The sequence below is a fragment of the Kineococcus sp. AC630 genome (assembly GCF_979255925.1).
This window is the reverse complement of the sequence record NZ_CEEDMJ010000015.1, coordinates 56,348-112,106: the sequence shown is the minus strand read 5'-3', so window position 1 is coordinate 112,106 and position 55,759 is coordinate 56,348. Positions and strand designations below refer to the sequence as shown.

Annotated in this window: 60 protein-coding genes (2 of these 60 cut by a window edge); 35 read left to right on the top strand and 25 right to left on the bottom strand. The window is 72.2% G+C overall.

The window, feature by feature from the left end; all coding sequences use genetic code 11:
• Positions 1-30, top strand: the final stretch of a protein-coding gene (locus AC0I8G_RS16825; protein WP_471730952.1) for a hypothetical protein. Its footprint begins 369 nt before the window's first position; only the last 30 of its 399 coding nucleotides appear in the window; its start codon lies off the left edge, out of view; its stop codon occupies positions 28-30.
• A 43-nt stretch (positions 31-73) separates the two neighbouring features.
• Entirely contained in the window at positions 74-661 is a 588-nt protein-coding gene (locus tag AC0I8G_RS16820; protein WP_471730951.1) for a hypothetical protein, read from the top strand.
• A 28-nt stretch (positions 662-689) separates the two neighbouring features.
• Here AC0I8G_RS16820 and AC0I8G_RS16815 read toward each other — a convergent pair whose 3' ends face one another.
• Positions 690-2,288, bottom strand: coding sequence for a GAF domain-containing protein (locus tag AC0I8G_RS16815; RefSeq protein ID WP_471730950.1), 1,599 nt, complete (start codon positions 2,286-2,288; stop codon positions 690-692).
• 241 nt (positions 2,289-2,529) lie between these two features.
• Between AC0I8G_RS16815 and AC0I8G_RS16810 the strand changes: the two genes are divergently transcribed.
• Positions 2,530-4,764, top strand: a complete 2,235-nt coding sequence (locus AC0I8G_RS16810) for a putative bifunctional diguanylate cyclase/phosphodiesterase (RefSeq protein WP_471730949.1) — start codon at positions 2,530-2,532, stop codon at positions 4,762-4,764.
• Between the two features lie 64 nt (positions 4,765-4,828).
• On the opposite strand, the gene AC0I8G_RS16805 is transcribed toward AC0I8G_RS16810, so the two are convergent.
• The 7 genes from AC0I8G_RS16805 to AC0I8G_RS16775 form a co-directional block, all read right to left on the bottom strand.
• The gene (locus AC0I8G_RS16805; protein ID WP_471730948.1) at positions 4,829-5,110 is read right to left on the bottom strand and encodes a hypothetical protein; all 282 of its coding nucleotides are present in this window, start codon (positions 5,108-5,110) and stop codon (positions 4,829-4,831) included.
• Positions 5,111-5,120: 10 nt separating this feature from the next.
• Positions 5,121-5,540 (bottom strand): Hsp20/alpha crystallin family protein, encoded by a 420-nt coding sequence (locus AC0I8G_RS16800; protein WP_328295090.1) that lies wholly within the window; start codon positions 5,538-5,540, stop codon positions 5,121-5,123.
• A gap of 156 nt (positions 5,541-5,696) precedes the next feature.
• A complete protein-coding gene (locus AC0I8G_RS16795; RefSeq protein WP_471730947.1) occupies positions 5,697-7,922 on the bottom strand; it encodes a diguanylate cyclase domain-containing protein in 2,226 nt (741 codons plus the stop codon).
• Between the two features lie 100 nt (positions 7,923-8,022).
• On the bottom strand, positions 8,023-8,280 hold the full coding sequence (locus AC0I8G_RS16790) for a hypothetical protein (RefSeq protein WP_471730946.1): 258 nt from the start codon (positions 8,278-8,280) through the stop codon (positions 8,023-8,025).
• A 41-nt stretch (positions 8,281-8,321) separates the two neighbouring features.
• Positions 8,322-9,323: an iron-containing redox enzyme family protein gene (locus AC0I8G_RS16785; RefSeq protein ID WP_471730945.1), complete on the bottom strand. Its 1,002-nt coding sequence runs from the start codon at positions 9,321-9,323 to the stop codon at positions 8,322-8,324.
• Positions 9,320-9,541: a CDGSH iron-sulfur domain-containing protein gene (locus AC0I8G_RS16780; protein ID WP_471730944.1), complete on the bottom strand. Its 222-nt coding sequence runs from the start codon at positions 9,539-9,541 to the stop codon at positions 9,320-9,322. Before AC0I8G_RS16780 ends, AC0I8G_RS16785 begins: the two co-directional genes overlap by 4 nt.
• Positions 9,531-10,223, bottom strand: coding sequence for a HemK2/MTQ2 family protein methyltransferase (locus AC0I8G_RS16775; RefSeq protein WP_471730989.1), 693 nt, complete (start codon positions 10,221-10,223; stop codon positions 9,531-9,533). The genes AC0I8G_RS16780 and AC0I8G_RS16775 overlap by 11 nt, the downstream gene beginning before the upstream one ends.
• Positions 10,224-10,280: 57 nt before the next feature.
• Here AC0I8G_RS16775 and AC0I8G_RS16770 point away from each other — a divergent pair, with 57 nt between their 5' ends.
• From AC0I8G_RS16770 to AC0I8G_RS16760, 3 genes are all read left to right on the top strand, one after another.
• The gene (locus AC0I8G_RS16770) at positions 10,281-11,219 is read left to right on the top strand and encodes an ATP-grasp fold amidoligase family protein (protein ID WP_471730943.1); all 939 of its coding nucleotides are present in this window, start codon (positions 10,281-10,283) and stop codon (positions 11,217-11,219) included.
• Between the two features lie 107 nt (positions 11,220-11,326).
• The gene (locus AC0I8G_RS16765) at positions 11,327-11,839 is read left to right on the top strand and encodes a hypothetical protein (RefSeq protein WP_471730942.1); all 513 of its coding nucleotides are present in this window, start codon (positions 11,327-11,329) and stop codon (positions 11,837-11,839) included.
• Positions 11,839-13,032 carry a zinc-dependent alcohol dehydrogenase gene (locus tag AC0I8G_RS16760; protein ID WP_471730941.1) on the top strand — a complete coding sequence of 398 codons (1,194 nt, stop codon included), beginning with the start codon at positions 11,839-11,841 and terminating at the stop codon, positions 13,030-13,032. Before AC0I8G_RS16765 ends, AC0I8G_RS16760 begins: the two co-directional genes overlap by 1 nt.
• Before the next feature lie 79 nt (positions 13,033-13,111).
• Here AC0I8G_RS16760 and AC0I8G_RS16755 read toward each other — a convergent pair whose 3' ends face one another.
• Entirely contained in the window at positions 13,112-14,053 is a 942-nt protein-coding gene (locus AC0I8G_RS16755; protein ID WP_471730940.1) for a manganese catalase, read from the bottom strand.
• 66 nt (positions 14,054-14,119) lie between these two features.
• On the bottom strand, positions 14,120-14,671 hold the full coding sequence (locus tag AC0I8G_RS16750) for a hypothetical protein (RefSeq protein WP_471730939.1): 552 nt from the start codon (positions 14,669-14,671) through the stop codon (positions 14,120-14,122).
• A gap of 235 nt (positions 14,672-14,906) precedes the next feature.
• On the opposite strand from AC0I8G_RS16750, the gene AC0I8G_RS16745 reads away from it, so the two are divergent.
• Together AC0I8G_RS16745 and AC0I8G_RS16740 are read left to right on the top strand one after the other, a co-directional pair.
• A complete protein-coding gene (locus tag AC0I8G_RS16745; RefSeq protein ID WP_471730938.1) occupies positions 14,907-15,407 on the top strand; it encodes a DUF4383 domain-containing protein in 501 nt (166 codons plus the stop codon).
• Between the two features lie 61 nt (positions 15,408-15,468).
• Complete coding sequence (locus AC0I8G_RS16740) at positions 15,469-15,918, top strand: hypothetical protein (RefSeq protein ID WP_471730937.1); 450 nt, start codon at positions 15,469-15,471, stop codon at positions 15,916-15,918.
• Between the two features lie 33 nt (positions 15,919-15,951).
• On the opposite strand, the gene AC0I8G_RS16735 is transcribed toward AC0I8G_RS16740, so the two are convergent.
• Both AC0I8G_RS16735 and AC0I8G_RS16730 read right to left on the bottom strand, forming a co-directional pair.
• Positions 15,952-16,137, bottom strand: a complete 186-nt coding sequence (locus AC0I8G_RS16735) for an ANTAR domain-containing protein (RefSeq protein ID WP_471730936.1) — start codon at positions 16,135-16,137, stop codon at positions 15,952-15,954.
• The gene (locus tag AC0I8G_RS16730) at positions 16,128-16,646 is read right to left on the bottom strand and encodes a GAF domain-containing protein (protein WP_471730935.1); all 519 of its coding nucleotides are present in this window, start codon (positions 16,644-16,646) and stop codon (positions 16,128-16,130) included. Before AC0I8G_RS16730 ends, AC0I8G_RS16735 begins: the two co-directional genes overlap by 10 nt.
• Positions 16,647-16,859: 213 nt before the next feature.
• Between AC0I8G_RS16730 and AC0I8G_RS16725 the strand changes: the two genes are divergently transcribed.
• Entirely contained in the window at positions 16,860-19,016 is a 2,157-nt protein-coding gene (locus tag AC0I8G_RS16725) for a PP2C family protein-serine/threonine phosphatase (RefSeq protein ID WP_471730934.1), read from the top strand.
• A 9-nt stretch (positions 19,017-19,025) separates the two neighbouring features.
• Here the strand turns inward: AC0I8G_RS16725 and AC0I8G_RS16720 are convergent, their stop codons facing one another.
• Entirely contained in the window at positions 19,026-19,874 is an 849-nt protein-coding gene (locus tag AC0I8G_RS16720; protein ID WP_471730933.1) for a DUF4097 family beta strand repeat-containing protein, read from the bottom strand.
• Between the two features lie 31 nt (positions 19,875-19,905).
• Complete coding sequence (locus tag AC0I8G_RS16715) at positions 19,906-20,400, bottom strand: histidine kinase (RefSeq protein WP_471730932.1); 495 nt, start codon at positions 20,398-20,400, stop codon at positions 19,906-19,908.
• A gap of 67 nt (positions 20,401-20,467) precedes the next feature.
• Between AC0I8G_RS16715 and AC0I8G_RS16710 the strand changes: the two genes are divergently transcribed.
• Positions 20,468-21,082: a TetR/AcrR family transcriptional regulator gene (locus tag AC0I8G_RS16710; RefSeq protein ID WP_471730931.1), complete on the top strand. Its 615-nt coding sequence runs from the start codon at positions 20,468-20,470 to the stop codon at positions 21,080-21,082.
• Positions 21,083-21,103: 21 nt separating this feature from the next.
• Here AC0I8G_RS16710 and AC0I8G_RS16705 read toward each other — a convergent pair whose 3' ends face one another.
• Positions 21,104-22,201, bottom strand: a complete 1,098-nt coding sequence (locus AC0I8G_RS16705) for a Gfo/Idh/MocA family protein (RefSeq protein WP_471730930.1) — start codon at positions 22,199-22,201, stop codon at positions 21,104-21,106.
• On the bottom strand, positions 22,198-22,938 hold the full coding sequence (locus AC0I8G_RS16700) for a sugar phosphate isomerase/epimerase family protein (protein WP_471730929.1): 741 nt from the start codon (positions 22,936-22,938) through the stop codon (positions 22,198-22,200). The genes AC0I8G_RS16705 and AC0I8G_RS16700 overlap by 4 nt, the downstream gene beginning before the upstream one ends.
• Before the next feature lie 108 nt (positions 22,939-23,046).
• Here AC0I8G_RS16700 and trmB point away from each other — a divergent pair, with 108 nt between their 5' ends.
• Complete coding sequence (trmB, locus tag AC0I8G_RS16695; RefSeq protein ID WP_471730928.1) at positions 23,047-23,757, top strand: tRNA (guanosine(46)-N7)-methyltransferase TrmB; 711 nt, start codon at positions 23,047-23,049, stop codon at positions 23,755-23,757.
• 6 nt (positions 23,758-23,763) lie between these two features.
• Here trmB and AC0I8G_RS16690 read toward each other — a convergent pair whose 3' ends face one another.
• Positions 23,764-24,906 carry a glutathione-independent formaldehyde dehydrogenase gene (locus AC0I8G_RS16690; RefSeq protein WP_380261147.1) on the bottom strand — a complete coding sequence of 381 codons (1,143 nt, stop codon included), beginning with the start codon at positions 24,904-24,906 and terminating at the stop codon, positions 23,764-23,766.
• A gap of 145 nt (positions 24,907-25,051) precedes the next feature.
• A complete protein-coding gene (locus tag AC0I8G_RS16685; protein WP_471730927.1) occupies positions 25,052-25,618 on the bottom strand; it encodes a manganese efflux pump MntP in 567 nt (188 codons plus the stop codon).
• A gap of 199 nt (positions 25,619-25,817) precedes the next feature.
• Between AC0I8G_RS16685 and AC0I8G_RS16680 the strand changes: the two genes are divergently transcribed.
• The 4 genes from AC0I8G_RS16680 to AC0I8G_RS16665 all read left to right on the top strand — a co-directional run bounded on the left by AC0I8G_RS16680 (position 25,818) and on the right by AC0I8G_RS16665 (position 30,218).
• On the top strand, positions 25,818-26,444 hold the full coding sequence (locus tag AC0I8G_RS16680) for a LysE family translocator (protein WP_471730926.1): 627 nt from the start codon (positions 25,818-25,820) through the stop codon (positions 26,442-26,444).
• The gene (locus tag AC0I8G_RS16675; protein WP_471730925.1) at positions 26,434-27,642 is read left to right on the top strand and encodes an MFS transporter; all 1,209 of its coding nucleotides are present in this window, start codon (positions 26,434-26,436) and stop codon (positions 27,640-27,642) included. The genes AC0I8G_RS16680 and AC0I8G_RS16675 overlap by 11 nt, the downstream gene beginning before the upstream one ends.
• A gap of 9 nt (positions 27,643-27,651) precedes the next feature.
• Positions 27,652-28,605: an LLM class flavin-dependent oxidoreductase gene (locus AC0I8G_RS16670; protein ID WP_471730924.1), complete on the top strand. Its 954-nt coding sequence runs from the start codon at positions 27,652-27,654 to the stop codon at positions 28,603-28,605.
• Between the two features lie 179 nt (positions 28,606-28,784).
• On the top strand, positions 28,785-30,218 hold the full coding sequence (locus tag AC0I8G_RS16665; RefSeq protein ID WP_471730923.1) for an HNH endonuclease signature motif containing protein: 1,434 nt from the start codon (positions 28,785-28,787) through the stop codon (positions 30,216-30,218).
• A gap of 21 nt (positions 30,219-30,239) precedes the next feature.
• Here AC0I8G_RS16665 and AC0I8G_RS16660 read toward each other — a convergent pair whose 3' ends face one another.
• Positions 30,240-30,824 (bottom strand): GNAT family N-acetyltransferase, encoded by a 585-nt coding sequence (locus AC0I8G_RS16660; RefSeq protein WP_471730922.1) that lies wholly within the window; start codon positions 30,822-30,824, stop codon positions 30,240-30,242.
• Positions 30,825-30,836: 12 nt separating this feature from the next.
• Positions 30,837-32,021 (bottom strand): ROK family transcriptional regulator, encoded by a 1,185-nt coding sequence (locus AC0I8G_RS16655; protein ID WP_471730921.1) that lies wholly within the window; start codon positions 32,019-32,021, stop codon positions 30,837-30,839.
• A gap of 223 nt (positions 32,022-32,244) precedes the next feature.
• Between AC0I8G_RS16655 and AC0I8G_RS16650 the strand changes: the two genes are divergently transcribed.
• The 16 genes from AC0I8G_RS16650 to AC0I8G_RS16575 are packed head-to-tail and all read left to right on the top strand — an operon-like array spanning position 32,245 to position 48,255.
• Positions 32,245-33,537: an extracellular solute-binding protein gene (locus AC0I8G_RS16650; RefSeq protein WP_471730920.1), complete on the top strand. Its 1,293-nt coding sequence runs from the start codon at positions 32,245-32,247 to the stop codon at positions 33,535-33,537.
• Between the two features lie 39 nt (positions 33,538-33,576).
• A complete protein-coding gene (locus AC0I8G_RS16645; protein ID WP_471730919.1) occupies positions 33,577-34,563 on the top strand; it encodes a carbohydrate ABC transporter permease in 987 nt (328 codons plus the stop codon).
• The gene (locus tag AC0I8G_RS16640) at positions 34,563-35,438 is read left to right on the top strand and encodes a carbohydrate ABC transporter permease (RefSeq protein ID WP_328295065.1); all 876 of its coding nucleotides are present in this window, start codon (positions 34,563-34,565) and stop codon (positions 35,436-35,438) included. The genes AC0I8G_RS16645 and AC0I8G_RS16640 overlap by 1 nt, the downstream gene beginning before the upstream one ends.
• Before the next feature lie 42 nt (positions 35,439-35,480).
• Positions 35,481-37,274: a family 20 glycosylhydrolase gene (locus AC0I8G_RS16635; RefSeq protein WP_471730918.1), complete on the top strand. Its 1,794-nt coding sequence runs from the start codon at positions 35,481-35,483 to the stop codon at positions 37,272-37,274.
• A gap of 3 nt (positions 37,275-37,277) precedes the next feature.
• The gene (locus AC0I8G_RS16630; RefSeq protein WP_471730917.1) at positions 37,278-38,234 is read left to right on the top strand and encodes an ROK family protein; all 957 of its coding nucleotides are present in this window, start codon (positions 37,278-37,280) and stop codon (positions 38,232-38,234) included.
• A 9-nt stretch (positions 38,235-38,243) separates the two neighbouring features.
• Positions 38,244-39,533 (top strand): glycoside hydrolase family 125 protein, encoded by a 1,290-nt coding sequence (locus AC0I8G_RS16625; protein WP_471730916.1) that lies wholly within the window; start codon positions 38,244-38,246, stop codon positions 39,531-39,533.
• A 15-nt stretch (positions 39,534-39,548) separates the two neighbouring features.
• Positions 39,549-40,391, top strand: coding sequence for a carbon-nitrogen hydrolase family protein (locus tag AC0I8G_RS16620; RefSeq protein ID WP_380157855.1), 843 nt, complete (start codon positions 39,549-39,551; stop codon positions 40,389-40,391).
• A gap of 52 nt (positions 40,392-40,443) precedes the next feature.
• Positions 40,444-41,280, top strand: a complete 837-nt coding sequence (locus AC0I8G_RS16615; RefSeq protein WP_471730915.1) for an amidohydrolase family protein — start codon at positions 40,444-40,446, stop codon at positions 41,278-41,280.
• A 10-nt stretch (positions 41,281-41,290) separates the two neighbouring features.
• On the top strand, positions 41,291-41,845 hold the full coding sequence (locus tag AC0I8G_RS16610; RefSeq protein WP_471730914.1) for an MSMEG_0572/Sll0783 family nitrogen starvation response protein: 555 nt from the start codon (positions 41,291-41,293) through the stop codon (positions 41,843-41,845).
• Positions 41,845-42,924: an MSMEG_0568 family radical SAM protein gene (locus tag AC0I8G_RS16605; protein WP_471730913.1), complete on the top strand. Its 1,080-nt coding sequence runs from the start codon at positions 41,845-41,847 to the stop codon at positions 42,922-42,924. The genes AC0I8G_RS16610 and AC0I8G_RS16605 overlap by 1 nt, the downstream gene beginning before the upstream one ends.
• Positions 42,925-42,933: 9 nt before the next feature.
• On the top strand, positions 42,934-44,352 hold the full coding sequence (locus tag AC0I8G_RS16600) for an MSMEG_0567/sll0787 family protein (RefSeq protein WP_471730912.1): 1,419 nt from the start codon (positions 42,934-42,936) through the stop codon (positions 44,350-44,352).
• On the top strand, positions 44,349-45,224 hold the full coding sequence (locus AC0I8G_RS16595) for a carbon-nitrogen hydrolase family protein (protein WP_471730911.1): 876 nt from the start codon (positions 44,349-44,351) through the stop codon (positions 45,222-45,224). Before AC0I8G_RS16600 ends, AC0I8G_RS16595 begins: the two co-directional genes overlap by 4 nt.
• Entirely contained in the window at positions 45,217-45,513 is a 297-nt protein-coding gene (locus AC0I8G_RS16590) for an MSMEG_0570 family nitrogen starvation response protein (protein ID WP_380261112.1), read from the top strand. The genes AC0I8G_RS16595 and AC0I8G_RS16590 overlap by 8 nt, the downstream gene beginning before the upstream one ends.
• Positions 45,510-46,775: an MSMEG_0569 family flavin-dependent oxidoreductase gene (locus AC0I8G_RS16585; protein WP_471730910.1), complete on the top strand. Its 1,266-nt coding sequence runs from the start codon at positions 45,510-45,512 to the stop codon at positions 46,773-46,775. Before AC0I8G_RS16590 ends, AC0I8G_RS16585 begins: the two co-directional genes overlap by 4 nt.
• Complete coding sequence (locus AC0I8G_RS16580) at positions 46,775-47,863, top strand: MSMEG_0565 family glycosyltransferase (RefSeq protein ID WP_471730909.1); 1,089 nt, start codon at positions 46,775-46,777, stop codon at positions 47,861-47,863. Before AC0I8G_RS16585 ends, AC0I8G_RS16580 begins: the two co-directional genes overlap by 1 nt.
• Positions 47,860-48,255 (top strand): cupin domain-containing protein, encoded by a 396-nt coding sequence (locus AC0I8G_RS16575; RefSeq protein ID WP_471730908.1) that lies wholly within the window; start codon positions 47,860-47,862, stop codon positions 48,253-48,255. The genes AC0I8G_RS16580 and AC0I8G_RS16575 overlap by 4 nt, the downstream gene beginning before the upstream one ends.
• Before the next feature lie 26 nt (positions 48,256-48,281).
• On the opposite strand, the gene AC0I8G_RS16570 is transcribed toward AC0I8G_RS16575, so the two are convergent.
• From AC0I8G_RS16570 to AC0I8G_RS16560, 3 genes are all read right to left on the bottom strand, one after another.
• A complete protein-coding gene (locus tag AC0I8G_RS16570; RefSeq protein ID WP_471730907.1) occupies positions 48,282-48,740 on the bottom strand; it encodes a MarR family winged helix-turn-helix transcriptional regulator in 459 nt (152 codons plus the stop codon).
• A gap of 46 nt (positions 48,741-48,786) precedes the next feature.
• Complete coding sequence (locus tag AC0I8G_RS16565; protein ID WP_471730906.1) at positions 48,787-49,182, bottom strand: ATP-binding protein; 396 nt, start codon at positions 49,180-49,182, stop codon at positions 48,787-48,789.
• A gap of 66 nt (positions 49,183-49,248) precedes the next feature.
• On the bottom strand, positions 49,249-50,274 hold the full coding sequence (locus AC0I8G_RS16560; protein ID WP_471730905.1) for an ornithine cyclodeaminase: 1,026 nt from the start codon (positions 50,272-50,274) through the stop codon (positions 49,249-49,251).
• Positions 50,275-50,389: 115 nt separating this feature from the next.
• On the opposite strand from AC0I8G_RS16560, the gene AC0I8G_RS16555 reads away from it, so the two are divergent.
• Positions 50,390-50,818 carry an Lrp/AsnC family transcriptional regulator gene (locus AC0I8G_RS16555; protein WP_328295048.1) on the top strand — a complete coding sequence of 143 codons (429 nt, stop codon included), beginning with the start codon at positions 50,390-50,392 and terminating at the stop codon, positions 50,816-50,818.
• Positions 50,819-50,821: 3 nt separating this feature from the next.
• On the opposite strand, the gene AC0I8G_RS16550 is transcribed toward AC0I8G_RS16555, so the two are convergent.
• On the bottom strand, positions 50,822-51,301 hold the full coding sequence (locus AC0I8G_RS16550; RefSeq protein WP_471730904.1) for an Lrp/AsnC family transcriptional regulator: 480 nt from the start codon (positions 51,299-51,301) through the stop codon (positions 50,822-50,824).
• Between the two features lie 111 nt (positions 51,302-51,412).
• Here AC0I8G_RS16550 and AC0I8G_RS16545 point away from each other — a divergent pair, with 111 nt between their 5' ends.
• The 3 genes from AC0I8G_RS16545 to AC0I8G_RS16535 are packed head-to-tail and all read left to right on the top strand — an operon-like array spanning position 51,413 to position 54,134.
• Positions 51,413-52,453, top strand: coding sequence for a histidinol-phosphate transaminase (locus AC0I8G_RS16545; protein WP_471730988.1), 1,041 nt, complete (start codon positions 51,413-51,415; stop codon positions 52,451-52,453).
• Positions 52,450-53,064, top strand: coding sequence for a YitT family protein (locus tag AC0I8G_RS16540; protein ID WP_471730903.1), 615 nt, complete (start codon positions 52,450-52,452; stop codon positions 53,062-53,064). The genes AC0I8G_RS16545 and AC0I8G_RS16540 overlap by 4 nt, the downstream gene beginning before the upstream one ends.
• 32 nt (positions 53,065-53,096) lie before the next feature.
• Positions 53,097-54,134, top strand: coding sequence for a LacI family DNA-binding transcriptional regulator (locus tag AC0I8G_RS16535; protein ID WP_471730902.1), 1,038 nt, complete (start codon positions 53,097-53,099; stop codon positions 54,132-54,134).
• A gap of 3 nt (positions 54,135-54,137) precedes the next feature.
• On the opposite strand, the gene treS is transcribed toward AC0I8G_RS16535, so the two are convergent.
• On the bottom strand, positions 54,138-55,759 hold the 3' portion of the coding sequence (gene treS / locus AC0I8G_RS16530) for a maltose alpha-D-glucosyltransferase (RefSeq protein ID WP_471730901.1). 685 nt of this gene lie beyond the right edge of the window; 1,622 of the gene's 2,307 nt are visible here — the last part of the coding sequence; its start codon lies off the right edge, out of view; it ends in the stop codon at positions 54,138-54,140.

Genomic DNA, 55,759 nt, shown 5'->3' with positions numbered 1-55,759 from the left:
CGGGCTCTGCGCGTCGGGGACATCGCCTGAGGCGAGCGCTCCCCAGGGACTCACGACGACGCAGGAGGTCCCGGTGACGAGGAGCACGACGCGCTGGGCCGTGGTCGTCAGCGAGGTCCTCGCGCCCTGGGTCCTGGCCGCGGTCATGCCCGTCCTCATCGCCGCCACCACGACCACCCCGCTCTGGCGCGGGGTCCTCACGGGACTCCTCGTCACCCTGGTCTGCGCGGTCGTGCCCTACACCGTCGTCGCGATCGGGGTCCGTCGCGGACGCTACGAGGACCACCACGTCCGCAACCGCGAGGACCGGCCGAAGCTCATGGCGATGGTGGCCGGCCTGACCGTCCTCACCGCCGGGCTGCTCGTCCTGATCGACGCCTCCCCGGCCTCGCTCGTCCTCCTGGGCCTGATGACGTCCTGCGCCCTCGTGGGTTTCGCCGTCTCCAGGTCCTGGAAGATCTCGCTGCACGCGATGGTCGCGACGGCCTCCGCGGTCGTGGTCGTCGGCTTCTTCCCCGCGTGGTTCCCCGTCCTCCTCGCCGTCCCGCTCGTCGCCCTGGCCCGGGTCCACGTCCGGGCCCACTCCCCCGCCCAGGTCGTCGCCGGTACCGGGGTCGGCGCGGTCCTCGCTGCCGCGGCCGTCGTCCTCGCGACGAGCTGACGTCCCCTCCCGGTGCGAGGCCGGAGGCTCAGGCCAGGACGGCGCGGGTGGTCGCTTCCTGCTCGGTGAGGACGCCACCGATGAGGAACTGGGTCTGGTTGATCTCCTCCACCGCGGCGTGGATGCCGGCCAACGAGGTGACCACGGCCGCGACCCGGTCCTGGATGGTGGCGACCTTCGTCGCCACGTCGTCGGTGGCGCGCTCGGTCTGGCCGGAGAGTTCCTTCACCTCGCCCGCCACGACGGCGAACCCCTTGCCGGCCTCCCCGGCGCGGGCCGCCTCGATCGAGGCGTTCAGGGCCAGCAGCTTCGTCTGGGCCGCGATCGACTGGATCGCCCGCACCACCTCGTCGATCTCCGCGCTGGCCCGCCCCAACGCCGCGACCTGGTCGTTGGCCTCCGTGGCCAGCGCCTCCCCCCGGGCGGCGACCTCCGCGGCGGAGGTGACGTTGCGCTCCACCTCCGCGATCGAGGACAGCAGCTCCCCACCCGCGTCGTGCAGCCGGGTGTCGGCGGCGAAGCGCTCCATCGCCTGACCGACCAGGAACGCGGTGTTGCGCAGGGCGCTCTCCCGGCTCGAGGACATGACGAGGGTGCGGGTGGCGAAGAAGTCCATGGTCCCGACCACGCGACCCCCGACGAGGACCGGCAGGCACACCCCCGACCTCACCCCGGCGCGTTGCGCGGCCGGGGCGCGGACGCAGTCGGTCATCTCGCCCAGGTCCTCGACGAAGACCAGGTCCTGCGCGGCCCAGGTCCGGCCCGACAACCCGACGCCCCGGGCGAACGACGCGGACAGGGTCACCGCGCGGAACTCCTCCCCCGCGTCACCGGACTCCAGCTCGAACCGCAGCACCGGTCTCCGCGGATCGGACTCGTCCAGGCGCCAGAAGGACCCGTACTGCCAGTCGAACTCGCGCCGGATCGTCGCCAGGGCGGTGCGCAGGGCCGTCTGCTCGTCGCGAGCCGTCGTCAGCTCGCGGACGACGGTGGAGACCGCGTCGACGTCCTGCGCCGCCTTCTCCTGCCGCACCGTCTCGTGGGCGCGTTCGAGGGCACCGGAGACCAGGACACCGACCGCCCGCAACGAGGCCAGCCGGCCCGGCGACGGGACCAGCTCCCCGGTGGTGAAGAAGTCCATGGTGGCCACCACGCGGCCCTGCTCGAGGATCGGGAAGCACACCCCGGACCTCACCCCCGCCCGTCGCGCGGCCGGGGCCCGGACGCAGTCGGGAACCTGCGCCAGGTCCGCCACGAAGACCAGGTCGCGGGCCCGCCACGCCCTCCCCGACAACCCCTCGCCCTCGGCGAAGGACGCCACCGAGGTGATGGCCCGGAACTCCGCGCCGACGTCGCCGGACTCCTGGGCGAAGCGCAGCACGTCCTGCCCACGGTCACCGTCCGGCTCCAGCGTCCAGTAGGAGCCGTAGGCCCAGCCGAACCGGGCGCGCACCGTGTCCAACGCGATGCGGACCGCCTCCTGCGGGGAGCTGACCGTCGAGAGGGCGCGCAGCACCTCGGTGATCGCCTCGACGTCGGTGGCGCTGTCGGCCGCGGTGCGGGTCAGCGCCACGATCGTGGCGGCCTTCCCCCTCCGGGGCGGCTGCGGTCTCGGGTTCGTGGACACGGTGTCGAGGCTCCTCTGCAGGTGACGCTCCACCACGTAGTGGATGGCTCAAGCATCGGAACCACAGCGCTGCTTCTTGAACGATTCACCCACGTTCACCCGGCCGGGGGAACTCCGCCCACCGGGGGACGGCGGGCCTCAGGTGGGCGGCCCGGTGAGCCGAAGTGACAACGTGCCGTCCTCACGCTCGGGTACCACCGCCTCCCTCCGGAGGACGGTCCTGCCCCGAGGAGCCCTGGGTGTGCTCGCCGTCTCCGCGATCGGGTTGTTCCTCACCGTCCTCGGGCCCGTCCCGGCCGGCCTGCGGTCCACGCTGGCGCTCCCGCTGTCCTTCACCGCGCTGGCCGCCACCTGGTGGATCGTGCGGTGGCGGGCCCGACGGGCCACCGCCGAACGGACGGTCTGGCGGATGTTCAGCCTCGGTTGCCTCCTCTACGGCATCGGCGCGGTCGTCACCGTCGTCGTCGCGATCGTCCCCCGGACGGCTCCGCTGGCCGAGGTGCCGGCCGGGATCTGCGGGGTCCTGACCTTCCCGCTGGCCTACCGGGCCCTGGTCCGGTGGAGCCGGCACGGATCCGGCGTCGACCCCGACGACCTCCTCAACGGGTGCGCGTCGCTCCTCGTCGCGACCGCCGTCCTGGGCAGCGTGCTGGTCTGGACCACACCCCAGGGACACGCCGCGGGAGGGGGGCTGCTCACGTCGCTCCCCGGGCTCCGGCAGGTGCTCCTCGTGCAGGACTCCGCGGTGATCGTCCTGGTGGTGGCCGCGCTGACCGCCGCCTTCACCGGACGGCTCTACCGCGACGTCCGGTTGTGGCTGGTGACCGCCGCGTACCTGCTGGCCGGCGCCGGGGGCCTCGCCGCCCTCGCCGGAGGTGGCGTCACCCGCCCGGCCTGGTCCCTCCCGGTGTGGGCCCTGGGTCTGCTGGCCCTGTCCACGGCGGCGATCCTCCCGGTGCGGTTCGTGCCGACCCAGTCCTCGGACCCGGTGAAGTCCACCGTCGGGTCCTTCGTCGTCGTCCTCGCGGGTCTCGGCACCGCCGTCACGGTCGTCGCCACCGGCGCTCCCGGCGTCCTGGCCGTCGTCGGCCTGGCGGGTGTCCTGGGTTCCAGCGTCCGCCTGCTGGTGAACACGGGAGAACTCGCCCAACTGGCCGCGAGCCGGGAGGAGGCCCTGACCGACGACCTGACCGGCATCGCCAACCGCCGCGCGATCGTGCGGCAGCTGGACCACACCCTGGCCCACCCCGGGACCCGTGAGCCGGGCCTCCAGGTGGTGGTCTTCGACCTCGACCACTTCAAGGAGGTCAACGACGGGCTGGGCCACAGCGCCGGCGACGACCTGCTGCGCATGGTCGCCCAACGCGTGAAGCCCGCCCTCCCGGCGGCGACGGTGCTCGGTCGGCTCGGCGGCGACGAGTTCGCCATCGTCAGCAACGCGGGGGCGCAGGGGGACGAGGTGCTGAGCGCGCTCGACGAAGCCTTCGCAGAACCCTTCCACCTCGCCGGGATGAGCGTGCACGTGGACCTCAGCGTCGGACGGGCGCACTGGCCGACGTCGGACTCCCCCGGTGCCGGTGGATCCGTCGACGCGGCGATGCTGCTGCGCCGCGCCGACACCGCGATGTACGACGCCAAGCGGAACGACCTGCGCTGCACCACCTACGACTCCGCCCGCCACGCCGAGACCCGCGGACTGCTGTCCATGGTGGCCGACCTGCGCCAGGGGATCGCCGGCGGACAGCTGCGCCTGCACTACCAGCCGCAACTCGTCGCGAGCACGGGCGCACTGGCCGGCGTCGAAGCGCTGGTGCGCTGGCAGCACCCGGTCCTGGGCCTGCTGATGCCGGGACGGTTCCTCCCCCTGGCGGAGTCGCACGCGCTGATGGACGCCCTGACCCGCGAGGTGCTCGAGCAGGCCGTGGCCCAGCAGGCCCGCTGGCACCGCGAGGGCCTGCACGTCCGGGTCTCCGTGAACCTCGCGGCGGGAACCCTGCTGGACACCTCCCTGCCCGCGACCGTGAACGCCCTGCTGACCTACCACCGCGTCCCCGCCACCTCACTGGTCCTGGAGGTCACCGAGACGGCGTTGCTGCGCGAGCCGGAACGGAGCCTCTCCGTCGTCGAAGGTCTGCGGGCGCTGGGAGCGCAGGTCAGCATCGACGACTTCGGAACCGGCTACTCCTCCCTGACCCAGCTGCGACAACTGCCCGTCAGCGAACTCAAGCTGGACCGGTCCTTCACCATGGACCTGCTCAGCGACCCGCGCGCCGCGGCCATCGTGGCCAACACCATCAACCTGGCGCACGCCCTGCAGCTCCGGGTCGTCGCCGAAGGGGTGGAGGACGAAGCCACCCTCGCGGCGCTCGCGGCGCTCGCCTGCGACGAGACGCAGGGCTACCTGCACGCCCGTCCGCTGCCCGCCGACGAGTTCGACACGTGGCTCGCGCAGCGGGTCGTCGGCGCCGAACGCTAGTCCGGCCGCGCGGTCCACGCTCGAACCCGTCCCGCCCCTCACGGAGCGGGACGGGCCCGGGCGTTCAGCAGGACGGAGGAGAGCGCACCCGGCGCCCGGGCAGACCACTCCCTCCCGCGTCGACGGCGTGGGGGTGGCGGTGTTCCCCGCCCGCGCCGCGGTCGGTCCCACCCGGTTCCGGGGCGGCGCCCGTCACGCAGCAGCAGCCGTGCCCGCCGCCGGTGTCGTCGCCGTCGTCCTCGTCCCAGGTGGCGACCACCGCCGCGAACTCCGCGTCGACCCACTCCTGCAGGAGGGAGACCACGGAGGCGAAGGCGTCGTCGCCCCCCCGCACCGCAGTGTCCACGGGAACCCCCTCAGGAGGTGAGGGCGTGCTGGTCGTCCTCGGTCGCGATCTCGATGCGTCGCGGTTTCGCCCGTTCCGCGACCGGGATGCGCAGACGCAGGACGCCGCCGCGGTAGGCGGCCTCGATCCGCTCGGTGTCGAGGTTGTCGCCGAGGATCAGCTGCCGGCTGAAGACGCCCCGTGGGCGCTCCGCGGCGAGCATCTCGCCCGTGCCCTCCGACACCGGTCGCTGCGCCCGCACCGTCAGTACGTTGCGCTCCACGTCGAGGTCGACGGACGCCGGATCCACCCCCGGCAGGTCGAACTCGATCACGAACTCGTCGCCGTCGCGCCAGGCGTCCATCGGCATCGCCGCGGGCCGGGCCGTCGTCCCCAGCACCTGCTGGGCCAGGCGGTCGAACTCTCGGAAGGGATCAGTGCGCATCAGCATGTCCACCACCTCCGGGTCTCTCGAGAACCAGATGCGCTGCCAACCGTCGACGGATCGGGTCGACCGATCCGGACACGGTTTTTCTAGCACTCCCCACCGGGGGTACGCAACCCCCGAAACGGAGGTGTTCGACTGCAGTGCAGCAGGTGTCGGAACTCAGCGCGCGCCGCGGTGCGTGTCCTTGACGCGGTACATGTCGTGGTCCGCCGCGCGCAGCAGTCCCGCGAAGCTCTCCCCCTGCCGGGGGTAGGTCGCGACGCCGATGCTGGCCCCCACCGAGACCTCTCCCGAACCCAGCCGGACCGGGCTGGACAACCGCTCCGCCAGGGTCGCGGCGACCTGAGCGGCCGTCTCGGTCGCGGTCGCGACCTCGAGCCCGGTGAGCGCGACGATGAACTCGTCACCACCGAGGCGCGCCAGCAGGTCGCCGCGACGCAACGAGCGGCGCAGTTCACCCGCCACGTGCACCAGCAGGTCGTCGCCGGCCGCGTGGCCCAGGTCGTCGTTGACGGCCTTGAAACCGTCGAGGTCGCAGAACAGCAGGGCCACGGTGGTGTCTCCGAGGCGCGCGGTCCACAGGGCGGCCTCGACGAGTTCCTCGATGCGCCGTCGGTTCGCCAACCCCGTGAGGGGATCGGTCCAGGCGAGTTGTTCGATCCGGGCGACGTGCTCGCGGACCTTGGCGCGCTCGGTCTCGACCTGGCGCTGGGCCACCACCCGGTCGGTGACGTCGTTCTGGACGCCGATGTACTGCACGACGCGTCCCGTCCCGTCGAGGACGGGGGCCAGGTGGATCTCGTTCCACCACGGCGTGCGGCCGGGGCCGCGGTGGTTCAGGACGACCCCCCGCCACTCCTCCCCGGCGGCGATCGCCGACCGGATGGAGTCGACGACGGAACTGTCGGTGTCGGGTCCCTGCAGGAAGCGGCAGTTGCGTCCCAGGACCTCTTCGGAACGCAGCCCGGACAACACCTCGAAGGCGGCGTTGACGTAGATCAGCGGGTGGTCGGGCCGGCTCATGTCGGCGATGGTCACGCCGTTGGTCGTGGCGCTCAGGGCTCGCTCCAGCAGGTCCTCCGCACCGCGGAGACCGCCTCGGTGGACCGGGGCGGGCGTCACCGTCCGCCGGGGAGGCGCGGGGACGACGTCACCCCGGAGCACCGGTTCGGCGGTGCGCGGGACCACCCGGGAGAGCAGGGAGTGCGCGGCGGCGATCACGGTGTCGCGGTCGTAGGTCAGGGCGTACTCGAACATCCGCTCCGTGTCGGGACCCTGGTCGCCCAGGTCCCTCGCGAGCAGGGCGACGGCGAAGTGCGGGGCGAGGACGACGACGTCCCACTCCCCCCGCACCGGGTCCTCCGGGGCCAGCGTCGCCCCGCGGACCCCCGGCACCGGGACGGTGGGGAGGTCCTCGCCGAAGGCGGCGACGAACCCGACGCGGTCGGCCAGGTCCAGGTAGCGGCTGCGGGTGGCCGGGGTGAAGTGACGGGCCTCCTGGAACGTCGAGGCCACGACGCACGTGTCGCCCAGGCGCATCGCCTCGCGTTCCAGCTGCTTGCTGACCTCGATGAGCAGCGGCTTGGGCGAGCGGCGCAGTTCCGTCCCCGCCGGCAGCACGGCGAAGGGAGAGGTGTCCTGGGGAGCGACCGTCGCGACGGGGTCGAGGAGCGGCAACTGGCCCACGGCCAGCGCCGGGGGCGGCGGGGACGCCGGGCGGCCGAACATCCACCCCTGCCCCAACCGTGCCCCGAGGGCCCGGGCGGTCATGAGGTGCTGCTCGTCCTCCAGCCCCTCGGCCAGGATCCACGCACCGGTCGACTGGGCGTAGGCGTTGACGGCGTTCATGATCTGGGCCACGGCCGGACCGGGACGCTCCTGCACCAACCGCAGGTCCAGCTTGACCACGTCGGGGCGCAGCAGGGGCATGAAGGCCAACGACATGGCGTCGGCGCCCACGTCGTCGAGCGCGACGCCCCAGCCGATCTCGCGGATCCGCGCGACGGTGCGCAGCAGCTCCGCCGGACGGGCGGCGAGGGCACGCTCCGTGATCTCCACGACGACGCGGAGGTCCCCGGGGGCACCGTCGGCGAGGGCGAGCAGGTCGCTCAGCGGCGCGGTGTCGAGGACCTCCGGCTCGACGTTGACGAACAACGTGAGCGGGGCGACGAGGGAGTGCTCGATCGCGCCGCGGAAGGCCGCCGCCCGGCAGGCCTGGTCGAGTTCGGCCAGGACTCCGGCCGCCCTCGCCGCGGCGAAGAGGTCGTCGGGTCGGTGCAGCGGCCCGACCGGCCCGCGCGCCAGCGCCTCGTAGGCCACGACCACACCGGTCGTCAGGTCGACGATCGGCTGGAACACGCTGTGCACGGAGTTGGCGGCGATCACGTCGTGGATGGTGGCAGCTGAGAGCACGGTCGACACCCCGTCCCCATCGGCAACCGGCTCCGCCTTCCACAGGGGGAATCCCCCGAACGCCGCAACGACGTCACCGTCGACCGGGTGCTCCGCCGGTCCGGGCGGCGACGTCGTGCAGTGCCCGGCGTTTGACCGCTTCGCCGAAGAGGCTCAGACCCCCGTTCAGCAGCACGAGCCCCACGGTGCCCTCGGCGAACCACTGCAGGGCGGGGGCCCGCCGTCCGCGACGGCCCGCCGCGTCGCTCACCACCGAGACCCCCGCCCCGACGGCCAGCAACCCGGCGGGGGCCAGCACCTTCCACGCACGAAGATCGTCCACAGCGTCCATGGAGACATCCTCGACCGCACCTCCGCGGACCGCAGCGCGGATCATCGGGGGAGCGCTCCTTCGAGCGGTCGCACGAGGACCGAGCGGTCCTGCGCCCAGGCCTGCATCACGTGCGCACCGAGGCGATCGTCGAGCAGGTTCGCGGCCTGGATCCCGAACACCACGTCCGCGGCCATCCCGGGTTCGGCCGCGATCAGGGGGGCGATGATGCCGGTCCGGACGACCTGTTCGTGCACGGCGTCCGCCTCGACGTGCTCGGAGTAGAACTCGACCGTCGCCGGACCGCACCCCAGGCGCTGTGCGGCCGCCACGAGCCGCGCCGACCCCGGGGACGACGTCAGCTCGACGACGGCGAACTGCCCGACGAGCGCACCGCGCAGGGAGCGGTGCAGGCCCGCCATCGACATGAAGTTCACCTCGGCCAGGACCGGGGCGGGCGTGTGGTCGAGGTAGTGGCCGTAGTCGTCGTGCAGGTCCAGGTCGCGCATCATGTCGGCGAACAACCGCGCGTGCATGCGCTCACCGCGCCCCGCCCCGTACTCGTCGTGCTCGACGGAGACCAGCGCCGCCTTCGCGGTCCCTTCGAGACGGGGGATCACCCACGCCTGCGGATCGGCCTCCTTGAGGTGGTACGCGGACCGCAAGGCGATGTACTCCCGGAACTGCCACAGCTCGCCCCTCCGGCGGAGGTGGTGCGACACCCCGCCCTCACCGGGGTTCTCGGCGACGAGCGCCGCGATCTCGCCCGCGACGTCCTCCCCTCCGGGGACGGCGGCCCGCAACGCCGCGAGGAAACGTCGTTCGAGGGCGGAGCGGAGCGCCAGCAGGTCCGGGTGCCACTCGAGTTCGTGGTCCGCGGGTTCCACCACGTCGGCGAAACCCCGGTAGTGCAGCTCGTAGCAGACGTAGAGGGTCAGCTGCAGGTCCTCACCCCACGGGTCGCAGGACGCGGCACCCTCCGGCACCTCGAGAGCCGCGCCGCGCAGGAACGCGAGGACGGCGGCGCTGACGGGTCCGCGGGGGGTCGGGAGGGCGGGGCTCATGACGTCTCCTTCGGGGCCTTCGCGGCCCGGACGCGGTGGCTGGTGTCGCAGATCGGGTAGCGGGCGCTGCGTCCGCAGACGCACACCGCGGTCACGGGACGTTCGGAACGCACGCGGCGCCCGTCGGGCAGGTCGATGTCCACCGGCCCCTCCACCAGGAGCGGGCCGTCGGCGGTGACGACCACCTTGCGCACCGTGCGGGCCGGTTCAGGCGACATCCTCGAAGTCACCTCCGGTGACCGTCGAGGGGACCGAGCTCGCGACCGCGTCCACGACGACGAGTTCCTCCCGGTCCTGGCCGGGTCGCAGCAGACCGCGAGCCCGGAGCATCTCGGCGCGGCCCCGCATGACCGGGCCGAAGGGTTCCTCCGCGCGGGCGACGACGGCGCTGGCGAAACCCCGGGAGTCGAGCCGATCCAGGGTCTGGCGCTCCCCCGCCAGCACGGACTGGACCATGAGGAGCCGTCCCCCCGGAGCCAGCACGGTGGCGACCTCGTCGCAGATGCGGTCGATGACCGCCCGCCCGTCCCGGCCACCGTCCCAGGAGCGCCCCCGGCGGTGGCGGGGCAACCGGTCGGAGTCCGCCGGGACGTAGGGCGGGTTCGCCAGGACCACGTCGAACTGCTGGCCGGCCACGGGGGTGAACAGGTCCCCGCGTCGCACCCGGACCGGCGCCCGGTGCAGTCGCCCGTTCAGCCGCGCCGTGAGGACGGCCCGGAGGGAGAGGTCGACGGCGGTGACCGAACGGGCGCCAGCACGGACCGCCGCCACCGCGAGGGCACCGCTGCCGGTTCCGAGATCGAGGACCCGGCGCCCGACCACGGACTGCCCGCGGGTGAGGGTGTCGGCCAGGAGGGAGGTGTCGCCCTGCGCCCGGTAGGTACCGGGAAGTCGAAGCATCACCGGACCATCGTGCTGGGCGGTTCGGGATCGCGCACGCTGCGGCACACTGCATCCGTGGTTCCTCACCCTCACCCCCACGGCGGCCGTCCCCACGACGCGCGGGAACCCCGGCCCCGCTGGCGCGAACGCAGCCGACTGGTCCGGGGGTGGCGGCTGCTGCGGACCCGGAACCCCGAGACGTTCACCGAGAAGGTCCGCTACAAGATGCTGCGGGACCACCGTCCCCTGCTCGTCACGTTCGCGGACAAGGCCGCGGTGCGCGAACACGTCGCGGCGGTCGTCGGCGAGCGATACCTCCCCCGCGCGTTCGCGGTCCTGGCCGACCCCACCGAACTGCGTTCCGTCGCGCTCCCCCCCGAGTACGTCCTCAAACCCACCCACGGCAGCGGGGCCGTCGTCGTCGTCTCGCCGGAGGCTCCTGCGCAGGCCCGGCTCCCGCAGGCCCGGTGGAGCTGGGTCTACGCCCACGTGCGACCCGAGGCCGCCCCCGTCGACGACCTCGTGGCGATCGGGGAGCACTGGACGAGCCGGCTCTACGGCCAGGGGCCGAACCGGGAGTGGGTCTACGGACAGGTGCCGCCCCGGGTCCTGGTGGAGGAACTGCTGCGCGCCCCGGACGGCTCCATCCCGGACGACTACAAGTTCTTCGTGTTCCACGGACGGTGCCACTTCGTCCAGGTCGACTCCGGCCGGTTCGGAGCCCGCACGCAGGACTTCCACCGCCCCGACTGGGAGCACCTGCCGATGAGCGGTGGCCCGGACTGGGCCGATCCACCGCACCCGAGACCGCGCCGGCTGGGCGAGATGATCGACCTCGCGGAACGGCTCGCGTCCGGTACCGACTTCGTCCGGGTCGACCTCTACCACCTGCCCGACCGCATCGTCTTCGGCGAGCTGACGAACTACCCCGCCGGCGGGGACAGCCCCTTCCACCCCGCGGAGTTCGACGCGGTCTTCGGCGCCCCGTGGACGGTGCCCCGGCGCTACCGCTGAGCGCAGGAGGTGCGCGGCGATCCGGGCTCGGCCAGAGTGGGGGCACCTCAGGTGGGCCGTCGAGCAGCGGGCGTTCCAAACCTCCGACGAACGAGGACGGACGGTCGATGGACACGACGAGAGCACAGGACCTGGCCCGGCGGGCCGCTTCCGCAGCGACGCGGACCCTCCTGCACCGCGAGGGCGGCAGCACCACCGAACAGCAGACCCTGACCATCGCGCGCACCGTGGAGGACATCCTGCGGGCCTGTCGCGATCCCGACGTGCTCGACACGATGGTTTCTCCCGCCGGGAGCGTGCACCGGGGTCCTGCGGGCGTCTACACCTGGACCGTCGCGGAGACGACGATCGAGACCCAGGCCCACGTCGAACCGAACCGCGTCGTGTTCAGCGGGGGGTCGGCGCAGGACCCGGACGAACCCGTCGTGACCGTCGAGGCGTGGCCGGCACCGCAGGGTCTGGGATCGGAGGTCGTCCTGCGTCTGACGGTTCCGGCCGGGACGGGCGAGGTCGGCGGCGGACTGGCCTTCACGATGCTCTACCGCCTCCGGGCCCTGCTGCAGACCGGCGAGGCACCCACCCTGGGGGACGTTCCCAGCGGACGGGACGGGAAGCGCTGATGCGGGCCCTGGTCTGGAACGGGGTCAACGACCTCGCCGTCGAGACGGTGCAGGACGCGGCGATCGTGAACCCGCGTGACGTGGTCGTGCAGGTGTCGCTGAGCAGCACCTGCGGGTCGGACCTGCACTTCATCGACGGGTACCTGCCGGGGATGCTCCCCGGTGACGTCTTCGGTCACGAGTTCATGGGCCGGGTCGTGGAGGTCGGGCCCGGGGTCACCCGGGTGCGGGTCGGTGACCGCGTCGTCGTCCCGTCGTTCATCGCGTGCGGGAACTGCTGGTACTGCGACCGGGAGCTCTACTCCCTCTGCGACACCACCAACCCGCACGCCGCCGCGCAACAACCCGTCCTGGGCTACCCGTCGGGCGGGATCTACGGCTACACGCAGCCGTTCGGCGGGTACGCGGGGTCGCACGCGGAGTTCATCCGGGTCCCGTTCGGCGACGTCAACTGCTTCACGGTCCCGCCCGAGGTGGACGACCTGTCGGCGCTCTTCGTCTCCGACGCGGTTCCCACCGGGTACATGGGCGCCGACTTCTGCGACATCTCCCCCGGTGACACGGTCGCCGTCTTCGGCGCGGGTGCGGTCGGGCTCATGGCCGCCGCCTCGGCCCGGCTGCTGGGGGCGGAACGCGTCATCGTCGTCGACCGGCTGCCCGAGCGCCTCGAACTGGCCCGCACCCGGCTGGGCGCCGAGACGCTCGACTACAGCGAGGTCGACAGCGTGCAGGAGTTCCTGCGCGAGACCACCGGTGGGCGGGGCCCGGACGCCGTCATCGAGGCCGTCGGCATGGAGGGGCACGGGACCGGGGTGCAGAACCTGGTGGACCGCGCGAAGCAGGCCGTGCGCCTGGAGACGGACCGGGCCACCCCGTTGCGCGAAGCCCTCCTCGCCGTCCGCAAGGCCGGCACGGTCGCCGTCCTCGGGGTCTACGGACTCACCGACAGCTTCCCGACCGGGGTCGTCCTCAACAAGGGACTCACGATCAGGTCCGCGCAGCAGCACGGTCAGCGCTACGTCCCGAGGTTGCTGAACCACCTCGCCTCGGGCGAGCTGGAGACGAGCTTCCTGGCGACGCACCCGATGTCCCTGGAGGACTCGGTCCGCGGGTACGACGTGTTCAAGCACAAGACCGACGGCTGCCTGCGGGCGGTGTTCACCCCGGCACCTCTGGCGGCCGACGGTCGCTGACGCGCAGCGGGGACCGGCCCTGGTGGGCCGGTCCCCGCTCGTGTCGTCCCGGGTCAGCGGGGCGGAGTGCGGAACGCGCTCAGTGGTCGTCGCCCGTGAGGGCGTCCTTGACCTTCGTGACCACGTTCTGCGCACCCTGCAAGTGCCCGCCGGCGCCGGTCCCGGGCTTCCCGGGCCCCTGGTTGCCGTCGTAGGTGACGAACTGCTTGGGGTCGGGCGCCGGCAACGTGGCGTCGTCGAGGTTCCCCTGGTGGTCGGGCAGCGGGCGGAGTTCCTCGGCCCGCAGCGGCTCACCGTCGACGAGGCTGTTCCCGGTGGCCCAGATCCCCTCACCCGCCCGGCTCCCCTCGGTGCCGGTGTAGAGCACGTGGGCTGCGTCCTTGTTCTCCCACTCGCCGTTCGACTGCTCGATCTGGCTGTCGACGTAGCCGTCGTCGATGAGCATCTGGATCCCCAGCAGCCACTGCTGCTGGTGGTAGGTGTCACGGGCCAGGTTGAAGGCCAGCATCTCCTTGACACCCGCGTCGTCCGTCATGCCGGCGATCCGGCTCGTCATCAGCCGGCTCTGGGCCTCGGCGGAGACGTTGGACCGGAAGTCGGTCAGCAGGTTCCCGCTGGCGATGATGTACCCGGCGTTCCACGGGTTCCCGACGGAGTCGGTGGGCCGGGCGCCGCCGCCGGAGACGATGGCGTGCTGGGGGTTCATGCCGCCCAGCACGGCCGCCAGGGCCGGGTTCGCGGCGGCGGCCTTGTCGGTGGCCTCCCCCGGAGCGCCCTCGAGGAGACGGGCCAGCATCACGGTGAGCATCTCGACGTGGCCGATCTCCTCCGTCCCGATGTCCATGATCATGTCCTTGTACTTGCCGGGGACACGACAGTTCCAGCCCTGGAACAGGTACTGCATCATCACGGTCATCTCACCGAACTGCCCACCGAGCAGTTCCTGGAACTTCATGGCGAAGAGCGCGTCGGGCTTCTCCGGCTTGGCCGTGAACTGCAGTTCGCGAGTGTGTCGGTACACGATCGTCTCCTCCAGTGCAGTGCGGTTCTTGCGTCGGGTGCGTGCGTGTCCCCGCTCGGACGGGGCTCAGGGGCGGACGTTCGCCAGGATCCCCTTGGCGATCTGCGAAGGTTTCTGCTGCTCGCCCTGCTGCACGGTCATCACCAGCAGCACGCCGGTCAGCGCGGGGATGGACCACTGCAGGACCTTCAACCGCCGCTGGGCCGCGGCGACGTCCTCGGGGGTGGCTGCGGAGGGTTCCGTCGCCCCGTGGGCGGGGGCCGGGGAGTTCTTGCCGAGCTTGGCCCCCTGCAGGCCCGAGTAGGCCGTGACCCCCATGGCGGCGAGCGTGAGGACGGACTTGAGCGTGGTGTTGGAACGGGCACCCTTCTGGGCGGTGACCCGGCCGGCGTTGCCTGCGATGAGCCCGACGCCGCCCACGGTGTGGGCCGCGAGCGCGACCGCGTTCACGGGTGCCCACTTGGCCCACCCCGCCGCGGCGATCTTCGTGCGTTCGGACGGGTCCGTGGCCGCCGCTGCGGCTCCGTTCAGGCCGACCGCTCCGAACAGCGAGCCGCCGAACCACGCGGCGAGCCCCGCGTCGTGCAGTGTCCTGATGAACGTCTGGCGTCCTGCCATCGTCGTACCTCTCCTGAGACCTGGTGTTGACCGGGATCCAGGCGGGCACGTGGGAGCGCCCGCCCGTCGGGCGTTCGGCGCGTTGCTCCACCGGCGATCGCCAAGCGCGATCACGATGAACCTTCCCCCCTGCTCCGGCCGAGCGCATCTGGAACCCGCGACGTAGCGTGGGACCAGGTCGAACGCACGGCCGGACGCCACCTTCGGAGTTCCGGCTCCGCGTCTGGAGAACACCATGAGCACGACTCGAACCACGAACTCCCGTCTCTCCGTCCACCGTTCCCCCGTGTCGTTGACGTCGCTGGTCGTCGGGGTCGCGTTCCTCCTCGTCGGGGTGCTCGGCTTCGTCCCCGGGATCACCACCGACTACGGGGACATGACCGGCGCGGGGCACCACTCGATGGCGATGCTGTTCGGCGTCTTCCAGGTGTCCGTGCTGCACAACGTCGTCCACCTGCTCTTCGGCGTCCTGGGGATCCTCGCCTCCCGCATCACCGCCGCCGCCCGGACGTTCCTCCTGCTCGGCGGGATCGTGTACCTCGCCCTGTGGGTCTACGGCCTCGTCGTGTCCGAGGACAGCAGCGCGAACTTCGTGCCCCTGAACACCGCGGACGACTGGCTGCACCTCGTGCTCGGCATCGGCATGATCCTGTTCGGCCTGGTCATGCCGCGCCGGACGACCAACGCCACGGCCGTCGGTGAGCACGGACCGACCGCCGGCGGGGACGTGCAGTAGTCGCCTCCCGGGATCATCGCCGGAACTGGTTGACGGTTCGGGAAGCGGGTACGGGAGAGACATGCACCGTCTCCGCTCCTCGCTCGTCATCGCCGCCACGGTCCTGCTCCTGGCCACCGCCTGCGCGGAGGACGAGAGCCAGGACGCACCGAGCGGAACACCCACCGCGAGCGACCTGCCGACGAGTCTCACGGCCCCGGCCCGACCGACGCAGGGTGAACCCGCGTCCCAGACCGAGTCGGCGCCCACGGTGACCGGGAGTCCCGACGCGACGCAGACCCGGGAACTCGTCACCCGGCTCGACGCGATCTCACCCGGGCTCGGGGACGACGAGGACCGTGTCCTCCCGGCCGCCGCGGAGGTGTGCCGGCAGTCCTTGCGCGACGAGGGCGACGAGGCGCTCTCCAGCGTGGCGAAGTCCCAGTTCGCCGTCGACGGCGCGGCTCCGCTCACGGACGAGCAGAGCCGCGCCGTCGCCGACGCGGTCCTGTCGACGTTCTGCCACGAGTGACGTCGACGCCCCGGATCGTGGCGCTCTGGCTCCTCAGAGGTTCGCGACCAGTTCGGTCGCGATCTCGCGCAGCTTCCGGTTCGTGTGCTGGGACCGGGTGGCCAGGTGCTGGAACGCCTCGTCCGCGGTGCACCCGAGCCTCGCCATGAGCACGCCCTTCGCCTGCTCGATCACGGCCCGGGACTGCATGGCGGCCTGCAGGTTCTCGCTCAGCGCCACCGCCGAGGCGTAGAGCGAGTGGTTGGCCACCGCGACGGCCGCGTAGCCGGCGAAGACCTGCAGGGTTTCACGGAGTCGTCGTCGATCGCCTGACCGTCCGACCGGTAGACGTTCAGGCCGCCCAGGACCTGCTGCGGCATGGGCATTCCCACCGAGACGCTGCTGTTCACACCGCGACGGGCGGCCACCGCGGCGAAGTCGGGGTACGGGGTCTCCGCGGAGGTGTCGAGGACGCGGACGGTCTGCCCCGTCTCGGCCGCGTCCAGGCACGGTCCGAACCCGCGGTCGTACTGCCGCTCGTCGAGGAAGGCCGCCAGCGACCCGGTGAACGCGGCGCTGTGCCCCTTCCCCCCACCCTCGATCAACGTGACGGAGACCTCTTCCGCACCCGGGATGCAGTCCTTCGCCAGTTCCGCGACCCGGTGGAGGACCTGGCCCAGGGGCTGCGTGCCCACGACGATCCGGCCGAGTTCGGTGAAGGCGTTCCCGACGGCGGAGGCGGTGTCCATGAGCGGTTTCCTTCGTTCGTGCGCACAGGCCGCTGAGTTCCACGGCCGTGTGGGTCCGCGTCGCGGACCGGGGAACGGCTGACTGCTCAACCACCGGGACGGCGCACGTCCCGCGGGCCCGACCCTACGCGCCACGTCTCCTGCCCGCACCACCTGCCGGGGTTGCGTAGGATGGTTCGCTGTCCTGGGTCACCGGGGCCTGAACGGAGGAACGTGGCGGACGAGCCGAGGACCGAAGGGCCGATCTCGGGTCGTGCCGCGGAGATCACCCGGGTGGTGGGTCATGCCCCCGCCGCCGTGCTCCTCGTGGAGCTGACGTCGCGTCGGGTCGTGCACACGAACACCGTCGCCGACCAGCTCGCTCCCGGTGTGCGGCTGCCCCTGGAGATCGACGCCTGGGCCACCGCCGCGCAGCTGCGCGACGTCGACGGCACGCCGCTCTCCGACGGCACCCACCCCCTGTCGCGCATCGCCCGGTCCGAGCCGGTGCTGGGTCAGGCGGTCTCGGCCGCCCGGGTCAGTGAGCTGGGCGAACGCCAGGAACCGCTCTGGGTCGTCGCCCTGCCCATGGTGGACGCGCCGATGCTCGCGGACCACGCCCTCGTCGTGCTCCTCCCCCTCCGGGAGCGGGCCGCCGTGCAGGCCGCCACCAGCGCCGCCCAGCAGCAGACGGCGTTGCGTGAGCAGGCGGTCCTCTCGACGGGCCTCTCGTTCACGGTCGCCGACGCCGTCGCACCGGACCGCCCGCTGGTCTGGGTCAACCCCGCGTTCACCGCGGCCACCGGCTACTCCTTCGCGGACAGCGTCGGACGCAACTGCCGCTTCCTCCAGGGGGAGGGCACCGACCCGGCCACCCGCGCGCTCATGCGTGAGGTGGTCGACACCGGACGCGACGCGACGGTCGTCGTGCTGAACTACCGCAAGGACGGCACGGCGTTCTGGAACCAGCTCTCGCTGAGCCCCATCCACGGTCCGACCGGCGACCTGACGCACTACGTCGGCATCCAGGTCGACGTCACCGCCAGCGTCGTGGCCGGTGAGGACCGCGACCGGGCGCTGGCCGCCGAGCGACGTGCCCGACTCGAGGCCGAGGAGGCCCGCGCCGCCGCCGAAGCCGCCCAGGGCCGACTCGCTCTCCTCGCCGAGGCCACCAGTCAGCTCGCGGTGACCCTCGACGTGACCGCCTGCCGCCAGCGCCTGCTCGACCTCGTCGTCCCCGGCCTGGCTGACTGGGCCCTGCTCCTCACCGCCGACGAGCGGGACAGGATCGAGACGGCCATGGGCCGCCACGTCGATCCCGCGCGCACCGGAGAGGTGGACCGCTACGTCGCCGCACTGCGTCGATCGCTGGTCGCGGGCTCTCCCCAGCAGACGCTGTTGCAGGGTGCCGCCGCCCGTCGGGTCAGCGACTACGACAGCCCACGACGCCGCGCCGAACGTGAACGGTGGGTCACCGACCGCAGCGTCCTGGACCTCAGCGACGCCCTGGGGGCCGCGTCCGCGTTGTTCGTCACGCTGCCCGGTCGCCGGGGCAGCAGCGACGTGATGGTCCTCGTCCGCGCTGCCTCGTCCCCACGCCACACCGAGGACGACCTCGAGATCGCCGTCGACCTGGGACGTCGCGCCGGCCTGATCCTGGACAACGCGCGGCTCTACGAGCAGCAGCACACCATCGCGGAGACGTTGCAGAGCAGTCTGTTGCCCACCCTGCCCACCATTCCCGGGATCCGCGCCGCCGCCCGCTACCGCGCCGCGGTGTCCGGGGCACAGGTCGGCGGGGACTTCTACGAACTCATCGCCCTGCCCGGTGGGGCGATCGGCTTCGCGATCGGTGACGTCGTCGGTCACGACGTCATGGCCGCCGCCGCCATGGGCCACCTGCGGGGACTGCTGCGGGCCTGCGCGTGGGACGCTGCCGCCGGTCCCGAGACGGGACGGGTCCTCGAACGCGTCGACGAACTCCTCTCCGGGCTCGGCATCGGCACCCTCGCGACGCTCACCTACGCCCGTCTGCAGCCCGACCCCGGTGGCGGCTGGTCGATGACGCACTCCAGCGCCGGGCACCCCCCGCTGCTGGTGCGCGACCCGGCGGGGCGGGTCACGTTCCTCGACGAGCACCCCGACCTCCTCCTCGGGGTCAGCGCCCAGCACCGCTCGACCGCGCAGCGCCACCTGGCCCCCGGTTCCACGGTGCTGGCCTACACCGACGGTCTGGTCGAGCGTCGCGGGGAACACCTCAACGAGGGGCTGTCCCGCCTGGCCGCGGCCCTGGGGGAAGGCCCCGAGGACCTCGACGACCTGTGCGGCTGGCTGCTCGAACGGCTGGGCTCCGAGGGCGACGACATCGCCGTCCTCGCGCTGACGGTCTGAGCAGGCGGCTCACCCGACCGCGGCGGCCCGGCGGACGAGGATGTCGCCGTGCCCGCTGCGCAGGTGGAGTGCGACGCTGCGGTCGTGGTCCTCGGGCGCGTCGCGGGAGGTCAGTTCGCTCCGCACGGTGCCGTGCCGGGACTCGGCGTCCAGCCACGCGGCCGTCCCGGCGGGAACCCCGACCTCGATCCCCTCGTAGCTCGTCGTCATGCGCGCGCCCGCGCCCAGGAGTTCCCCGACGCGGACCACGCCGTAGGCGCTGGCGGCCTCGACCGAGGCCAGCGCACGACCGACGAACAACCCGCCGGACAGCTTCGCCGTGAGCGGACCCTCGACGGTCCCGAACTCCACGTCGCCGTGGGTCCCGCGCAGGGTCGTCGTGCCGGTGACCCGCCCGATGCGGGTCCGGCCGTGACCGGTCCGCGCGTCGAGGTCGCCGTCCACGGTCCCCACCTCGACGACCCCGTAGGGGGTCTGGAGGTGCAGGTCCCCGGTCCGCTCGATCGTGGTGTCCCCGTAGGCGACCTCGAACCGGCTGCGGCCCAACGATCCGCGCACCACGACGTCGCCGTAGCGGGACCGCAGCTCGACCGCGGAACCCGTCGGGAGTTCGACGTGCACGTCGACGGACTCGGTGCGGCCGAAGACCCGGTTGCGCCGCGGGACGACCACCCGCAGGCGGCCGTCGCTGAACTCGGTGCGGCTGTCCGCCGCCAGGGCGACGTCGGCAGGACGCTGCGGATCGCTGGGGGCGATCTCGACGCGGGTCCGCGGGAGGTCTCCGGCGACGATCACGACGCGGGCGACCCCGACGTCGATGGACGCCGCGATGGCGTCGGGAGTTTCGTAGGTGGACACACTGCACCTCCGGGAGTGGGGGCTGGACCGGCTACCCGACCCAGCCGTGGAAGGAACCACCGCTCGACGCCGGTGGGCGGCGATCGCCACCGACCGGCGCGTCGACGGCCGAGCTGACGGCCCGGACGAGCCAGGCGTTGACGCTGAGCTGTGCGGCGGCCGCGGACGACTCCACCCGGGCCTTCAGGTTCTCGGGCAGGCGCAGCGTGGTGCGGGAGGTCGCCCCCTCGTCGCCGGTCTCCTCGGTGACGGGAGCGGCGACGGGAGCGGTGGTGGGGGTCGCGACGGGCGACGTCACGACGAACTCGGGCGATCGCCCGCGCAACCGGAGTTCGACCCCGCCGGGGACGAGGTCCCGGGAGACCTCGCCGACGGCGTCGCTGAGCGCCTCGAGCAGCGCCAGCCGGACCGCGGCGTCCAGCGCCGCGGCGAGCCGTTCGACCGGCACCCGGAGCTCCTCGCCCCCGATCCCGGCCGAGGCGAGGAGGTTCTCACGCACGCTGTCGACGTAGGGATCGAGCTCCATGACGTCATGGTGACACCACGATGACACCACCGCAAGACCCCAGCGGCCGTCGCCGTAGCATGTCCGCGTGGCAGACAGCGCGGACGACGCCGAGGTCGAACTCCGCACTCCGGTCCGTCCGTACCGCAAGGGCGTCGAACGCCGCCAGCAGATCCTCGACCGGGCCATCGAGCTCTTCGCCGAGCACGGGGTCGACGGCGCCTCGATGCGTTCGGTCGGGGACGCGATCGGAGTCTCCCACACGGCGCTGCGGCACTACTTCGCGTCGCGGGACGAACTCCTCATCGAGGTCTACCGCGCCCACGAACAGCAGGTCGAGGGTGAACCCGAGGAGGACGGCGTCGGTGCCGTCGAGGACATCGCCCGCAGCGCGGACCGCAACCGCGAGGTTCCCGGGTTGGTGCAGCTCTACTCGACCCTGACCGCGGACGCGCTGCAGCAGCAGCACACCGCGACCCGGGAGTTCATCGACGAACGGTTCCGGAGGGTCCGGGAGGACCTGGTCCACCGCATCCGGGAATCCCAGGCCGCCGGCCGCACGCCGGCGGACATCGACGCGACCGACGCCGCGTCGCTCGTCATCGCCGCCTCCGACGGCCTCCAGGTCCAGTGGTTGCTGGACCCGGAGACCGTCGACGTGCGCCGTTCCCTGGAACTGCTGGAACGGTTCCTGCCGGGCTAGGGCAGGGTCAGGGCCTCGACGTCAGAGGGTCGACGCCGAGGGGTCCCAGTCCTCGGCCAGCGGCGCGACGGGCGCGACCGTCGAGGTGATCTCGACGGCGTTGCGGGTGGCGGCCGCGTCGCGGACGGCGAGCAGCACGTCGAGGACGTGGGCGGCCACCGCACCCGAGGCGCGCTCGGTGCCACCGGTGCGGATGGCCCGCGCGAGGTCGAGGACACCGGAACCCCGACCGAAGGTCGAACCCACTGCGGTGACCGTCTCGGGTTCCTGGGAACCGTTGCGCCACAACGTAGAATCACCCTCGAAGGTGTTCGGGTCGGGCAGCACGATCGTGCCCTCGGTCCCGTTGACCTCGACGAACCCCATCCGCGGCAGAGCGTGCTGGAAGGAGAACGTGGACTGCGCCGACTGCCCACCGTCGAACTCGATGAGCGCGGCGTGGTGGGTCGGGACCTCGACGGGGAACGTCTCCCCCGCCCGCGGGCCGGTCGCGATGGTGCGCGTGGCCACCGACCGCGACGACACGGCCTGGACCCGGCTCGCGGACCCGAACGCGTGCACCAGGGTCGTCACGTAGTACGGCCCCATGTCGAAGAGCGGACCCGCGCCGTGGGCGAAGAGGAAGTCCGGGTTCGGGTGCCAGGCTTCCGGCCCCGGGACGTGGAACATCGTCGTCGCCGACAGCGGCTGCCCGATGTCGCCTCGGGCGATCGCGCGCAGCGCGGTCTGGATGCCCGCCCCCAGCACGGTGTCCGGCGCGCAGGCGACCCGCAGGCCGGCCTTCTCGGCGTCGGCGAGCAGCGCCAGCCCGGACTCGGCGTCGAGGGCGAGGGGCTTCTCGCTCCAGACGTGCTTGCCGGCGGCGATGACCTGACGGCCGACCTCGGCGTGCGCGGCCGGGATCGTCAGGTTGACGACGATCTCGACGTCGTCGCGGGCGAGGAGTTCCTCGACCGTCCCGGACGCCGCCACCCCGAACGCCTCGGCCTGCGCGGCCGCGCGGTCCAGGGCGATGTCGGCGACGAAGCGGACCTCGACGTCGGGGAACTTCGTGAGGTTCTCCAGGTACTGGGTGGAGATGTTCCCCGCCCCGATGATGCCCACACCGACGCGGCTCACCGGTCGTTCTCCTTCAGCCAGGCCAGCGACTGCGCGATGCCGTCGAAGACGTCGCCGGCGTAGGCGTCGAACTCCACGACCCGCAGCGCCTGCGGAGCCGCGGCGAGGATGGCGGCGACGTCGACGTCACCCTGGCCCGCGGGCTGCTGCAGCGAGGTGTCGGTGCTCTTGGCGCCGTCCTTGACGTGGATGAACCGCACGCGGTCCCCCAGGGCCTTCAGCAGGGCCGGGGTGTCGGCGCCGCCGACGGTGGCCCAGAAGGTGTCGACCTCGAGCACGACGGCGGGTTCGAGCTGGTCGGCGAAGAGTTCCAGCACCGGTCGGCCGTCGACGGTGTTCTCCAATTCCCACTGGTGGTTGTGGTAGCCGAAGTCCAGGACGTACTCGTGGGCCAGGGCGCTGAGGGTGTTGACCCGTTCCGCGAGGCGCGCCACGTCGTCGGCGCTCTGCCAGCGCTGCGTCGGGACGAACGGGTCGATGACGGTGGTGATCCCGAGCGCGTTGGCGGCCTCGAAGATCGCCTCCGGGGTCTCGGAGTCGATGACGGCCGCGTGGCCGGACGGGGCGCTGACGCCGGCGGCCTTGAACGCGGCCGCGTAGTCGGCGGTGCGCTCGTGGAAGCCGTACGGCTCGACCTGGTCGAAGCCGATCTCGGCCAGACGGGCGACGGCGGCGGTCAGGTCGGACTGGACCGCTTCGCGGACCGAGTACAGCTGGACGGAGGGTTTCCGGGACACCTCAGGACTCCTTCGTTCTGTGGACGGTGGTGGCTCGCGCCCGATGGTACACGTCGAACTTTCCAGTGGAAGGTATTGGTGGGCCTCCCGATGCCGGATGATGGAGGCGTGCCCTCGACCCCCACCGACGCCTTCGCGACGCCCGGTCCCCCGGACGACACGAAGCGCTCCTACAAGATCCGCCGCGGCCGGATGGGCATCACCCGCCAGGTCGCCCTGGACAACCTCACCGAGCGCTACGCGGTCCCCGAGGGAGAAGGCCCGCTGGACCTGGCCGCCCTCTTCGGGGCGGAGGTTCCCGTCGTCCTCGAGATCGGGTTCGGGATGGGGGCCAGCACGCTGGCGATGGCCGAGGCGGACCCGGGGACCGGCGTCATCGCCTCCGACGTGCACACCCCGGGGGTGGCCGGTCTGCTGCTGGGGCTCGACGAGCGCGGCCTGGACAACGTGCGGGTGCTGGAGGCCGACGGCCGCCAGTTCCTGCACCAGCGCATCCCCTCCGGCAGCCTCGCCGGCGTCCGGGTCTACTTCCCCGACCCCTGGCCCAAGCCCAGGCACCACAAGCGTCGACTGGTCGGCCCGGACTTCGCGGCCCTGGTCGCGGACCGCCTGGCCCCCGGCGGTCTCCTGCACTGCGCGACCGACTGGGAGCCCTACGCCGAGCAGATGCTCGCCGTGCTCTCCGCGGAACCGGGTCTGGTCGTGGAGACCGCGGGCATCGACACGCGTCCGGACTGGCGTCCGATCACCGGGTTCGAGGCCCGCGGCCTGCGCCTCGGCCACCGGGTGACGGACCTGCTGGCCCGCCGCCCGGTCTGAGTCAGCTCACACGCCGGACGGGTGCAGGACGACCTTCGTCCAGCCCTGCTCGCGCTGGTCGAACTTCTGGTACCCCTCCGCCGCGGCGGTGAGGTCGAGCTCGTGGCTCACGATGAACCCCGGGTTCGCGACACCGGCCGTGATGAGGTTGCGCAGCTTCACGTTGTAGGCCTTGACGTTGCACTGACCGGTGCCCATCGTCTGACCCTTGAACCAGAACGTCCCGTAGTCGAAGGCGATCTTCCCCTGCCGGGACAGTTCGTCCTTCGCGCCCGGGTCCTGCGGCAGGTAGATGCCCACCACGCCGATGCCGCCGGTCGCCTTCACGACCTGGACGAGCTGGTTGAGGACCATCGACGCGTCCTCCTCCCCGCTCGTGTCGTGGGCCTGGTAGCCGATGGCGTCGACCCCGCGGTCGGTCCCCCGGCCCCCGGTGGCGTCCATGATCTGCTGGACGGGGTCACCGGCGGAGTAGTCGATCGGGGTGGCGCCGGCCTTCTCCACGAGCTTCAACCGGTCGGGCTTGGCGTCGACGACGAAGACCTCCGCCGCACCGGCGATCCGCGCGCTGTAAGCCGCCATCAGCCCGACGGGGCCCGCACCCCAGACCACGACGGAGTCGCCGGGCTGGAAGCCCGACAGCTGCACCCCGTGCCACCCGGTCGGGAAGATGTCCGACAGCATCGTGTAGTCGAGTTCCTTCTCCGTCCCGGCCGGCAGGACGAGGGCGTTGAAGTCGGCCCACGGGACCCGCAGGAGTTCCGCCTGCCCCCCGGCGTACTCCCCCATCGCCGCGAACCCGAACGCGGCACCGGCGGTACCGGCCTGGTTGGCGCGCAGGCAGAACCCGGTCTTGCCCGCGACGCAGGTCTCGCACGTGCCGCAGCCGATGTTGAACGGCAGGCTGACCCGGTCCCCGACCTTGATCCGGTCGACGCCGGCGCCGACGGCCTCGACGATCCCCATGTTCTCGTGACCGAGCACCCGCCCGGTCTCCATGTCCGTGCGTCCCTCGTACATGTGCAGGTCGGAACCGCAGATGTTCGTCGAGGTGATGCGGACGACGGCGTCGGTGGGTGCTTCGATCCGGGCGTCGGGGACGTCCTGGACCGAGACGTCGAACGCGCCGTTGTAGACGAGTGCCTTCACTGGAACCTCCTGGGTGGTGGTGCGGTGCTGCGTGTTGGGGCACCAGGGAGTCCACCGGGTCTCGAGTCCTCCGCGGTTCCCCTGGTGCTCCTCGACCGTAGGAGCGGACTCCGGGGAACGCTCGTTGAACGCGCAGCCACCCCGTTCAGAGGACGCCGAGGTGGTCCAGCAGGACCCGCACCCCGATCACGACGAGGACGAGGCCGCCGGCGATCTCGGCGGGCCTGCGGAACCTCACCCCGGCCCGGTGACCGATGCGCACACCCAGCAGCGAGATCGCCGCGGTGACGACCCCGATGAGGATCGAGGCGGGGACGATCGAGACGTCCAGGAACGCGAAGCTGATGCCGACGGCCAGGGCGTCGATGCTCGTCGCCACCGAGAGGACGAGGAGCTCGCGCAGCTCGATCCCCTCCGCGTCCGCCTCGTCGTCGGCGCCGGAGGTGATGGCCTCCCACAGCATCTTGCCGCCGATCAGGCTCAGCAGACCGAAGGCGATCCAGTGGTCCCACGCGGTGATGTAACCGCGGAAGCCGCGCGCCAGCAGGTACCCGACGACCGGCATCAGCGCCTGGAAGGTCCCGAAGGCCAGCGCGATCGAGACCGCGTCCCGCCGGGTGAGCCTGCGCAGGTGCAACCCCTTGCCCAGGGCGACGGCGAAGGCGTCGGCCGAGACACCCAGGGCGATGAGCAGCAACGTCGGGAAGGACACGGCGCCAGCATCGCACAACGGAACGGAACAGCCTGCAGCCGAACGGTTTTCGCGGTTGGAGGAACTCTCGCGGCCGGTGTCCCGGCGACCGCGCCCGAGGACGGCCACCCTCGGGAGTTCGCCGCACCGAACCCCGATCACCGCGTCGCCCCTCCGGGCGTGGTGGCCGACGCCCCTCCGGGCCGTGTTGGATGAGCCGGTGACACTCGAGTCCGTCCTGGCGTTCTGCGCCCTGTGCCTGCTCCTCGAACTGACCCCCGGGCCGAACACGTTCCTGGTGCTGCGGCACAGCCTGCACGGTGCCCGCACGGGCGTGGCGACCGCGCTCGGGTCCGCGGTGGGGGCGGTGGTCTGGGCCACCGCCGTCGCGGTCGGTCTCGCGGCACTGCTGGAACGGTCGGCGCAGGCCTACCAGGTGGTCAAGGTGCTGGGTGGGCTCTACCTCGTCCACCTGGGGGTCCGCACGTTCGTGCGGAGTCGCCGGGCCGCGCGGGGCGACGGTCCCGCGCTGGACGGTGAGCACGGGGTGGGACTGGCCCGGGCCTGGCGTTCCGGCCTCGTCTCCTGCGTGCTCAACCCCAAGGTGGGTCTGTTCTTCCTCGCCGTCGTCCCCCAGTTCGTCCCGGCGGGGAACACCGTCCGGGGCACGCTTCTGCTCGGCGCGCTCGAGGCGGTCGTCGCCCTGACCTACCTCACGGTGCTCGCGCACGTCGCCGCCCGCGCGGTCGGCTGGATCCGCCGCCCACGGGTCACGAGAGCGCTGGACCGGATCAGCGCCGCGGTCCTCACCGCGTTCGGCGTCGGCACCGTCGTCAGTGCCCGCTGACGTGGCGACGCAGCAGGGTCTCCGCACCACGCGCTGGCGGGCGTCGCTCGTGGCCGCCTTCGCGTGCAGCGGACTCACGATGGCGAGCTGGGCGTCGCGGACCCCCGCGATCCGCGACCTCGTGCACGCCAGCACGGCTCAGATGGGTGTCGTCATCGCCGGCATGTCCGTCGGCTCGATGGTCGGGATCGCGATCGGTGGCGGCTACGTCGCGCGGTCGGGCGCTCGCGCGGTCGTCCGCACCGGACTGCTCACGCTCTCCTGCGGGACGGCCGTCGTCGCCGTCGGGGCCACGGTGGGCTTCGGTTGGCTGGTGGCGCTGGGACTCGCGGCCATCGGCTTCGGGATGGGGTCCGGGGAGATCGCGCTGAACGTGGAGGGGATCACCCTGGAGGCCGCCGTCGGGCGCACCGTGGTCCCGAGCCTGCACGGCAGCTACAGCCTCGCGTTGTGCGTGGGCGCGCTGCTGGGGCTGCTGGCCACGGCCAGCCACCTCCCGGTGCTCGTGCACCTGCTGGGGATGGCGGTGCTGACCACCGCGACGACGGTGTGGCTGGTGCAGGGGCTCCCCGCCGCCACCGGCGTCGAACCACGCGGTGCGCGCCCCTTCGCCCTCGTGGACGCGGTGCGGAGCTTCCTCGGGGTGTGGCGGGAGACCCGCACGATCGCGATCGGGGTGATCGTGCTCGGGATGGCGCTGGCCGAGGGGTCGGCGGGCGACTGGCTGCCGCTCATCGTCGTCGACGGTTTCGGTCTGAGCGCCACGACGGGAGCGCTGGTGTTCGCCTCCTTCGGCGGCGCGATGGCGGTCGGCCGGTTCGGCGGCGGCTGGTTCCTCGACCGGTTCGGCCGGACGCCGGTGGTGCTGGCCTCCGCGTGCTCGGCCGTCGTCGGGATCGGGCTGGTCTCCTTCGCCCCGGGCATCGCCCTGGCCGTGCCCGGGGTGCTGCTGTGGGGTCTCGGAGCGGCCCTCGGTTTCCCCGTCGCACTGTCCGCCGCCGGTGACGATCCGGTCGGGGCGGCCCGCCGGGTGAGCGCCGTCGCGACGGCGGGCTACACCGCGTTCCTGGTCGGACCACCGGTGCTGGGGTTCGTGGGCCAGCACGCCGGGCTGCGGTCCGCGATCCTCGTGGTGCTCGTCACGGTCGCGATCTCGGCGTTCTTCGCCCGGTCCGTGGCCCGACCCGCCGACCGGTAGGTTCGGGACGTGCACACCGGTGTGACCCTCCCCCGCGACCTGCCCGTCGCCGACGTCCTCCCCTTCGCCCGCCGCGCCGAGGAGCTCGGGTTCGACACCCTCTGGGTGATCGAGGACCTCGGGTTCCGGGGCGGGTTCGCCCAGGCCGCGGCCGCGTTGGCGATCACCAGCCGGATCCACGTCGGGCTCGGCATCGCCCCCGCCGCAGCGCGGAACCCGGTGTTCACGGCGATGGAGGCGGCCACCCTCGCAGACCTCTTCCCCGGCCGCTTCACCCTCGGCCTGGGCCACGGGGTCCCCGGCTGGATGCGCCAGGCCGGGGCGTGGGGGGCGAGCCCCCTCACCTCGTTCACCGAGCACGCCACCGCCGTCCGACGGTTGCTGCACGGGGAGACGGTCACCCTCGACGGCCGCTACGTGCACCTGGACGGGGTCCGCCTCGAATCACCGCCGGCCGTGCCCCCCGCCGTCGCCGCCGGCGTGCGCGGACCGAAGTCGCTCGCGATCTCCGGTGAGCACCTCGACGCGACCCTGCTCGCCGAACCCGTCACGCCCGAGTACGCCCGCGCCGCCCGTTCCCAGATCGGCGACGCGCCCGGCCACCGGTTGATCGGCTACGAACTCACCGCGGTCCACGCCGACCCCGCCCGGGCGCGCGACCTGGTCCGTCCGGGGCTGGTGTGGGTCGGCGCTCCCGACGCCGCCGCCCACGTCGCCCCCTCCGCCTACGCCGAGGAACTCCACGCGCTGCGCGCCGAGTGCGCCGACGCCGAGGAGTTCACCCGCCGCCTGCCGGACGAGTGGGTCGACGACCTGGCCCTCGTCGGAACGCCCGAACGCATCCGTTCCCGGATCGCGGAACTCGAGGCCGCCGGACTGGACGAGGTGTCGTTCTTCCCCGTCGGCGAGGACCGTCTGGGCGCCCTGGACTCCCTCGCCACGATCCTGCCGCTCCAGCGGTAGGCGAGGAATCGCCGGGACGCTCCGGCGCGGGCCCGTGCTGTTCGCCTCCGCACAGCGGTTCGCCGTCTGGAGGTCGAGCGCCGGATCCATCAAGAGCGGCATCTGCATGACTCAGTGAAAACGTTGCAGCACAGAGCGTTTGTCTTGTTCGAAAGGCTCGAACAGGGTAGAATCAGGACATGACGGCAGCGCTCGCGGAGCGAACGGAAGAGGCCCCCACCGGCGTCGCCTTCGGCCTCCCCGGCAAGTACCGCCGCTTCGCCGACGCCGCCCACGCCCTCTTCTACCTCGGCGTCGCCGACGCCGTCACCATGGTCCACGACTCCCCCCACCCCGACCTCGACCAGCTCGAAGACCGCGGGGTCACCATCACCGGAACCGGCGTCGACCGCCGGGAGGCTGCCGTCGACCTCGTCGCCGAGGAGTACTCCCGCGACGAAGGCATGGACTTCGACCGCGCCCGCGCCACCATCCACAACGCCTGGCGCAAAGGCCACGACCACCGCACCCTCTGGCAAGCCGTCGCCGACGGCAGTGTCACCCGCTACCAAGCCCGCACCATCGAAGACCACGCCGAACGCCTCGGCGCCCGGATCGCCACCCTCACCGAAGAGATCGACCCCGACGGACGCGTCACCTCCGTCCACGCCGAGGAGGACGAGAAGCTCCTCCAAGGAGAGGACTACACCGCGGCCCTGCAGGACTACCTCACCGACGCCGTCCACCACGCCCAAGCCGGCCTGACCGGACGGAAACTCGGCATCAAGTGCTCCCGGAAGGTCAGGGAGCTGACGCCCGGCTACGAATCCGTCGTCCTGGAGAAGAACGACGACCCTCGCGGACTGGGACACACCCCCTGCGAAGACGGCCTCCACAGCCACCTCGGGTTCATCGCCCCCACCGCCTTCGCGTTGCGGTTGATGGCGCACACCAACGCCGCCGCCGACCAGGCCGCCGACGCGGCCAAGAAGGCCGGTATCGTCGACACCCGCTCCCACGGGCAGCGCGTTCGCGACGTGATCGTCGACATGCTCACCGACGCCCTGGACCGCGCCGTCCCCGCCCTCTCGGATCCCACCACACCTGCCACCGCTGATTCACCCGCGGTGATCGGACGCACCCACCGCCCCGCCACGTCCGTCCAGGTCCACGTCCGCATCGACGCCACCACCCTCCTTGGCCTCGACGACGACGAAGCCACCGTCGACGGCCTCGGACCGGTCCCGGCCCACGTCGCCCGAGAACTCGCCACCAGCGCCGGTGCGATGTGGCGGAAAGTCATCGAATCCCCCGGCACCCGAGACGTCATCGACGTGGGCGCGAAGGCCTACGCCATCACTGACGCCATGCGCCGCTTCATCACCGCACGCGATGAGTACTGCCAAGCGCCCGGCTGCCACGTCCCCGCCGTCAACTGCGACCTCGACCACGCCATCCCCTGGCCGGAAGGTCAGACCACCGCGAACAACCTCCGCGCGTACTGCCGGGGCCACCACCGCTTCAAGACCCAGTACGTCTTCGAAGCCACGAAAGCCCAGCAAGCCCGGATCGCGTCCCGAATCGGAAAACCCACCGAACTCTGGCCGAGCCTGCCCGACCATCCCCCGTTCTGAGACACGACAGACCCGCAACGGTCACGCTGCGGGGCCGGACGTGCGTCCCACCCATTCACTCGCGAGCAGGGCGTACCCGACGCTGTCGACCCACCCGAGGTCACGGTGCAGGGATTCGCCGACGCAGTAGGACTCCTGACGCATCCCAACCCGCTCGGCGAGCCGGCACGAGGCCTCGTTGTCCGCGAAGGCGTTGGCCGTGACGCGGCGCAGGCCGAGGTCCGAGAAGCACGTCCGGAGCGCCTCCCGCACCGCCTCGGTGGCGAACCCCTGGCCGGTCGCAGCCGGCGCGAGGGCCCACCCGAGTTCCGCCTGCACACCCCGGCCACGGTCGCGCACCTCGCGCTGGGCCCACGCGTCCTCGACCTTGACCATGAGATCGCCCACGACACGACCCTCGTGCTCGACGACGAGCTGGTCACGCAGCCGCGGGAGCAGGATCGCGTGGAAGTCCGCGCGGTCCTGCGCGTGCCACGACCCCCAGCGGCTGACCTCGGCCAGGCGGCGGTAGCTCCACAGCGCGTCCTCGTCGGCGGCGGTGGCGCGGCGCAGCAGGAGTCGCTCGGTGTGCAGCGGCCAGGTGACGGCCTCGAGGGGTTCGCTCACCGCCCCAGCCTCTCAGCTGAAGCCGAACTCCCCGAAGAGGACGAGGGCGGCGGCGCCCTGCAGCACGCCGTTGGCGCCGAGCTCCGCCATCCGCACCTGCGGCGCTCCGGCGTCGGAGGGGAGGCACGTGGCGTCCACGGTCTCGCGGGCCGCCTCGAGGAGGGGGCCGTCGAGCAGCTCTCCCGGTCCGGTGAGGATGACCTCCTCGAGGTCGAGGGCGGCGACGATCGGGGCCAGCACCGCCCCCAGGCGACGACCGGCGTCACGCAACGCCGTCCGCCGCCGGGCCGGGGTCCGCCCCTCGAGGATCCGCGCCAGGTAGGTCGGGGCCACGATCGTCTCGAGGCAGCCCCGCCGGCCGCACTCGCAGGGCTCGCCCTTCGGGTCCACCGTGAGGTGGCCGATCTCCCCCGCGGCGAGGCGGTGCCCGCGGACGAGACGGCCGTCGAGGACGAGTCCCGCCCCGACGCCCTGACCGACGACGACCGTCATGAACCCGGACGAGGACGCTTCGCCGTAGGTGAACTCGGCGAGGGCCGCGGTGTCCGCGTCGTTGGCGACGTGGACGCCCACCCCGAGGGACGCGGACAGGCGCTGCGCCAGAGGCAGGCCCGTCCAGCCCAACCGGGAGGACTCCACGACGCCCCCCGTCTCGTCGACGATGCCGGGGGTCCCGATCCCCACCCCGACGACCCGTTGCCCCGCGGCGGCCATCACCTCGCGACACAGTCCGTCGAGCGCGGTGACGGCATCCTCGCCGCGGAGGCCGGTGAAGTCGGTGGTGCTCTCGCTGACGATCGTCCCCGACAGGTCCAGGACGGCGATGCGGGCGGCAGGCAGCCGCTGCAGGTCGACGGCGACGACGTGGTGCTCCGCCGAGCGCAGCCCCACCATCATGGCGGGCTTGCCGACGCGTCCCTCCGGCCGCAGACCCAGCTCGGCGACGAGCCCGTCGGTCAGCAAGTCCGCCACGATCTCCGAGACCGTCACCCGGGTGAGGCCGGTGGCCCGGGCCAGGTCGGCGCGCGACACCGGCCCCTCGTGGAAGAGGAGCCCCAGCACGACGGAGCGGTTGTGCGCGCGGGCGTGCGAGGGCAGGACCTTCGCGCTGGGCCGCAGGCCCCGTGTGGAGGCGCGCCACCGCGTCGGGTGCGGCGTCGGGTGCGGCGTCGGGACGGGCACCGCGGGGAGGGTCACCCGATTAGTTTCCCCTACCTACGAATCTCCCGGCAAGTCCCCTTCACGAGATGGGCAGGGAGGGTTACATTCTTGTTAAGCAGGTGTCCTAACACTTGTCATGCGAACGCCGGGGTGTCGAGACTCAACGCAGAGTCGAACGCTCGCCGCCCGTCCAGCACACCTGCTCGACCACCAGCACCGTCCTGCACCGTCGCTCCGGACCTCGAAAGGTTGCCGCCCCATGAACCTCACCCGGCGATCCCTGCTCGCCAGCGCCTCCGGCGCCGCCCTCCTCGGCGGCCTCGCCGCCTGCGGCGGCGACAGCTCCTCCTCCGGCACCTCCGGCGGTGGTGGGGACAGCAAGTCCCTCACCGTCTGGTTCATGCAGGACTCCGTCCCCGACGAGACGCAGGCCGCGCTGAAGAAGGCGTTCGAGGCCGAGAACGCCGGCGCCACCCTGAACATCCAGGTCCAGCAGTGGGACGGCATCGTCTCCAAGCTGCAGACCAGCCTCGCCAGCAAGGACGAGAGCCCCGACGTCGTCGAGTTCGGCAACACCCAGGTCGCGCTGTTCTCCTCGGTCGGCGCCCTGCTCGACATCTCCGACATGGAGGACGAGCTCGGCGGCAGCGACCTCATCCAGAGCTTCATCGACGCGGGTTCGTGGGAGGGCAAGCTCTACGCCACCCCGATGTACGCCGGGGCCCGCGTGTACTACTACCGCAAGGACCTGTTCGCGGCGGCCGGCATCGCCGTCCCGACCAGCCTCGACGAACTCGTCGCCGCCGCGAAGGCCCTGAACACCGCGAACCCCGAGGCGAACCCGGACTTCTCCGGCATCTACTTCCCCGGCGCGGACCCGCACACCAACGAGGGCTGGTTGTTCACCCACGACGGCCAGTACGCCGAGAAGGACGGGGACACCTGGAAGGGCATGCTCTCCGACCCCGGCTCGCAGGCCGCCCTGGCCCAGGTCCAGGACCTGATGCTCAACGCCACCAAGTACGCCCTCGACTCCAACGAGAACGTCCAGGCCGCCTACCAGTTGTTCAACGACGGCAAGATCGGCATGTACAGCGCCCTGAACGTCGCCTCGTCCAAGATCGACCAGGCCATGTGGGACGCGGACAAGGTCGGCGTCCTGGCCCTCCCGGGTCTGACCCCGGGCAGCATCGGCAAGACGTTCTCCGGGGGCTCGAGCCTGGGCATCTCGGCGAACAACCACAACGTCGACCTGTCGAAGTCGCTCATGAAGCTGATGTACGGAGACGACTTCATGACCGACATGGCCAAGGTCGGCGGCTGGATCCCCGGCCGCACCTCCTTCGCCTCCGCGCTGACCGGCCCGACCGGTTCCATCGCCCAGGAGATCATCGAGAACTCCGTCCTCACGCCGAACTCCCCGCAGTGGGGCGTCCTCGACGGCAACAACGTCCCCCGCGACTTCTGGGTGCGCATCGCCAAGGGCGAGGACGTCAAGACCGTCGCCGCCGACGTGGACAAGACCATCGCGGACGCGCTCAACAAGAGCTGACCCGAAGAGACCCCGAGGACCAGCAGGAGGAGAACCGTGGTGTCCGATCAGCTCAGCGCCGGCGTCAGCAGCGCACCGACCCTCGCCCCGGGGGTTCCCGCCCCGGGCCGGGGCCGGCCTCGACCGCGGCGTCGTCGCAGCTCGCTGGTGGTCCCGTACCTCCTGCTGGTCCTGCCCGTCGTGCTCGTGGTCGTCTCCCTCGGCTACCCGATGGTCAAGCAGTTCATCATGTCCTTCCAGGAGTTCGGGCTGGCCCAGCAGTTCGGCCGTCCGCCCGCGTGGGTGGGTCTCGACAACTACACCCAGATCCTCACGGACTCCTACTTCTGGACCGTGGTCGCGCGCTCCGTGGCGTTCTGCGCGGTCTGCGCCGTCCTCACGATGGGGGTCGGCATCGCGCTCGCGGTCCTGATGCAGCAGCTCTCGGTCGTCCCGCGCATCGTGCTGCAGATCGCCCTGGTCCTCGCCTGGGCCATGCCGCCGCTCGCGGCTCTGACCGTCTACAAGTGGCTGGTCGAACCGCGGTACGGGTTGCTGAACTGGATCCTCACCTCGATGGGCCTGGAGAGCTTCCGCGGCTACTCCTGGCTCGCGGGCAGCCCGTGGAGCTTCTTCGCGATCGCCGCGATCGCGGTCATCTGGACGTCGGCGCCGCTGGTGACGCTGTCCACCTACGCGGCCCTCAACCAGGTCGACGAGGAGGTCTTGGAGGCCGCTCAGCTCGACGGCGCCAACGGCTGGACCCGGCTGCGTTCCGTGGTGCTCCCGATCATCCAGCCGGTCGTCCTGCTGCTCTTCATGCTGCAGATCATCTGGGACCTCAAGGTCTTCACCCAGATCAACGTGCTGCAGTCCAGCGCAGGCAACAACAAGGCCACGAACCTGCTCGGCACCTACGTCTACGAGACCGGCATCAGCGGCGGGAACTACGGCGTCGCCTCGGCCCTGGCGACCGTCATGCTGCTCCTCGTCCTCGTCCTGACCTTCCGGTACATGCGGACCCTCATGAAGCAGGGAGACCTCTGATGGCAACGGCCACGGAAACCCCCCGACTGTTCGACACGACCCGGTCGGCCAAGAACAAGCACCGCGCGGTGTGGAACGTCGTGGCGATCGTGCTCGCCCTCATCTGGGCCTTCCCGATCTACTGGATGATCAACTCGGCGCTGATGCCGGCCGACCGGCTGCGCGACACGCCACCGCTGCTGGCCCCGATCCACCCGAGCGTCCACGCGTTCCAGCAGATCTTCCACGACTCCCTGTTCTGGCGGTCGCTCGGTTTCAGCGCCGCCGTGACGTTCCTGGCCGTGGCCGTCTCCCTGCTGGCCGCCGTCCTCGGCTCGGTGGCGCTGAGCCGGTTCTCCTTCGTCGGTCGCCGGGCGGTCCTCGTCGGGGTCCTCGTCGTGCAGATGATCCCGGCCGAGGCGCTCTTCATCTCCCAGTACCGGATGCTCGACGGCTGGGGCATGCTCGGTTCCGTGCCGGGCCTGTCGCTGCTCTACGTCGGCCTCATCGTCCCGTTCACGGTGTGGATGCTGAAGGGTTTCGTCGACGGGGTCCCCGTCGAACTCGAGGAGGCGGCCATGATGGACGGCTGCTCGCGGTTCGGCGCGTTCTTCCGGGTGACCGTCCCGCTGCTCGGGCCCGGTCTCGTCGCGACGGGCGTCTTCGGCTTCCTCGTCGCGTGGAACGAGTTCACCCTCGCCTTCGTGATCCTCGCCTCGGGCGACCGGCTGACCCTGCCGGTCTGGCTGAAGACGTTCTCCTCCAACCTGCAGGAGACCGACTGGGCCGGTGTGATGGCCGGTTCGACCCTCGTCGCCGTGCCCGTCCTCATCGTCTTCATCCTCGTCCAGAACGCCATGACCAAGGGCATGGTCGCCGGCGCCGTCAAGGGCTGACACCCGCCCTCCCCGAACCACCCACGACCTGGAGCTCCTCCCGTGCCTGTCACCCCCTTCCCCCGCCCGAAGAACCTGTCGGTGCAGACCGGCGTCGGCCCGGCCGTCGACGCCCCCGTGCGCGTCGTCCTCGACGCCTCTGTCCCAGCCCAGGGTTTCTCGCTGGAGACCTCCGCGGAGGGGGTCACGCTCACCCACTCCGACGCCGCGGGTCTGCGCTACGGCCTCGCCGCGCTCGACCAGCTGCGCGCCGACCGCGACTTCGCGACGACGAGCTACTCGATCACCGACCACCCGGACTTCCCCGTCCGCGGTTTCATGCTCGACATCAGCCGCGACCGGGTGCCGACCCGCCGCACCCTGGCCCGTTGGGTCGAGGTCCTCGACCTGGCCCGCATCAACTCCCTCGAGCTCTACACCGAGCACACCTACGCCTTCACGGGCCAGCAGGCCGTCTGGCAGGACGCCTCCCCGCTCACCGCGGAGGACCTGCAGTGGCTCGACGCGCTGTGCGCCGCGAAGGGCATCGAACTGGTCTGCAACCAGAACACCCTCGGACACATGGAACGGTTCCTCAAGGTCCCCGAGCACCTCAAGCGGGCCGAGAACGAGGACGGGTTCACGATGCGCGGCCAGCACCGCCCGCCGAGCACCGTCGAGCCGACCTCCGAGAACGCCGCGTTCGTGCAGGAGCTCCTCGAGGACGTCACCCCGAACTTCCGGACCAAGCGCATCAACATCGGTGCCGACGAACCGTGGGAGCTCGGCCAGGGCAAGAGCCGCCAGCGGGCCGAGGAGGTCGGCCTGGGCACGGTCTACTTCGACTACGTCACCGAGGTGATGCAGCCCTGGCTGGACCGCGGCTACACCGTGGAGTTCTGGGCCGACGTCTTCGGCGACCACCCCGAACTGATGGACAAGGTCCCCGCCGGCGCGATCCCCGTCGTCTGGCAGTACGACTCCCCCAGCCTGCTGGCCGAGGTCGTGGACGCCGCGCAACCGGACCAGGTCCAGGAGTGGCGCAGCCTCGGGGTCGACGTCACCAAGCTCCGCGACGGGTTCCGCGACCGCGCCAAGCTGCTGCTCGACGCGGGCATCCCGTTCTGGGTGGCCCCGGGCGCCAGCAACTGGAACTCGCTTCTCGGCCGGTGGGAGAACGCGCTGGGGAACATGGTCGACGCCGCCGAGGTCGGCCTGGCGAACTCGGCGCAGGGGTACCTGAACACCTCCTGGGGTGACCACGGGCACTGGGACCCGCCGTCGGTCGCCTTCGGCCCGGTGCTGTTCGGCGGCGCGGTGTCGTGGTCGCTGGAGAGCAACCGCGACCTGGACGTCGCCGAGGTCCTCGACACGAGGCTGCTGCTGGACCCGCAGGGGGTGACCGGCGACGTCCTCGTCCGGGCGGGGAAGGTCTGCCACGTCCTCGGCACCCCGGTGCTCAACGCCTCGCCGCTGGTGCTCGCCCTGCGCGAGACCGACGACCTGGCGCCGTGGGCCGTGCCGAGCGCGGACGCCCTGACCGCCGCGCAGCGGATCCTCACCGACTGCCTGCTCGACCTGCGCACCGCGGAACCCGCCGCCTCCGACGGGGACGTCGTGCTGCGCGAACTCACCCAGGCGCTGCGGCTCAGCGAGTTCGCCGTCCGCGTCCTGCAGGCCCGCGCCAGCGACGGTTCGTTCGAGGCGACCGCGGCGGCGCGCATGCTCCCCGAACTCGACGACCTGCTCGAGGAGCAGCGGGCCTGCTGGCTGCTGCGGTCGCGTCCGGGTGGGCTGGCCGACAGCCTCGCCGAGTTCTCCTCCCTGCGCCACGCCCTGCTGCGTGCGGTGAGCTGACCGGTGGCCGTGCTCACGCCCCGGCGAGCCGAGCTCCGGGGCCCGCGGGCGAGCGTGCGCGTCGGCCTCGACGTCGGTGGGACGAAGATCGACGGGGTGGCGCTCGGTCCCGGGGACGAGGTCCTCGCGACGGCGCGCCGCCCCTCCCCCGGGGGCGTCGTCGACGTGGTGTCGACGGTGGCCGCCCTCGTGGCGGACCTGGTGGGCGACTCGCCCCTGCCCGTGGCCGGCGTGGGGATCGGGATCCCGGGACTCGTGGACCCGGTGGCCGGGACCGTGCGCAGTGCGGTGAACCTGGGGTTCGGCCCGGAACGGGTGGCGCTGGCCGACCTGGTCAGCCGCGCGGTCGGTGGTGTTCCCGTGGTCGTCGAGAACGACGTCAAGGCGACCGCCCTCGGCGCGCACGCCGTGCTCGGCGGCGACCTGACCCTGGTCTCGCTCGGCACCGGCCTCGCGGCGGCGATCGTCGTCGACGGTCGGGTGCTGCGCGGATCGAGCGGCGCGGCCGGCGAGATCGGCCACCTGGCGCTGGACCGGGACGGTCACCTCTGCGGCTGCGGGCAGCGGGGTTGCCTGGAGACGATCGCCTCCGGTGCCGCGCTGCGGCGCGAGTGGCCGCACGGGGACGAAGGACGCTCCGCCGTCCACCTGTTCGCCGCGGCCGAGGCCGGGGACCCGGCCGCCGTCGGCGTCCGCGACCGGTGGGCCGCAGCCGTGGCCCTGACCGTGCGCACCCTGGCCCTGACCGCCGACTCGGGCACCGTCGTCCTGGCCGGAGGGGTCGCTACCCTCGGGGACCCGTTGCTGCGCAGCGTGTCCGCCGCGTTGCAGCAGCAGGCGGCGGGTTCGCCGTTCCTGCGCGGGCTCGCCCTGCACGACCGGCTCGTCCTGCTGCCCGGGGACCGTCCCGTCGCGGCCATCGGGGCGGCGAACCTGTGGCGGGTGGAGGCCGCGCGCTAGGTTGCGCGCGTGAGCGAACTGCTGCCGCAAGGCCTCGTCGACGACCTCAGCGCAGAGGTCTCGCGACGCGCGGGGGAACGGGTGGGCGCGATGTTCGCCCGGGCCCTGCGCGAGACCGTCGACCGCACCCCGACCCTGCGCCCCGACGGGTCCGTCTTCGTCGTGACGGGCGACATCCCGGCCATGTGGCTGCGGGACTCGACGGCGCAGTGGCAGGCGTACCTGCTGCTGCTGGACCGGGCGCCGGCGCTGGCCGACGTCATCGCGGGGGTGCTGCGCACCCAGTTCACCTCGATCGTCCACGACCCCTACGCCAACGCCTTCAACGACGGCCCGACGGGCGCCTGCCACGAACCGGGTGACCTCGGCGACGACCCCTGGTTGTGGGAACGCAAGTACGAGGTCGACTCCCTGGCCTTCCCGGTGCTGCTCGCCCACCGGTTGCGCCGGGCGACCGGGCGCGACGACGTCCTCGGGCACGACGCGGCCGCGGCCTGCCGGGCGATCGTCGACCAGTGGCGCCTGGAACAGGACCACGAGGAGAAGTCCCCCTACCGCTTCGTGCGCCCCACCGACGAGCGCAGCGAGACCCTCGACCGCGACGGCCTGGGCACTCCGCTCGGCCGCACGGGCATGACCTGGTCGGGTTTCCGGCCCAGCGACGACGCGTGCGAGTACGGCTACAACGTCCCGGCGAACCTCTTCGCGGCCCGAGCCCTCGACCACGTGGTGACGTTCGCCCGCGAGGTGTTCGACGACCCCGCGCTCGCCGCGGACGCGGAGACGCTGGCCGCGGAACTGCGGGCGGGGGTCGAGGAGTTCGGGGTGGTGGAGCACCCGGTGCACGGACGGGTCTGGGCCTACGAGGTCGACGGTCTCGGCGGCGTCCTGCTGGCCGACGACGCGAACACCCCCAGCCTGCTGTCGCTGCCCCTGCTGGGCGCGTGCGCGGCCGACGACCCGCTCTACGTCGCGACGCGGGCCCTCGTCCTGAGCGAGGCGAACCCGTGGTTCCACCGCGGGACCGCGGCGACCGGGATCGGCAGCCCGCACACCCCCGACCGCTACGTCTGGCCGATCTCGCTGGCCGTGCAGGCCCTGACGAGCGGCGACCCCGACGACCGCGTCGCGACGCTGCAGCTCATCGCCGACACCGACGACGGGACCCTGCACGTGCACGAGGGCTTCCACGTCGACGACCCCTCGCAGTGGACGCGGGAGTGGTTCTCCTGGGCCGACTCGATGTTCTGCGAGCTCGCGTTGTCGTTGCTGGGCGAGCACGTCGCCGCGTTCGACTGAGGCGGGGCTCCTGACGTGTCCCACCCCGTCCGCGTCGCGGCGGTGGCCGCCAACTTCGGCCCCGACCTCGAGCGCGGTCTCGCGAAGGCGCTGGGGATCGTCGCCGAGGCGCGGGCGTCCCGGACCGACCTGCTGGTGCTGCCGCACGGCACCCTGGGCGGCTACCTGCCGGACCTCGTGGACATCGACTCCGCGCAGGTCCCCCCGGCCCTGGCCGCGGACGACCCCGTGTTCGAGGTCCTGCGGCAGGCGTGCGGACCGTTGACGGTGTGCCTCGGCTACACCGAGGTCGAGGAGGTCCACGGCACCCCCGTGCAGCACCCGGCGGCGGTCTGCCTCAGCGGGGACGGGGTGCTGGGCCGCCACCGCAAGGTCCACCTGCCGCCCGGCGAGGCGGAGCTGTACGCGGCGGGTGACCGGCTGGCCGCGTTCGACACCCCCGTCGGCCGGCTGGGGATGCTCATCGACTTCGACAAGACCTTCCCCGAGGCCGCGCGCACCCTGGCCCTGCAGGGCGCGCAGGCCATCGCCTGCCTGTCCGCCTGGCCGGCGAGCGTGACCGACCGCGCCTCACGGCTCCCCCAGGACCGCCAGTCGCGCCTCTTCGACCTCTACGACTGCGCCCGGGCGGCGGAGAACCAGGTCGTCTGGATCTCCTCGAACCAGACCGGCATGCACGGCTCGCTCCGCTTCCTCGGTCAGGCCAAGGTCGTCGGCCCCGGGGGCGACGTCCTGGCCCGGACGGGGTCCAAGGGCGGCCTGGCCGCGGTCGAGGTCGACGTCGAGGCCGAGGTCGCCCGGGCGCGGCGCACGCTGCACCACCTGGACGAGCGGCGCAGCGACGTGTACGAAACCTGAACGTGTTCCAGGTGTAACCAGCACGAAACAGTTAGGGCGTGAACTATGTCCCGTGCCGAACACCCCGAGCACCACGACGTACGACGCGCACCGTCACCTCGGACGGTTGCCGGCGTACCCCTTCTACGGGGGCCCGCCGGTCAACCCCGACACCACGGCCCGCGACCAGATCGCGGACCTGCTCGCCGACCTCGACCGTGAGGGCACGGCCCGGGCCCTCCTCCTGCCGAACTACGGCGTCCCGGTCGCGGCGGCGTCCTTCGCCCTGAACGACCTGGTCCTCGAGACCGCGGCGAAGGACGACCGGTTCCTCTGCGGGCTGTGGACCTCGCCCCGCGCCCAGGACGCCGAACTCACCGACGCCGCCCTGGCCCTGGCCGGGGAACGTGGGGTGGTCGCGCTCAAGACGAGCTTCCTGCTCGGTGGCGGGGTGGACGACCCGACCTCGCAACCGCAGATCGAGAAGATCTTCGGCACGGCCCGCGAGCGGAACCTCGTCGTGCACGTGCACACCTCCCCCGGTGCGGCCTCGGACATCGACGAGGTGGGGAAGCTCGTGGAGCGCTACGGCGACCACGTCCGCATCCACCTCGTCCACCTCGGCGGCGGGATGAGCGCCCACATCAAACTCATCGGTGGCCGGTTCTTCGACTGGATCGAGGCCGGCAAGCAGGTCTACACCGACACCAGCTGGGCCATCGGCTTCGCGCCCCGGTGGCTCGCGCAGGAGATCGAACGGCGAGGGGTCGGCGCGGACCGCGTCCTCTTCGCCAGCGACGAACCGTGGGGCGACCACGCGGGCGAGCTCGCTCGCCTGCAGGCGGCCTCGGGGAACTCCGAACTCGTCCGGATGTTCTTGCAGGACAACTACTCCACCCTCTACGGCTGAGGAGCCAGACATGACCACGACCACCACGACGTCGACCACCGGCACCGCGATCGACGAGCAGATCAAGGCGAACATCGCGAAGTCGCTGGCCGAGGTCCCGCACCCGAGCAAGGCGAAGGGCGAGAACCTCTACGGTTCCACCAAGGTGTTCCCCGACTACCAGGCCGAGGGCGGTGAGACCTACTTCACCCTCGTACACGGCATCGCCCACGAGTCGTCGGTCAGCTTCGTCGCGGTCCTGCAGGCCACCCGCGCGCTGCGGAAGGGTTTCGACTCCGCCATCTACTTCTACGGTCCCGGCTCGATGAACTGCATCGACACCCGCGGTTTCCCGACCGTCGGGGACTCGGGCTTCCCGGGTGAGCAGAACATCAACGGTTCGCTGGCGACGTTCATCGCCGAGGGTGGCACGGTCTACTGCTGCCGCTTCGGCCTGGCCCTGCACGGCAACCGCGAGGAGGACCTCATCGAGGGCGTCATCCCCTGCCACCCGCTCGACGTGCAGGACGCCCTCATCCACTACGCCCGCAAGGGCGCGATCATCAACTCGACCTACAACCTCTGATGTCCTGCCCGGACAGGGTCGCCACGCGTGCCGACGTCGCGATCCGGGGTGTCCGGCTGGCCACGCCCGTGCGCCGCACGGGTGGGGCCGGCCCCAGCGACGACGGCCACGTGGTCCTGGACGGGTTCGCCTCCGCGATCCCCCGGCGCGCCGACAGCCCCTACCTCGTCCGTGACGGGCGGTTGCTCATCGAGCGGATGGGGTCGGTCACCGACCTCGGCATCGAGGTCGAGCCCGTGCGACGGCCGCGGTTCTACGACCTGGAGACCGCCGACGGGACGAACTACGAGAAGATCGCGAAGCTGCACGGGAAGGACGTCCTCGCGACGACCGTCGTGCAGACGTGCTCCCGCTACGCACCGGAGAACCGCTGCCGGTTCTGCGCCATCGAGGAGTCCTTGAACTCCGGCGCGACGATCGCGGTCAAGACCCCGGCGATGCTGGCCGAGGTCGCGGAGGCCGCGGTCCGCCTCGACGGGGTCAGGCACGTCGTCATGACGACGGGGACCTCGACCGCACCGGACCGGGGGGCGCGGCACCTGGCCCGGTGCGTCCGGGCGATCGTGGAGGCCGTTCCGGGACTGCCGGTCCAGGTGCAGTGCGAACCCCCCGCCGACCTCGCCACGATCACCGAGCTCAGGGAGGCCGGGGCGTCGTCGATCGGCATCCACGTCGAGTCCCTCGACGACGGGGTCCGCCGTCGGTGGATGCCCGGCAAGTCGAGCGTCCCGCTGGCCGAGTACTGGGCGGCGTGGACCGAGGCGGTCCGGGTGTTCGGGCGCAACCAGGTCTCCACCTACCTGCTGGTCGGGCTGGGTGAGGACCCGGACGAACTCGTCGCCGGGGCGCAGCGTCTCGTCGAGCTCGGGGTCTACCCGTTCGTCGTCCCGTTCCGGCCGCTGGCCGGCACCCTCGCGGTGGACGAGGACGGGGCCGCCGCACCCGATCCGGCCGTCCTGGCGGACGTCTCGCGCCGGGTCGCGGAGGCGTTGCAGGCCGCCGGGATGCGCGGGTCGGACCAGATGGCCGGCTGCGCCGCCTGCGGCGCCTGCTCGGTCCTGCAGAACCTCGGCGCGTAGGGGGTTCCGGTGGACCTCGAGCACCTCGTCCCGCACCAGTTCCTCGCCGCGCCGGACGTGCCCGTCCTCGCCGGGGTCCCGCGGCCCCGCGCGGGGTTCCACGTCGAGGTCGCGGACGCCGTGGCCGAGACCGCGTACCGCAGGGTGCGGCGCGAGGTCTTCGTCGCGGAGCAGCAGTTGTTCGACCTCGACGACCACGACGAGGCCGACGACGACCCGCGCCGCCGGGTCCTGGTGGCCCGGACCCCGGACGGGACGGTCGTGGGTGGCGTGCGGTTGGCGCCGTGCGCGGAACCCGACGTCGGCTGGTGGCGCGGGAGCCGGCTCGTCGTGGCCGCCGGGGCGCGCACCCTCGGCGGGGTCGGGAGCGCCCTGGTCCGGGCGGCCTGCGCCCACGCGGAGGACCTCGGCGCGCTGCGGTTCGAGGCGACGGTCCAGGCCGCGAACGCGGTGCTGTTCCGGCGGCTGGGGTGGGAACGGGTCCGTGACGTCGAGGTGCAGGGCACTCCGCACGCGCTGGTCCGCTACCCGGTGGACCGCCCGCAACGGCTGGCCGACGCGACGAAGTCGGCCCTGGCGGGGTTGCTGGCCGAGTTCGTCGAAACTCCGAAGGGGTTCCGCGGGGACGACGGTTCCCCGGTACCGGGAACCGACGTCGTCGCGGCCTGCGACGCGATCCTGCCCTCGCTCGTGGACCGCGACCCGCGGTGGGCCGGGTGGTGCGCCGTCCTCGTGAACGTCAACGACCTCGCGGCGATGGGGGCCGAACCCGTCGGGTTGCTGGACGCGCTGGCGGCTCCGACCCGGGAGCACGCCGCCGAGATCGTCGCCGGGTTGCGGGCGGCGTCGCAGGCCTGGGGGGTCCCGGTCCTGGGAGGACACACCCAGCTCGGGGTTCCCGCGGCCTTGTCGGTGACGGCTCTGGGGCGCAGCGACCACCCGGTCCCGGCCGGTGGGGGGCGGGTGGGGCACGACCTGTCGCTGACCGCGGACCTCGAGGGCGACTGGCGAGCGGGGTACGCGGGGTCGCAGTGGGACTCCACGTCGTGGCGGCGCGCGGGCGACCTGCGGGCGATGGGGTCGTTCGTGGCCCGCACCGCGCCGGCCGCCGCGAAGGACGTCAGCATGGCCGGTCTCGTCGGGACCGCGGGGATGCTCGCGGAGGCGAGCGGGGTCGCGGCCGAGATCGACGTCGCCGCCGTGCCTCGTCCGTCCGGGACCACCGTCGGCGACTGGTTCACCTGCTTCCCGGGGTTCGGGATGCTGACCGCCGACACCCCCGGCCGGGCACCGGCACCCGCCGGACCGGCCACCACACGAACGATCGGCCGCCTCCGGCCGGGACCCTCCGGGGTCTCGCTGCGCTGGCCCGACGGAGAGGTGACCCCGGCGATCCAGGGCACCGTGACGGGAATGGGAACCGCATGAGAACCAGACTGGCTGCCGTGGCCGAGAACTTCGGCCGCGACCTCGACGCCGCCTACGCCACCATCGACCGGTTGCTGCAGCAGGCCCGGGCGGAGGGCACGGGACTGATCGCCCTGCCGGAGGCCTGCCTCGGCGGGTACCTGTCCTCCCTGGGTTCCGCGGAAGACCGCGGGACCGCCGAGACCCGGCGGCAACGTTCCGGTCCGCCGGCCCTGGCCCTGGACGGCCCCGAACTGCGCCGGGTGCAGGAGATGGCCCGCGACGTCGTGGTCGTCCTCGGGATCTGCGAGGACGGCGGGACCGACCGGTACAACACTGCCGTCGCCCTGACCGGGGACGGCGTCCTCGGGGTGCACCGCAAGGTGCACCAACCCCTCGGCGAGAACCTCTCCTACGCGGCGGGTTCGACGTTCGAGGCGTTCGAGACGCCGGTCGGGCGGATCGGGTTGCAGATCTGCTACGACAAGGCGTTCCCGGAGGCCGCCCGCACCGCGGCGCTCGACGGGGCACGGATCATCGTCAGCATCTCCGCCTGGCCCGGGGCCCGGACCGCGGCCGCGGCCGACCTCGCGCAGGACCGCTGGAAGAAGCGGTTCGACCTCTACGACCAGGCGCGGGCCCTGGAGAACCAGGTGTTCTGGGTCGCCTCCAACCAGGCCGGCACGTTCGGTTCGCTGCGGTTCGTGGGCAGCGCGAAGGTCGTCGGGCCCGGCGGTGACGTCCTGGCCGACACCGGGGTGGGCGCCGGGGTCGCCGCCGCGGACGTCGACGTCGACGCAGAGCTCGACGCGGCCCGGCGGGCGATGTTCAACCTGCGCGACCGGCGTCCGGACGTGTACGGCGCCCTCGTGCGGGAGCCGGCGCATGCCTGAGATGACGTTCAGCGTCCGGTGGCCGGACGGCGGCGTCCAGCACTGCTACTCCCCCTCGCTCGTGGTGCACGACCACCTCGAGGTCGGCGCCGAGTACACCGTCGAGGAGTTCACCGCCCGCGCTCGCACGGCGCTGACCGAGGCCGGCGAACGGGTCCGGGCGAGGTTCGGGATGACCTGCACCTCGGCCGTGGCCCAGCTCGCCGCCATCGAGGACCGTGCCGCCGGCACGGCCGGGACGGTCCGGGTCCTCGCCCTCGAACCCCCGCTCCCCCAGGAGGAGTCATGACCGAACACCACGACGTGCTCATCGTGGGCGCGGGGCAGGCGGGGTTGTCGCTCAGCTGGCACCTCGTGCAGCGCGGGATCGACCACGTCCTGCTGGAACGCGACGAGATCGGCCACGAGTGGCGTGACGGTCGCTGGGACGCGTTCACCCTGGTCACCCCGAACTTCCAGTGCCGGCTCCCCGGGTTCTCCTACACCGGTGAGTTCGGTGGTCAGGATCCCGACGGGTTCATGCCCCGCGGCGACGTGCACCGGTTCGTCACCTCCTACGCCGCCGGTTTCGGACCGCCGGTGCGCGAGCACGTGGAGGTGACGCGGTTGACCCGCGAGGACGACGGGCTCTTCCACGTCGCCTCCAGCGCCGGGGAGTTCACGGCGCGGCAGGTCGTCGTGGCGACGGGCGGGTACCACCTGCCGATCGTCCCGGCGGCGGCCGAGCGGGTTCCCGAGGAGATCGCGCAGCTGCACTCCTCGCTCTACCGCGGTTCCCCGGAACTCCCCGACGGTGCGGTGCTCGTCGTCGGGTCGGGGCAGTCGGGGGCCCAGATCGCCGAGGACCTGCACCTGGCCGGGCGCACCGTCCACCTCGCCGTCGGCAACGCCCCGCGCTGCGCCCGGACCTACCGCGGCCGGGACTGCATCGCCTGGCTCGAGGACATGGGCGTCTACAACGTCTCCGCCACCGAGGTCCCCGGTGGCGCTGCCGCGCAGGAGAAGACGAACCACTACATGACGGGCCGCGACGGTGGCCGGGACATCGACCTGCGGACCTTCGCCCGGGAAGGCATGCGGTTGCACGGCCGGCTGGAGGACGTCCGCGACGGGGTCGTCACGTTCGCGCCCACGCTGGGCGAGGCGCTGGACCACGCCGACGCGGTGGCGGAGAGCATCAAGGACTCCATCGACCGCTGGATCGCCGCCCGCGGGATCGAGGCACCCGAACAGGCCCGCTACGTGCCGGTGTGGCGGCCGGAGCGGGAGGTCACCGACCTGGACCTGGCGGCGAGCGGCATCACCTCGATCGTGTGGAGCGTCGGGTACCGGGCGGACTACCGCTGGATCGAGCTCGGCGTGTTCGACGGCCGGGGCCGGCCGCGCCAGACCCGCGGCGTCACCGGCACCGAGGGGTTGTTCTTCCTCGGGTTGCCGTGGATGCACACCTGGGGTTCCGGACGGTTCGCCGGGGTGGCCCGGGACGCGGAGTTCCTCGCCGACCGGATCCAGGAACTGTCCCCGGCGCGTCACCTGGTCGCCGTCCGCTGATGAGGATCGCGCTCACCACGTACTCGACGAAACCCCGCGGAGGGGTCGTCCACACGCTCGCGCTGGCGGAGGCGCTCGTCGCCGCCGGGGCCGAGGTGTCGGTGTGGACGCTCGGGCGGGGTGGCGACCGGGCGTTCTTCCGGCCGGTGGACCCCCGGGTCGACGTCCGGGTGGTCGAGTTCGCCGCACGGGACGGCGAGGACGTCGGGGAGAGGATCGTCCGGTCGATCGAGGTGCTGCGCGCGGGTTTCGACCCGGCCGGCTACGACGTGGTGCACGCCCAGGACTGCATCAGCGCGAACGCCGTGGGGCGCTGCGTGCGGACCGTCCACCACCTGGACACCTTCACCACCCCGCAGCTCGCGGCCTGCCACGAGAAGGCGATCGTCGAACCCTTCGCGCACGTCTGCGTGTCCGGCGCGGTGGCGCGGGAACTCACCGACGGGTGGGGCATCCCGGCGACGGTGATCCCCAACGGGGTCGACGCCGCCCGGTTCGCCCGCGCGGACCCCGGACGGTGGCGGGACCGGTTCGGTCGCTACGTCGTCGCCGTCGGCGGGATCGAACCCCGCAAGGGCAGCCTCGACCTGCTGCGGGCGCTCGCCCTGCTGCGGGAAGAGCTCCCCGACGTCCGGCTGGTGATCGCCGGGGGCGAGACGTTGTTCGACCACCGGGACTACCGCGTGCGGTTCGACCGGCTCGCCGGGGAACTCGGGGTGGACCCCGTCGTGCTGGGCGTCGTGGACGAGGAGGAACTGCCGGGGCTGGTGGCGGGTGCGGCCGCCATGGGTTTCCTGTCCACGAAGGAGGGTTTCGGGCTCGCCGCGATGGAGGCGCTGGCCGCCGGGGTTCCGCTGGTGACCCGGGAGCTGCCCGTGCTGCGGGAGGTCTTCGACGGAGCGGCGCTGTTCGCGTCGGACCCGGCCGGGATGGCGTCCGCGTTGCGGTCGGCCGTCGAGGTTCCCGATCCCGTCCGCACCGCTCGCGGTCGGGAGCTGGCCGCCCGGCACACCTGGACCGCCGCCGCCCGGAGCCACCTCGAGCTCTACCGCCGACTGACCGACACCCACCCCGGAGGTTCCCGATGATCCCGACCAACCTGGTCGACGTGCTCGCCACCGACACCAGTTCCCTGCCCTGGGACGTGTTCACGGTGCCGCAGACCGGGGCCCGCATCCCGACGAAGGTGCTGCACGACGATCCCGAGACCGGGATGCAGGTCTTCCTCATGCGCTACGCCGCGGGTTTCACCAACGTCTGGCACACCCATCCCTGCGCGCACGGCATGTTCGTGCTCGACGGGGTGCTGCGCACCCACTCCGGGGACCACGGACCGGGGAGCTTCGTGTGGTTCCCCGAGGGCGGCTGGATGGAGCACGGAGCCACCGACAACGACTGCACGTTCCTGTTCATCACGAACAAGCCCTTCGGCATCTGCTACGTGGCGGACACCGACCACCCGTACCCGACGGGTTCCTGACTTCGCGGTGACGACGGCGTGGGCGCTCAGGCGCCCTTGTCGGCGCGGACGGCGGCGTCGATGACGTGGGTGAGGCCGTCGCGGAGGCGCTCGAGCTCCCCGACGTCCATGCCCAGCCTGGCCACGATCTGCGCCGGGACCTTCAACGCCTCCAGGCGCAGCGCCCGTCCCTGCTCGGTGAGGGTCACGGCCAGCGACCGCTGGTCCTCGGGGAGGCGCCGGCGTTCCAGCAGGCCCGCGGCCTCCAGCCGCTTCAGCAGCGGGGACAGCGTCGGCGGGTCGAGCTGCAGGGCCTCGCTGAGGTCCTTCACCGACATCGGTTCGCTGCCCCAGAGAGCCAGCATGACCAGGTACTGCGGGTGGGTCAGCCCCATCGGCTCCAGCACGGGCCGGTAGACCGACAGGACGGTCCGGGCGGCCACCACGAGCGCGAAGCAGACCTGTCGCTCCAGGGCGAGGGGGTCGGTCTCGAGCTCAGCGGTCATCCCGCCAGGTTACCCGTTCGCGCGTGAAACGTTCGCGCGCGAGGGATCAGGCGGCGGCGGGGAGGGGTACGAGGTCGAACCACACCGTCTTGCCCTCGGCGCCCTGGAGGTCGGTTCCCCAGGATTGCGCGAGCCGGTCCACGAGAGCGACACCCCGGCCCCCGGTCGCGTGGTCGTCGACGTCCCGCAGGACGGGCGCGCTCGGTTCGCCGTCGTGGACGGCGACGTGCACGCCGCCGGTGGCGAGGTCCCGGCTCAGTTCGAGGCTGACCGGTCCGCGGCCGTGGCGGAGGGCGTTGGAGACCGTCTCGGTCACCAGCAGTTCGAGGACCGCCAGCTCGTGGTCATCGACCCGGCCCTCACCGCGGAGGAACTCGTCGGCGGCCCAGCGCCGGGCGGCGCCGACGGAGGACAACCCCGCGTCGAGTTCGAGCCGTGCCACGACTGCCTCCCTGGTCCGTCCGGACCTCAACCGTCCCGCGGGAGCGCCGCCGCGGCAACCCGAGCGTCACCCAGTCGGCACAGGGGCCCCGATGAGCCCGAAGAGGTCCTTGGGGTCCTCGGGTCCTGCGATGAGGTCGATCGTCTCGGCGAAGGCGCTGTCGCGCACCGCGTCCCGGACGTAGGTCAACGCCGAGAAGTCCTCGATCGCGAAGCCGACGGAGTCGAAGACCGTGGTGCGGCTGCCCCGGCCGGCGCGTTCACCGCGGATGACCTGCCACAGCTCGGTGACCGCGAAGTCGGCCGGCTGGTGCTGGATCTCACCCTCGACGCGGGTCTGCTCGGTGTGCTCGACGAAGACGTCGGCCGCCTGCAGGATCCGCGGATCGAGCTCGGTCTTGCCCGGGCAGTCGCCGCCGATGGCGTTGACGTGGACACCGGGGGCGATGTCGTCGAGGTGCAGGACGGTGGCGTTCTGCTTGTCGGCCGTGCAGGTCGTCACGACCTGGGCCCCCCGGGCGGCCTCGGCGGCGCTGCCGCAGACGGTGACCTCGAAACCCAGCGGGGCGAGGTTGCGGACGAACTTGCTCGTGGCGGCGGGGTCGACGTCGAAGACGCGCAACCGGGCGACGCCGAGCTGGGAGCGGATGCCGAGGGCCTGGAACTCCGCCTGCGACCCGGTCCCGATCATCGCCATCACGCCGTCGCGGGCCTCCGGCGGGGCGAGCCAGCGGGCGGCCAGCCCCGAGGTCGCGGCCGTGCGCAGCGCGGTCAGCAGCGTCATCTCGGCCAGGAAGGTCGGGTAGCCGGTGTAGACGTCGGCGAGCACGCCGAACGCGGTCACCGTCTGCAGACCGTGCGCGGGGTTGCCGGGGTGGCCGTTGACGTACTTGAACCCGTACTGCTCCCCGTCCGTGGTCGGCATGAGCTCGATGACCCCGACGGCGGAGTGCGCCGCGAGCCGGGGGGTCCGCTCGAAGTCCGGCCACCGCCGGAAGTCCCGCTCCAGGACGTCGACCATCCCGGCGATGACCGCCTCGGGTCCCGTCGAGCTGACCCACCGGGCCATGTTGCGCACGCTCACGAACTGCATGTCCCCCAGGCTAGGAACGGGGTCTGCTGCGGATCAACCGGCTGATCGCGCGATCTGCAGGTGGCAACTGCACGGATCGGACCCGGCCCTGATGCACAACGCCTAGATTGCTCCCGTGCCCGAACTCGACGACCTCGACCGGCGACTGCTGGCCGCCCTGCGCACCGACGCCCGGGAACCCGCGGCGTCGCTGGCCCGGCGGCTCGGGGTGACCCGGGCGACGATCACCCACCGGATCGAGCGGCTGCAGACCAACGGGTCCATCCTCGGGTTCACCACCCGGGTCCGGGAGGGGGCCGAGGGCGACGTCCGGGCGATCTCGTTCATCGAGCTCGAGGGTCGCGCCACGGACCGGGTGATCCAGCGGCTGCGCGGACTGCCCGAGATCGTCTCGCTGCACACGACGAACGGCGGTTGGGACCTCGTCGCCGAGATCCGCACGACGTCGCTGACCGAGTTCGACCGCGTGCTCGGCCGCATCCGCGGTGTCGACGGGGTGGTGAACTCCGAGACGAGCCTGCTGCTGTCGTCGGTGCTGATGTGAGCCTCAGCCCTCCGCGACCCGGCGCAGCAGCGCCCCGTGCCGCGGTGGCAGCTCCGTGGCCAGCGAGATCGAGGTGCTGGTGCGGACGACCCCCGGGACGCTGAACAGCGACGTCGTGATGCGGTGCAGGTCGGAGGTGTCCTTGGCGACGATCTTCAGGAGCAGGTCCGCGTCGCCCGTCGTGGCGTGCATCTCGACCACCTCGGGGACCTCGCGGAGCGCGGCGACGGCCTCCGGTCCCGACGCCTGGCTCAGCGCCACGGACAGGAACGCGATCATCGGGTAGCCGAGCGCGACGGGATCGAGGCGGCGGCTGAACTCCCCCAGCGCGCCCGCCGCGTTCATCCGGTGCAGCCGGGCGTGCACGGTGTTGCGGGCGACCCCGAGCTCACGGGCCAGCGAGAGGACCGTCGCGTCCGGGTCGGCGTCCAGGGCGAGCAGGATCCGGGCGTCGAGGGGATCCAGGGCGGTGAAGGTCGTCACCTTGAGCACGATGCCACGATCCGCGGCCAGGCGGTGTCACCGTGCTCAGTCACCGAGGCGTCTGTTGCGCAGCCGCCACCGGGCCCCGAGCCTGGGCGGGTGAGCACGATCATGAGCCCCCGGTCCACCGTGGCCGGACTTCCCGGCTACGTCGCCGGTCACCGCGCGACCAGCGACCTGACCGCGGCGCTGGCCGCCAACGAGAGCCACTACCCGCCGTTGCCGTCGGTGCTGGACGTCGTGCTGTCCTCCGCCGCCACCCTGAACCGCTACCCCGACCCGACGTGCGAGGACCTGCGCACACGCCTGGCCACGCACCTCGGCGCCCGGGCCGAGGAGATCGCCGTCGGTCCCGGCAGCGTCGGGGTCCTCGCCCAGGTCCTCGCCACCGTCTGCGACCCGGGCGACGAGGTCGTCTTCGCCTGGCGCTCCTTCGAGGCCTACCCGATCCTCACGACCCTGGCCGGGGCCCGGCCCGTCCCGGTCCCGCTGCGCGCCGACGAGGGGCACGACCTGGACGCCATGGCCGCCGCGGTCACCCCCCGGACCCGGGCGGTCCTCGTCTGCTCGCCCAACAACCCGACCGGCGTGGGCATCTCCGCGGTCGAGTTCGAGGAGTTCCTGGGGAAGGTGCCCGCGGAGGTCCTGGTCGTCGTGGACGAGGCCTACGTCGAGTACGCCGACGGCACCGGCCCGGACAGCCTGCAGCTGCGACGCCGCTTCCCCGGCCTCTGCGTCCTGCGGACGTTCTCCAAGGCCTACGGGCTCGCCGGCCTGCGCGTCGGCTACGCCGTCACGTCCCCGGAACTCGCCGAGGGACTGCGTCGGGTGGCCCTGCCCTTCGCGGTGAGCGCGCTCGCGCAGCGGGCCGCGATCGCCTCCCTCGACGCGGCCGACGAGGTCCGCGACCGGGTGCGGGCGGTCACCGCCGAACGGACCCGGGTCACGGGCGAGCTGCGGGCCGCGGGGTACGCGGTGCCGGACTCGCAGGCGAACTTCGTCTGGCTGCGCGCCGACGACGCCCGCCGCGAGGGGCTCGTCGAGGCGTTCGCCGCCGCCGACGTCCTGGTGCGGGGTTACGCCGGCGACGGGGTCCGGATCACCCTCGCCGATCCGGCGACGAACGACCGCGTGCTGGCGGTGCTGCGGTGAGCGCGCCGACGCTGGCCGCGGCGCCACCGCACACGCTCGTCGAGGACGTCGCCGGGATCACCGTCGGGACGTTCCTCGCCTCCTTCGGGTTGTTCCTGCTGCACAGCACGTCCGCCGTGACCGGCGGGACCGCGGGACTCAGCCTGCTGCTGAGCTACGCCGCGCCGATCCCCTTCGCCGCGCTGTTCCCGCTGGTGAACCTGCCGTTCTTCGTGGTGGCCCTGCGCACGCGCGGCTGGGCCTTCACGGTCCGCTCCCTCGTCGCGGTGGTCGCGGTGTCGGTGTTCTCCTCGATCCACGCGGCGGCCCTGCCGGACCTGGACGTCGCCCCGGTCTACGCGGTGCTGTTCGGGAACCTGGCCGCGGGCCTGGGGATCCTGGTGCTGTTCCGCCACCGGGCCAGTCTCGGGGGTTTCGGGATCCTCGCCCTGCTGCTGCAGGACCGGTTCGGCTGGCGCGCGGGGTACGTCCAGATGGCCCTCGACGTCGTCGTGGTGCTGGCCTCCCTCACGGTCGTCCCGCCCCCGGTCGTCGGGTTGTCGGCCCTCGGTGCCGTGGTGCTCAACCTCGTGCTGTCGATGAACCACCGCCCGGGGCGCTACCAGGGCTGAGTCCGGGCCGGGGTGGGTGCGAGACTCACGAGGTGAGGCGGAAGTTCAGCGTGCGGGACATCGCCGTGCAGGCGGGGCTCTCCGAAGCGACCGTGGACCGGGTCCTGCACGAACGTCCGGGGGTGCGGGCCGGGACGGTGGAGCAGGTGCGCCGGGCCGTCGCCGACCTGGAGCTCCAGCAGTCGCAGGTGCGCCTCAGCGGTCGCACCGTGATGTTCGACGTCGTGATGTCCGCGCCGCGCCGGTTCGCCGACGCCGTGCGCACCGCCCTCGAGGTCGAACTGCCCACCCTGCGTCCCGCGACCGTGCGGGCCCGTTTCCACACCTCGCACGGCGCGGACGGGGACTGGGTCGCGGCCGAGCTGGACCGGGTGCTGCGCACCGGGTCCCACGGCGTCGTCCTGCAGTCGCCGGACTCCCCCGCCGTCCGCGCCGCCGTGCAACGGCTCGCCGATGGGCAGGTCCCGGTGGTGACGCTGGCCAGCGACCTCCCCGGCAGCGCCCGCCGCGGGTACGTCGGTGCCGACAACCGCGGTGCCGGGGCGACGGCCGCCTACCTGCTGACGCAGTGGGCCCCGGACCCCGAGGACCCCGTCCTCGTCGTCCGCAGCCGGTTGGAGCAGGACAGCGAACGCCAGCGCTCGCGGGGTTTCGAGGCGACCCTGGCGCAGCTGGAGGGTTCGGTGCGCACCGTCGTCGACGTCTACGACGACGACCTCGACCCGAGCGCCCTCGAGGACGCGGTCGCGAAGGTCCTCGAGGAACGACCCGGGCTGCGCGCGGTGTACTCCATGTGCGCGGGGGCCGGCGGGAACGCCGGCGTGCTCCGGGGTTTCGAGCGCCGGGGTTCCCGCCCGCTGCCGTTCGTGGTGCACGACCTCGACGGCGAGAACGCCGACCTGCTGAGTCGCGGTGAGATCTCCGCCGTGCTGCACCACGACCTGCGCACCGATTGCGCCCAGGCCTGCAGGATGCTCCTGCAGGCCCCCTACACGCGCTCGGAGCAGCGCGGTTCGGCCTCGACGATCCAGATCCTGACCCCCTTCAACGTTCCCGCGCAGGAACGCTGAGGATCAGCCGGCGGTGCGGACGTCCTCGTCCTCGACGGTCGCCGGCTTGAGCAGCAGCGACAACCCGCCGTAGGGCGCCAGCCAGACCCCGAAGCTCTTCAGGTCGTCGACCCAGCCGATCTCCGCGCCCGACGTCATGTCGCACACCGGGACCCGCGGGGTGAAGTGCTCGGAACGCACCGAACCCTCGATGGTCTCCTGCCCGAAGTTCAGCACCGTGACCTGCAGGACCTCCTGGCCGTCGTGGTCGGCGGGGTCGAGGGCGTGGACCATGACGAGCATGCTCGGGTGCGCGACGGCCGGGATGTCGATCTGGCGGGCCGTGGCGATCTTGTGGTCCCGGCGGACGGTGAGGACGGCGCTGAGCCGATTCGCGAACGAGGCCTCGTCCGCCAGCTGTTCCGGCATCGTCCCGTAGAGCGAACGGCCGACCGGGATCCCCGACGCCGACATCGTCGCCTCGGGGGCGACCCCCATGAGGTCGTGGGCGGCCCGTTCGATCCAGCGGGTGTCACCGGAGGACAGCAGGGGTTTCACGCTCTCGACGGGCAGCGGCAGCATGCCCATCAGGTCCCAACCGGACAGCGCGAACACGCCGGGCTGCCAGGCGTTGAACATCGCCATCAGCAGGTGGGCGCGCTTGATCTGCTCCACGTCGTCGTCGGTGAGCTCGTCGAGGTCGCGGTGACCGCGGCTGGCCGCGATGACACTCGCACTCGTGCAGGCGATCCCGTTGGTGGTGAAGACGAGGTTGTACGGACCGGCGTCCCCGGTCAGCTTCTCGACGAGGTCGGCGCGGATCTTCTCGGCCAGCGCCCCGCCCGTGATCTTCCCGCCGTGGTAGTCGTACTCGTCCTCGGCGTGCCGCGTGGCCCAGTGGACGAGTTCGTAGGTCAGCTCGTCGTGGTTCTGCAGGGCGTGCACGAGCGAGGCCGGGTCGACGCCGAGTTCGAGGGCCTGGCGCAGGCAGAGCCGGAGGAACTCGGTGTCCCCCGTCGCGACGGCGTGCTGGCAGCCGGGACGGGTGATGAAGTCGTAGGAGAGGTCCGCGCCCACCTCGGAGGTGTCGCGGATGTCCTCGATGGTGAGGTTGAGCTCCTGGAAGGTGAACCCGCCGACCTTGCGGACCATCCCGGCGATGAGGTGGTTCGCGGCCTCGGAGAGCGGGTGGCCCTCGGACCAGGCAGGCCCCTCGACGCTCTTCTCGACCCCGAGGAAACCGTTGGCGTCGAGACGGAGCGCGCTCGTCCCGAGGTCGCCCAGGGAGTGCAGCGCGTCGCCGATGACGAGCTTCATCCCGGCGAAGCTGGGGTCCAGCCAGTTCACGGAGGGCTGACCCTGCTTGAAGTAGTGCAGGTACACCCAGCGGCGGACGACGCCGTCGACGCCCTCGACCTCACGGGTGGCCGACCAGTTCGTCTCCTTGATGCCCGGGGCGTAGAAGATGACGCGCTGGAGCTGGCCGATGATGAATCCCAGCTCGGACAGCGCCGCCTCGGCGGAGGCGTCGAGGTTCGCGGCGTCGTGCCCGGGGGCGACGTCGGGCAGCAGTTCCCAGTGCTCCCGGGGGATCTCCACCATGTGGTAGATCCCCGGGTAGTCCTGGAACGCCATCTCGGCGAGGC

Coding starts and splice junctions, on each gene's coding strand:
- AC0I8G_RS16605 (WP_471730913.1), top strand. CDS start 41,845: ATGTCCTGCCCGGACAGGGTCGCCACGCGTGCCGACGTCGCGATCCGG.
- AC0I8G_RS16640 (WP_328295065.1), top strand. CDS start 34,563: ATGGCAACGGCCACGGAAACCCCCCGACTGTTCGACACGACCCGGTCG.
- AC0I8G_RS16740 (WP_471730937.1), top strand. CDS start 15,469: ATGCACCGTCTCCGCTCCTCGCTCGTCATCGCCGCCACGGTCCTGCTC.
- AC0I8G_RS16780 (WP_471730944.1), bottom strand. CDS start 9,541: ATGTCGCCTGAACCGGCCCGCACGGTGCGCAAGGTGGTCGTCACCGCC.
- AC0I8G_RS16590 (WP_380261112.1), top strand. CDS start 45,217: ATGCCTGAGATGACGTTCAGCGTCCGGTGGCCGGACGGCGGCGTCCAG.
- AC0I8G_RS16570 (WP_471730907.1), bottom strand. CDS start 48,740: ATGACCGCTGAGCTCGAGACCGACCCCCTCGCCCTGGAGCGACAGGTC.
- AC0I8G_RS16545 (WP_471730988.1), top strand. CDS start 51,413: ATGAGCCCCCGGTCCACCGTGGCCGGACTTCCCGGCTACGTCGCCGGT.
- AC0I8G_RS16760 (WP_471730941.1), top strand. CDS start 11,839: ATGCGGGCCCTGGTCTGGAACGGGGTCAACGACCTCGCCGTCGAGACG.
- AC0I8G_RS16650 (WP_471730920.1), top strand. CDS start 32,245: ATGAACCTCACCCGGCGATCCCTGCTCGCCAGCGCCTCCGGCGCCGCC.
- AC0I8G_RS16750 (WP_471730939.1), bottom strand. CDS start 14,671: ATGGCAGGACGCCAGACGTTCATCAGGACACTGCACGACGCGGGGCTC.
- AC0I8G_RS16715 (WP_471730932.1), bottom strand. CDS start 20,400: ATGGAGCTCGATCCCTACGTCGACAGCGTGCGTGAGAACCTCCTCGCC.
- AC0I8G_RS16785 (WP_471730945.1), bottom strand. CDS start 9,323: ATGAGCCCCGCCCTCCCGACCCCCCGCGGACCCGTCAGCGCCGCCGTC.
- AC0I8G_RS16585 (WP_471730910.1), top strand. CDS start 45,510: ATGACCGAACACCACGACGTGCTCATCGTGGGCGCGGGGCAGGCGGGG.
- AC0I8G_RS16730 (WP_471730935.1), bottom strand. CDS start 16,646: ATGGACACCGCCTCCGCCGTCGGGAACGCCTTCACCGAACTCGGCCGG.
- AC0I8G_RS16800 (WP_328295090.1), bottom strand. CDS start 5,540: ATGCTGATGCGCACTGATCCCTTCCGAGAGTTCGACCGCCTGGCCCAG.
- AC0I8G_RS16575 (WP_471730908.1), top strand. CDS start 47,860: ATGATCCCGACCAACCTGGTCGACGTGCTCGCCACCGACACCAGTTCC.
- AC0I8G_RS16580 (WP_471730909.1), top strand. CDS start 46,775: ATGAGGATCGCGCTCACCACGTACTCGACGAAACCCCGCGGAGGGGTC.
- AC0I8G_RS16610 (WP_471730914.1), top strand. CDS start 41,291: ATGACCACGACCACCACGACGTCGACCACCGGCACCGCGATCGACGAG.
- AC0I8G_RS16765 (WP_471730942.1), top strand. CDS start 11,327: ATGGACACGACGAGAGCACAGGACCTGGCCCGGCGGGCCGCTTCCGCA.
- AC0I8G_RS16775 (WP_471730989.1), bottom strand. CDS start 10,223: ATGCTTCGACTTCCCGGTACCTACCGGGCGCAGGGCGACACCTCCCTC.
- AC0I8G_RS16595 (WP_471730911.1), top strand. CDS start 44,349: ATGAGAACCAGACTGGCTGCCGTGGCCGAGAACTTCGGCCGCGACCTC.
- AC0I8G_RS16745 (WP_471730938.1), top strand. CDS start 14,907: ATGAGCACGACTCGAACCACGAACTCCCGTCTCTCCGTCCACCGTTCC.
- AC0I8G_RS16665 (WP_471730923.1), top strand. CDS start 28,785: ATGACGGCAGCGCTCGCGGAGCGAACGGAAGAGGCCCCCACCGGCGTC.
- AC0I8G_RS16790 (WP_471730946.1), bottom strand. CDS start 8,280: ATGGACGCTGTGGACGATCTTCGTGCGTGGAAGGTGCTGGCCCCCGCC.
- AC0I8G_RS16560 (WP_471730905.1), bottom strand. CDS start 50,274: ATGCAGTTCGTGAGCGTGCGCAACATGGCCCGGTGGGTCAGCTCGACG.